This window comes from Pedobacter sp. GW821-FHT01D05 (assembly GCF_059422505.1).
The window spans coordinates 346,029-403,699 of sequence record NZ_JBWKXA010000005.1 but is presented as its reverse complement, the minus strand read 5'-3'; the positions used below and the strand labels follow the sequence as shown (position 1 = coordinate 403,699).

Here is a 57,671-nt window from a genome sequence, read left to right as displayed (position 1 = left end):
TTAGCGCCCAAAAATGAACCATAGGTTTGTTTCAATAATTTAGGGAATTCTTCCAGATAAGCTTTGGTATCGATAGAATAGCTCATAAAACCAAGCGCTTTTTCGCTGTTTACATATTTCAAAAAGTTTTTGTTTAACTTTCTGTTCATGATTTTTTTATACGCATCTGCCTGTTCCTGAGCCAATTCTAAGCCTGTAGAGATGCGGAAACTTTTATCATCCATAAAAAGTTTCGCATTTAATGCACCATAACCTTTCATCAGCCCAGCTTTTCCATAAGTGCCAAATTCTGGCGCAATCGAATTATAAACATCTTGAAGGCTCGATACCCAAAGTTCTGCAATGGCTTTATTATCTAAACTCGCCGTGTATGATTTATTGTTTTCGATAGACGCGTAAGTGCCATTAAAAATCTGATCGGCCTGGGCCGTCATCCAGGTGAAAGCCAATCTCTTTTTCTTTGCATCTTGTTCTAAACGTTCTTGTTGGTAAGCATCATATTGCTCATCAACGATACCATGAACTGGAGTCATGCCGCCTGCAGTATCGAGTGCGAACTCTCTTGCTTCTTCAAAATCTGGATCTATTTTAGCAATTTTTTTAAATTTTTTGGCGGCTTTCTTTTTACCAGTTTTTTTCGTTCCAGCCGTTTTTTTAGTATTCTTCTTCGCCGTCGATTTTTTCTTAACTTTTACTTTTTCAACAACAGGGGATTCAACTGCCTCTACCATAGGCTCATCTGTCTTTGCATAAGTAGAATCTACAGCCACAGCCGCGCTATCAATAGCTATTGCATCCTCACTTTGGAACCTTATATCTTTAATTCCATAACGTGCAGATTTAACTGAATCAGCAAAGAAAGATCCTTTGATGCTTCCGGTTACAAAATACAGCATGTTGTTGTTCCATTTAATAATACTGGTGCTATCAGGTAAAACAATCGTACGGATATCGCCCTGCTGTGTAAGCTTTTTCTCTTTGTTGTCAATCAGACTTTCAAATTTTTTGGCATCTTTTATCGGAATAAGAAAACAGTTATACGTAATACTATCACTTAACTGATTAAAGTAATACATGTTTTTCTCCAGGTTAATGCCGAAATCTTCTATGCTGGTAAAGCTTTTATCGAGTGATTTTGAAGTTTCGGTCAGTAATTTCTTGCCTAGAAAAGATTCGTTAAAATCTTTTACAAACATTAACTTAAATATATTATCACCTTTAATTGTGGCAACTGTAAAGGCGTTAGCGGGTATTTTCTTAACTAGATCCTGCGCCTTTGCCAGGTTAAACGATAAGAAAAGAGCGATAGCAATTAGAATTTTTTTCATTGGATATAATTTGTTTTCAGTGGGATGAAACTATCGCGGATTACACATTGGTTTCATTTTATTTAGATAGTTGTATAGAATTAGATACGTTAATTTTTCCGTTAATTAAATCCATAATGCTGCTTTTTAACATCACTGCTTTTTTAGATTTCGAGACATTTGATGCCGGATTGGTACTACTTGTTACAGCAGATTCGAAACGATAGATGCTGGTGTAAGTTGCGCCGTTAAAAACCGCTTTATCTTTTGCTTTTAATTTATTGAATGCTGTTTTAGCGGTACCTACTGCCTGATATTTTCGGCTAAAGATTTTGGTGGCCTTGTTATAAGTATACGAGGAGGTATTAGTGGCCTTAATTTTTTGCTTGGCAAGGATGTTTTTGGTGATGTTATTGATATTTGAAACATCTTTAAAAGAAAAACTAATGGTTGCGATATAATTGTTAAAATCGCTTGTACTTTTCACATTAGAAATCCCTTCCGATTTTTTTAAATAGGCCACTGCTTCATTTAATTCCTGTTGAATTTTTTGTTTACTGGGTACCTTATAGCCCTGTACACTGTCTAAAAGCATTACCGAAGCTACTTTGGTTTTACTCTGGCTCAGGTTTATGGTAAGTACCACATCGCCGGTTCCATCGTTTTTCATGGCAATTTCTTCAATTACTTCAAAACAAGAGCTTAAAAAGGGCATCAAAACTATAAACAACAAAAGCTTATAAAACTGCTTTAATTTCATGTTAATCCGGTTTATGTTCTATTGTGGGATGTAAAAAAGGAATGATTATCTGACAGGCCAAACTTAACAATTTCAGCCCAAACTTTTAAACGATTTAAGATATTCCTTAAGATCGGTTATAAATAGGGCTTCAGAAAAAAAATATTTTCCTTCAAAAATCAGGTAATTGTCAATATAAAGACAAGAAAAATGTAAAAGAATGCTGGCTAAGCCGATTTTTCTATCTTTGTTGCCAGCTTTTACAACAAGTATAACCATGAAGAAAAGTGCAATCATTGGATTGATTACCATCGCAATTTCCGTAGGGATTTTATTTAGCTTAAACGCAAATACCGACACCTACTCTAATTTCAAACAGGCAACCCTTTCTGAGAAAGAAGAGCATGTTATGGGCTATTGGGTAAAATCGATGGGCACTTACTACGACGCCGTAAAAGACGCTAACCATTTTTCATTCCATATGAAAGATGAAAAGGGAGAAGTGAGAGAGGTAATTTACGCAGGTACCAAACCGCAGGATTTCGAAAAATCTGAAAAATTAGTGCTTATCGGTAAAATGGATAAGGACAAATTCTACGCATCGAAAATTTTAATGAAATGCCCATCTAAATATAACGATAACCTTGTTGAAATTAATAAAGACGGTAAGGTTGATACGGTGGGTAAGTACGGTGAGAAAAAATATAACTAATTTTAATGGATATTCAATTTGTAGGCGAAAACCTGCTACCGGGTAAAATCGGGCAGTTTTTTATTGTGCTGGCGTTTAGTGCATCATTACTTTCAACAATCGCATATTTTTATGCCAGTCGCGATAAAAATTTAGAAGATAAATCTTGGCGTAACTTAGGTCGGATTGGATTCCTGGTTAATTTTGGTTGTATCATTGGTATCGGAGCAATTTTGTTCTACCTGGTACTGGGCCATTACAATGAATACAGTTATATTTATTGGCACTCTTCAAAACAGCTTCCAATTCATTATATTATTTCTGCTTTTTGGGAAGGACAGGAAGGAAGTTTCTTGCTCTGGGCCTTCTGGCAATCGTTTCTAGGTACTCTATTAATCTGGAAAGCTAAAACCTGGGAGCGTCCTGTAATGACGGTTGTAGCTTTCTCTCAAGTATTTTTAACTTCAATGCTTTTAGGTGTAGAGATTTTTGGTGAGCGCATCGGAAGTTCCCCGTTTATTCTATTAAGAGATTCTCTTGATCTGAAATCAATGGCTCCTGTAGTTTTCGCAAACCCTGAAAACTTCGCCAATTATTTAAAATTTATTACCGATGGTAGAGGATTAAATCCATTGTTGCAAAACTATTGGATGGTTATCCACCCACCAACCTTATTTTTAGGTTTTGCCAGCATGATTGTGCCTTTTGCCTATGGAATTGCGGCTTTGTGGCAAAAAAGGTATAAAGAATGGATTAAACCAGCTATGCCCTGGGCGCTTTTTGCGGTAATGGTTTTGGGTACAGGTATTATTATGGGCTCTTTCTGGGCTTACGAAGCGCTAAATTTTGGCGGTTTCTGGGCTTGGGATCCTGTAGAAAATGCTTCTTTAATTCCATGGTTAACCTTAATTGGTGCCGTACACGTAATGATTGCGTATAAAAATACAGGACATGCTTATTTTACGGCAATTGCCCTGGTTTTTTTAAGTTTCTTATTGGTGCTTTATGCATCGTTTTTAACCCGAAGCGGAATTTTAGGTGATACATCAGTTCACTCGTTTACCGATATGGGGATGTTTGGCCACTTAATTTTATACAATGTTGTTTTCGCTGTTTTAGCAATTGTGCTCATTGTAGTAAGATGGAAAGAATTGCCAATTACCACCAAGGATGAAGAAACTTATTCGCGCGAATTCTGGATGTTTATTGGGGCTTTAGTGGTAACCATCGCTTGTATCCAGGTAATATTCTCTACATCAGTTCCTGTATTTAACAAAGCCTTTGGAACAAACTTTACTCCGCCAATTGATGCTGTAAAATACTACAATCAATGGCAGGCTCCTTTTGCGGTATTAATTACCTTAATTTCAGGTTTCTCTCAATATTTAAAATACAAAAGGACTGATCCACGCAAATTTTATAGCAGTCTGGTATCGGCTATTATTTTCTCTATTGTGTTAACAGCAGGTTTGGTATATGTGGCTGAGATTTATACCAACACCATGTACATCCTGATTACCTTTAGTTGTTTGTTTGCCGTTCTTTCTAATGCTGCAGTATTATATCAGGCTTTCGGTGGTAAGGCAAAATTGGCTGGATCGGCAATTGCACACATTGGTTTTGCCTTCCTGATTTTAGGTGCATTAATTTCTGCCGCTACAAACCAACCTTTATCAATTAATGATACTAAATTTATTCCGGTAAAAGATTTCGAAAAAGTAGAAAAACCTGGCGAGAACATCATGTTATACAAAAACGAACCCAAGAAAATGGGTAAGTACACTGTAACCTATGTTGCCGATACTGCTGTAGCACCCAATACCATTTATACCCTCAATTTTAAAGTTTTAGATAAAGAAGGTAAGGTTAAAGAAGATTTTAACTTACATCCGCACGTGCAGGAAAACGAAAAAATGGGCTTAATTGCCTCTCCTGACACTAAGCATTACCTTACTTATGATGTTTATACCCACATCACCAGTGCGGCCATTAAAAAAACATCACATGAAGATCACGAAGGTCATTCAGATGATGAAAATTATAAAGCGCCGCGTATTGTTAAGGTTTCGGTAGGAGATACCATTCACACCTCAAGTGGTATTGTTACCGTAAAAGATTTAAACAGAAAACCTACTGCAAAAGATTTAGTTTTAGGCCAGGGCGATTATGCTGTTGGTTTACCATTAGAGGTTAACGCTGCAGGTAAAGTTTACAATACAGAGCCTATTTTCTTGATCAAAGGAAATAATACGTTCGATTTTGCCCGTAAGGTGGATGAACTGGATCTGAAATTCCGTTTTGCCAGGGTATTACCAGATGAGAAAAAAGTGGAGCTTCAGATCTTTGAAAAACCGCAACAGGCTAAAGACTGGGTAGTTTTTAAAGCAATAGAATTTCCTTTCATCAATTTATATTGGGCAGGTACTATTGTAATGGTTGTTGGTTTCTTACTTTCAATTTTCAGAAGAAGAAAAGAGGCCAAAACCGCATAAAATCATGGAGGTTGTTTTATTAGGTTCGGGAAACGTTGCCACACACTTAGCAAAAGCATTAAAAGCCATAGGTGAAGATGTAGTACAAGTGTACAGCCCAAACCTTAACCATGCAGCGTTATTGGCTGATCTGATAGCGACCGAAGCTGTAAACGATTTAAATGAGGTTAAACAGCATGCTGATTTATATATTATCTCGGTAAAGGATGATGCCATTGAAACCATAGCCAAATCATTAAAAAATGTAAGCGGTTTGGTGGTGCATACCTCCGGAACTACCGATATTAATATTTTATCGTCACAGGTAAAAAAAGCAGGTGTTTTTTATCCTTTGCAAACTTTTTCGAAAGATAAAGCGGTTTCATTTGAAAATATCCCGCTTTGTATCGAAGCGAGCGATGAAAATCAATTGGCAATTTTGAAGAATCTGGCAGCTAAAATTAGCCGTCAAGTATATGAGTTAGGTGGAGAGAAAAGAAAAGTATTACACCTTGCAGCAGTATTTGCCTGTAATTTTCCGAATCACCTATATGCTCTGGCGAATAAAATTTTAAGTCAGAACGGTTTGGATTTTGAAATCATCAGGCCGTTAATTGCCGAAACAGCCGATAAGGTAATGGGCAATCTACCTGAAAATGTGCAGACTGGGCCGGCAGTTAGGGCTGACGAAAGCACTTTAAATAAACATTTGAGCATGTTAACCGATATGCCCGAATTGCGGAACATTTATCAAACATTGAGCGATAGCATAAAATTAACGCTGAAATAGCATAATTACGGCTTTTGCTTCTTACTTTTGCAAAATAATTATGAGCATTTTTAAACTAAAAATAAATTTTGAAGAAGCAGATCACGAATCTATTGAATTACCAATAGCAGCGGGAGAATCTGTTTTAGATGTTTGTCTGGATAACGGAATCGAATTACAGCACAACTGTGGTGGTGTTTGTGGTTGCAGTACCTGCCATGTATACGTAACAAAAGGTATGGATAATATCGAAGAGATTTCTGATAAAGAAGAAGACTTTATCGATAGAGCTGTTCGTCCGAAAATTACTTCCCGTTTAGGTTGCCAATGTGTGGTAATTAACGGCGATATCGAAGTTACCATTCCAGATCAGTCTGACTTTATGGGACACTAATTAGTCTGGAGTCCGAAGTCTTCAGTCGGGAGTCGATTAGCCGATTTAAACCGTTAACCGATTAACCAATTCAAATAATTAACCAACAACAAAACAACATGAACAACGATAAATTTGCTTTACCTTTTTACTGGAACGATTACGAAGATATTGCAATGTCTTTATATGAGAAATTTGGTGATGATTTTACAGAAGCCAAAATCTACCGTATCCGCTTTACCGAACTTTTAGAATGGGTTTTAGCGTTGCCAAACTTTAAAGGCACCCGTGAAGAAAGCAGTGAAGGCCATTTAGAGCAAATTCAATCTGCCTGGGTTTACGAGTGGAGAGATAATCAATAATTAGTCCTGAGTTCGGAGTCATCAGTTCAGAGTCAGTACCGAACGCTTAACCCTAAACGCGCGAATGTTTTTACAAAAACTAAAAGAGATCACCACTTTCATTTTTGATGTAGATGGTGTGCTTACCGATGGATCAGTTCAGGTTACTGATAATGGGCAGTCGTTGCGCACTTTTAACATTAAAGATGGTTACGCCATGCAGTTGGCGGTTAAAAAAGGATATAACATCTGTATTATATCTGGTGGAGATGGTATTGCTATGGGGAAGCGTTTTTTCAATCTGGGTGTAACTGATGTTTTCCTCGGAACAGGAGATAAGGTGGCCATTTTTAATCAATATCTTCAGGATAAAAACATTACTGCAGGAGAAGTACTTTACATGGGCGACGATATTCCTGATTTAAAAGTAATGAAATTGGTAGGCCTTCCAACCTGCCCAGCTGATGCAGTAGAAGAGATAAAAGCGATATCTACATTCATTTCTCCTTACAATGGAGGCAAAACCGCTGTCCGCGATATTATCGAAAAAGTAATGAAAGTACAGGGCAGATGGCATGATGAAAATCCAAATGCTGCCGATTCGGGTATGTAAATTGGTTTAATAGCCATTGGTTCATTAGTGAATTAGTACAGGTGCCATAACGAATCGTCTTCCTGAACTTGTTTCAGGATCTTTCAGGCAAATAGATTTTTAGTTACCTAATCCTAGCATAGCGAATTCGGATGGTAAAATTCTTTACGAGTTGTCATCAAGAGGGGAGTCGAAAGATCTTTTCGTCATTCATCCAAATAGCTAATTAAGTTAAAAATTTCTCCATTCCGCAGTGCTGCAGTCGAAATGACGACCAAGTTATCGTCACCCTTATTAGAATCGAAACATCTTTAGAGAAGATCAAAGATTATAAATCTCAGACATTAAAATTTGCAATACACCAGATTATATGCGAAATTTACATTAATAAATTAATCAATCGATTGATTAATTTATTAATGTAAAAAATATTAAATTTAGTCACATGAGCACATACCTTGTACCAGTAGATTTTTCGAAAACAGCAGATCACGCAGCCAAATATGCCGCCAGGCTGAGTTTTGCGATGACGAACTCCAAAATCATACTGCTTAATGCCTATTATGTTTCAGCATACGAAAGCATTCTGCCAACCCCCGATTTAATTGTTACCACAGATGATCATATCGCCGATGAAATGACGAGAAGGCTCGAAGCACTGGAAAAACTTAAGATAAAAATGCTCGAAATCAATCCCAAGGCTGAAATAGGAGTTTACCTTACAAGAGAAACAATCTTACGTTCTATCATCGATCGGGTAAATAGGGAAGAGATCGAACTTATTATTATCGGTAGTAACGGTAAAAAAGCGAAAGACGAAAGCGATATCGGTTCTAATGCGATCAAAATTTCTAAATCAAGCCCGGTTCCGGTGTTGGTTGTTCCACCTAAGGCCGATTATCAATCGATCCGTAAAGCCATTTTGGCCTGCGATTTTAAAAAGGTTAAAGAGGTGATCCCCATGCATGCACTTAAAAATATTTTAAGCAAACATGCCTTAGAACTTTTGGTACTTAATATCAATTCTGGTGATGTGATTGATTTGAAGGAAGAACACTTTTTACACGAAATGCTCAAAGATTTTTCTCCAGCTTATCACTACGCTGATCATCCTGATGCCATTAAAGGAATAGTAAAATTTGCTAAAAGCGAAGAAGCTCAGTTAATTATCGCATTGCCTAAGAAATATAGTTTTTTCGAAAGCTTATTGCATGAAAGTGTATCTCAAAAGCTAACCATTAAATCGCATGTACCAGTGTTATTGTTGAAAGATTAATAAACTGGATTTTGCAACAGCTAAGTTACATAGTGCCGTTAAACTTTTATTTTCTTTTGCACTCCAATTAGCTCAATTTTCAACCAAAAACAACAAAAGAACAACATGAAAAAATTAATGATGATTTGCGGATTAATGCTAGGTATAGCTGGTTTCGCTAACGCGCAACAAGGTGGTGGGCAAGGTAGAATGATGATGAAACCTGAAGAGAGAGTAAAACAGTTAGACGAAAAATTAAAATTATCTGATGATCAAAAAACAAAATTGACCACTGTTTTTACCGAGCAGGCAGAAACCATGAAAAAAATGCGTGAAGAAATGCAAGGTGGTGGCGATAGAGATGCAATGAGAGAGAAAATGCAAAAGATGCGTGCTGACAATGATGCAAAAGTAACTGCAGTATTAACAGACGATCAGAAAAAAACTTACGAAGCTTGGCAAAAAGAGCAACGTGCCGAAATGGAAAAACGTAGACAAGGTGGTGGAAATAACTAATCCTGGTAAAATATCAAATAAGAAAAGCGGCTTTATGTCGCTTTTCTTATTTTAGCAAAAAAATAAAATATGCCTGCCAATTTCCCTCCCATTATTTTAGCATCTAAATCGCCGCGTAGACAGGAACTTTTAACCCTTATGGGCTTAGATTTTAAAGTCGAACTAAAAGATGTAGACGAAAGCTACCCGCCAAATTTAAGTCCCGCAGAAATTGCCGTTTATATTTCGGAACAGAAAGCTAAGGCTTTTACCGCTAACGGTGAAATAGTGATTACAGCTGATACCATTGTAGCTTTAAACGGAGAAATTTTAGGCAAACCCGAAGATAGGGCGCATGCACAGGAAATGTTAAAAAAGTTATCGGGAAGCAGGCATGAAGTTTTTACAGGTGTAACACTTGTTAAAGGCGATAAAATTCATTCTTTTTACGATAGGACAGAAGTTTACTGTAAATCAGTTACAGCTGATGAAATCGACTTCTATATCGATAATTATAAACCCTTTGATAAGGCTGGAAGTTACGGCGTGCAAGATTGGTGGGGTATTGTAGTGGTACAACGGATAGAAGGCTCTTATACTAATGTAATGGGGCTTCCAACTGAAAAGCTTTATAACGAGCTTCAGAAATTTATTTAAAACTCCTTGTGGAATTCTCTTAAAAGTTTCATCATCTCTAAAAACAACCACGATGAAAACGAGAATTAACGAAGTTACCATAGCAGAACCTTGTTTGCAAAACTGGGATGAAATGGAAAAAGGTGAAGGTTTTAATTTTTGTAAGGCTTGCAGCAAAAATGTAATCGATTTCTCAGGTTACACAAATGCCGAAATCATTAATGTATTGGCAAATGCAGGTTCGTCTGTATGCGGTCGCCTGAGCCAAACTCAATTAAACCAGCTCAACTACCATTTAGCTATTGTGCCAACAAACAATAGAAACTGGATGAAATATCTTGGTGTACTCGCCATAGGGATGAGTATTTTTGTGATGGATGCCAGGGCAGAAAATTTCAAAATGCCGATTGAAATAACAAGAAGTATAAACCACAAAACAGATGATAAAAAAACCGTTGTACCAAAAAAAATATACGGTTACGTTATCGGTGCCGACAATAAACCTGCTGCAGGCATAAGATTAACCATTCTTGACACCAAATTTTTTGCATTAACCGATAAAAACGGGCGGTATGAAATCACTTTAGATAACAAATTTGATCTAAACAATAATAAATTAGTGGTTGAAAGCATGAGGTATAGGGCATTTTTGACCATTGATTTTTCTAAGGAAAAACAAAACAGCCTTAAGCTTAATAAGGCTGAGCCCATGATCATGGGAATGGTAATCCCCTCAATTAAGAAGAAATAATCCTAAATTAATATACGCTAATCTCTCGATGATCCATATCCGTATGGATCATTTTTTTATATCATGCTGGCCAAAACCCCCATCTTTAAATCATAGGTAGAGAGTGTTAAACGGTTTATTTTTGCTCTGCCCAATACATAGTTGGTAATTAGTACCGCAATCACAATCATATCTATCCTTAATGGGATCATACCTGGCATTTCGGCCCGTTCTTTATGCGTAGCATTGAGTAGTTTGATCGAAGTTGCAATGTAGTCGTCGAAATTGAACGCGAAAGTTTTGACCGTGTTAATATCAGCTTTTAACCTGTTTTTTCTAATAATAAGCTCGGCAAATGTTTCGAATGCCCCCGCAGATCCGATTAAAATTTCTGGATGGTATTTTTCACAGATTTCGAAAAGATCTGCCAGTTGATTTTGAATGTGAAATAAAATGGCATTCTTTTCATCGTTGGCTATGGGATCTGATTTAAAGAACTGTTGCATTAAACGCGCTGCTCCAATGTTGTAACTTTTTTTCCAGATCAGTTTTTCGTTATCGCATAAGATAAATTCTACGCTTCCGCCACCAATATCCATAATCAAAGATATCTCTGTAATTGCTCCGCTCAGTTTTACACCCTGGTAAATTAACTCAGCCTCTTCATCGCCGCTAATCGTTTCGATGCTTATTCCGGTTCTTTCTTTTACGGCATTAACAAAATCTTGCCCGTTTTCTGCGCTTCTAACCGCCGAAGTAGCCGTAGCCCTTACCTCATCAATCTGATATTCAGCAATGGTATGGCTAAACGTTTTAAGGCAGTTCACGCCTCTTTCAAAGGCTGCAGGAATGATAATATTGTCGTTGATTCTTCCTTCGCCCAATTTAACAGGCACATTGTTCTTGTATAAAATTTCAGGCTGATTTCCTGTTGTTTCAGCAATAAGTAAATGGAAGGTATTCGTACCCAGGTCGATAACTGCAATGCGCATAGTCTATATTTTTGTATTTTGGAAAGCTTTGCAGTGGTTCTTTGGTAACTGTTTCCTGCTCTCCATTAAATCTCGTTATTGTGGGGGCTAAATTAAGGGTAGTAGAGCGAAATACCATCGCCATAAGGTTTATTTTTCAGTGGCTGTTGGTTTTAGCATGATAGCAAGTGGCTTATAAGTTTACGCTCTTGCGAGGTTTCCATAAATAGTAGCACAAACCCAGGTTAATAAACGGGATAGCAGCGGCAGCTCCCGATTTTTCATCGAGACTACAGCGTATAGCCCGACTAGCTTTAGTACGAGTATTGCAATTGCTTTCCAAAATCTACTTGTTTATTATTGTGTGTAATTTCCGTGGAGTCGGATGTTACCATCTGACACGGCAAAAAAATAAAATAACTGGAGTTGCTACTTAGTTTTACCTGAACAGTTAGGATACATCCCACTTCACTAAATAACCTGTTGTCCCGTGGTGTCAGATGTTACCATCTGACACGGGAAAGATCAATTATCCAAATTTACTGGAATAGTATACAGTCAGATCGTAACATCTGACTTCATAAAATCGGATTAGCATGAAAATTTGCATTAAAACAAAAAAACCGATGCTTGCGACATCGGTTTTTCAATTTATATTTAATTAATTACTCGAAGTATTCTTTCATTCTTTCGAAGAAACTCTTATCATTTTTACCCGGTTGAGGCTTAAAGTTTGGCGATTCACGTAATTTCTCTAAAGCATTACGTTCGTCGCTACTTAAAGCTTTTGGAGTCCAGATGTTGATGTGGATAATCTCATCACCTCTATGGTAAGAATTCACTTCTGGTAAACCTTTACCTTTTAAGCGTAACAATTTTCCGCTTTGTGTACCCGGATCGATTTTGATTTTTGCTTTACCATCAATTGTTGGCACTTCAATGCTCATTCCTAAAGCAGCATCAACGAAGCTTAAATGTAAATCGTAAACGATATTGTTGCCTTCGCGTTTTAAGGTTTCGTGTGGCGTTTCTTCAATTAAGATAATTAAATCGCCTGGGATACCGCCATTAGGTGCAGCATTTCCTTTTCCACTCATGCTTAACTGCATACCTTCACTTACACCAGCAGGAATATTGATGGTAATGGTTTCTTCGCCACGTACAACACCGTCTCCATGACAAACTGTACATTTTGAGGTAATTTGCTGACCGCTACCGTTACAGGTAGGGCAGGTAGATGCTGTTTGCATCTGGCCTAAAATAGTATTGGTTACTCTACGCACCTGGCCGCTACCGCCGCAGGTACCACAGGTACTTACCGATGATTTATCTTTAGCACCAGAACCATCGCAGGTTTTACAAACAATTAGTTTATTAACCTTGATTTTCTTTTCTGCACCATGTGCAATTTCCTCTAGTGTTAATTTAACTTTGATACGTAGGTTAGAGCCTTTGGCTACACGACGACCGCCGCGTTGCTGGCCGCCACCACCACCAAAAAAGCTTTCGAAAGGATTGTGACCACCAAATACATCGCCGAAATTGCTGAAAATATCGTCCATGTTCATGCCGCCACCGCCATAACCGCCGCCACTTGCGCCGCCAACACCCGCATGACCGTATTGGTCATAACGTTGTTTTTTATCGGGACTGCTTAAAACTTCGTAAGCTTCGGCAGCTTCCTTAAATTTATCTTCAGCAGCTTTATCTCCCGGATTTTTATCCGGATGATATTTAATTGCCATCTTGCGATAAGCTTTCTTTATCTCATCAGCGGCTGCGCCCCTAGTTACGCCTAATACGTCGTAATAATCTCTTTTACTCATCTTCTTTATAAAATGATTAAATGATTGAGTGAAGGAATGAGGGAATGTTAATTCAATCATTCAAAATTCAATCATTCAATAATTATTTCTTACGCTCCAACTACAACTTTAGCAAAGCGGATTACATTATCATTTAAGGTATAACCTTTTTCAACTTCATCAATCACTTTCCCTTTAAGATCATCGCTAGGAGCAGGGATATTGGTAATTGCTTCGTGGAAATCGGTATTGAAAGGTTGACTGATGCTTTCTACATCTTTCAATCCTTTCTGTGCTAAAGTGTTTTTTAGCTTTGTGCTTACCAATAAAATACCCTCTTTAACCGGGGCAACATCAGCAGCAGTTTCCATTGCTTTTAATGCACGGTCGAAATCATCTAAAACAGGTAAAAGTGAAACAATTACATCTTTACCAGCGGTTTGCAATAATTCTACGCGTTCTTTTTGTGTACGACGTTTATAATTGTCGAATTCAGCGTATAAACGTAAATATTTGTCGTTAAGCTGTTGAACTTCCGCTTGCAATTTTTCTTCTGCAGATAATTCGGGCGCCTGCTCAGTTTCAGCAATAGGAGCATCAGTATTCTCTACATTCTCAGCAGTATTTTCTGATGTATTTTCAGGATTCATTATATTTTCTTCTTTATCGTTATTTTTCTTCTTATTAAACATAATACTGGGCTGAATTTTTTTGTGTTGATCTCAACTATTTTGCCATAAACGGAAATCAGCCAAGCTGTCAGATTTATTTGTATTTATCTGAACAGATTGGCTGATTAGCTGACGGATGTCAGAATTTTTTATACGATTTGCGCATCTTCGTGCACAACTCCATTCTCGCATTTAATAATGCGCGAAGGGAAAGTACGGATGATATGGTAATCGTGTGTAGCCATTAAAACCGCAGTTCCGGCCTGGCTAATTTGTTTTAAAAGGGTTACAATTTCTTCTGATGTTTCCGGATCCAAATTCCCTGTAGGCTCATCGGCAAGAATAATTTCCGGATCATTTAACAATGCTCTTGCAATAACAATACGTTGCTGCTCGCCACCAGAAATTTCGTGTGGCATTTTTTTGATTTTAGAACGTAAACCAACTTTGTCTAAAACATCTTTAATGCGTTCGTTAATTAGTTTTTCATCTTTCCAACCTGTTGCCTTAAGCACAAATTCAAGGTTTTTTTCAATGGTTCTATCGGTAAGCAATTGAAAATCCTGAAAAACTACACCCAATTTACGGCGTAAAAAAGGTACCTGACTTTCTTTCAGGTTTTTAAGGTCGAAACCAGCAATATTACCTTCTCCATTACCAATATGTAAGTCGCCATATAATATTTTAAGCAAACTGCTCTTACCCGAACCTGTTTGGCCGATCAGGAAGACAAATTCATCCTTTTCGATGTGTAAATTTACGTTTGAGAGGACTAGATGTTTCTGTTGAAAAACATCAACATTGCTTAAATGAATTACTGAGTTGCCTGCCATATTATATTTCTAATTTTGCAATCTGCCCGAAAGGCAAATCTTTAACCATTTCCATAATGTATTCTTGCTTGTCGCCAAGTCCGAGTTTTTCCAGCGATTTATCAGGTCTGTCAACCCTAAAATAAGCTAAAAGTGTAAACTTGTCATCTCTTAACTGTACGTAATCTGGAATTTTGGCTATGCCTTTAACTTTAACGATATACATTGTGTCCAAAAGTAGCTATTTAAGCTGAAAGACCAAAGGAGAAAGCTGAAACACTAATTTTAGAAATTCAATTTAGGTTGTTTAAGAACTCAACGGTATTTACATTATCTGCATAGTCCCAAAGTTTAGGGTGCTGGCTTTGGCCAAAACCGAAAGTATTTAAACTTAAAGGCGATTTGCTAATCACACATTGAATGTTTTCTGATTGGTTTTTCAGTTTATCTTCAAGCGCTTGTAACTGCTCGTATTCTTCATAAAAGAGAACAGCCAAAGGTGATGTCAGGCTTTCATCTTCTTTTAATAACAAGAAGCCATTGTCGAAGTGTTTAGCCGCATTAACCAGATAGATAGATTTATTGTAATCGTAATTATTATTATATTTAAAGTGGTTGATAATAGGTTGAAAACTTTCTATACCCTCGTAAAAATTAGCAATGTCATATCCTTTTGGAAAATAGATTTTAGAAACATTTCTACAGCCTAAACCGAAATAATCAAAAATATCGTTACCTAGGTTTTGGATATCCCCGAAACTTTCCGAACCATCCAAAACTGCGACACTGTTCCTGTTTTTTCTGATAATGTTGGGCACTTTACTGAAATAATAATCGAAATAGCGGGATGAATTGTTGCTTCCGGTTGCAATTACAGCATCAAAATCCTTTAAGCGCTCTACATAATCTATTTTATCCTGAAAAGCAGGTTCTATTTTGACGAGTTCGGCAATTACGGCTTTTATTAATTTATCATCAGCCGAAGAAAGTTTGATTAAAGCAATATTACCTGTGGCCAATACACTTAAAACATCATGTAAACCCACCAGTGGAATATTCCCTGCCAGGATTAAACCAATCTTTTTAGGTGAGGTACTAAACTTAACTGATTTGAACCAAATGGCCAAATCAGCCTCATTTAACATTTCAGCAAAAGATAAAATCGATTTTTTTATGTTTTCTGCAGTAAACCATGCATTAGTACTTTCGGCACTATAAAATGCATTTCCTAGTATGTCAGTAGGGTTTGTAAGCAATTTACCCAGTTTGTTGAATGCGATTATTACTTTTTCTTGAGTTAATGCTGACATATTTAGAATTATTATTAAGTGATTATATCTTATATTTGCAGCGCAAAGGTAAACTAAGCAAAAGAATTAGACGAAAACATGGCGATTAAAATAACAGATGAGTGTATAAATTGTGGGGCTTGCGAACCAGAATGTCCTAATAACGCAATTTACGATGCCGGTACTGCATGGCGTTTTTCTGATGGTACAAATTTAAATGGTATCATTGATTTTGGTAATCAACAAATTGAAGCTGATGCAGCTCAGGAAGCAGTTTCGGATGAAGTTTATTACATTGTATCCGATAAGTGTACAGAGTGTAAAGGTTTTCATGATGAACCTCAATGTGCGGCAGTTTGCCCGGTTGATTGTTGCGTAGATGATGAAGATATCCGCGAAACAGAAGAAGAATTATTAGCTAAGAAAGCTTGGTTACATCAGGAAGGATAAGCTTTATAAAATATTTATAATATTAAAGGCGCCATTTGGTGCCTTTTTTAGTTTATAGAAAGTTTATAATTTTTTTTATTCTTTCTTCAACAGTAAAATCACCTCTAATCTGCAAAATTTCTTTGTTTAAATCTTTAATCCAATCCTCATGTACTTTTAACGACCTGCCTGTGAAGCCGGATTTGATCGGATCAATATCATAGTTAGTTGCCCATTCGATAAAATCCTGATATTTTTTTATTCTTTCAGGATCCTGATAAATTACAGCTCCATAACGTTCAAATTCTCTTTTTTTTAATCTATTCAACCTCACTTCTGGTGGAAGCCAAAGAAATACAATCAGATCGAATTCTGGAAAAATACCATCGCCCCAGCTCACACTTGAGCCACCAAAAACCCAATGATCACTTTCTGTTAAAGCCATTTTTATAAGGTCATTTCTTTCCTTAGGATTTCGTTTTGTTATAAATGGAGGATCAGTAGGTATCCAGAAATATTGATCACTGTCAAAATAGGGGATGTTTAATTTTTTTGCCAGGGCTTTGCCAAGCGTAGTTACGCCAGAACCAGAAGCTCCAAATATGTGAATTTTCATTTGTTTGAACTGAATTTAGCTCAAACATCGCATTTATTAGGAATAATCAAAACCGGACAAGCAGATTTTCTCGCCACGTGTTCGGCAACACTTCCCATTAAAAAATGGTACAAGCCTGTACGTCCATAAGTGCCAATAACAATTAAATCTGATCCCCACTCGTCTGATTGTTGGATAATACCATGCGCTGCGGTATCAACAACACTTAAATAAGTGGTTTTTACACCTTTGCTATATTTCGTCTCCATTTCTTTGAGCAAAATGTGGCTGTTTTCTTCACTGTTGTCATAGGTTTCTAAAAATACCGGTGCCAAAGTTAAATCGGGGTTTACATTAGCAGGGATAGGTTCGATAATGTTAACCAGTGCTACTTCTGCTCCAAATTTTTCAGCCATGTCGTAACCGGCTTTTGCCGCTTTTTCCGAGCAGGTACTATTATCAACGGCGATTAATATTTTTTTAAAATTCATGGCGAGCATATTTAAAAGGTGATCATCATAAAAATAACAAATTTGTGTGCAAAATGTTAGGCAATGGATGTATTTTATTAGTTTTACAATAGTTACACGAGCATATTTAAATGGAAAATCAATACGGTATTTGTAGGGTTGCTGTAGCGCCCTTAAGAGCTGATGCATCAGATAAAGCAGAAATTGTTTCGCAGCTTTTATTCGGCGATCACGTCGAAATTATTCAGAAGGAGGAACGCTGGTGGCTCATTCAAAATGGCTACGATGGTTATCAAGGCTGGATGGATTTCAGACAATTGGCCCCCATTACCCAAAGCCAGTTTGCAGCAATGCACGGTTGTAAATTACTTGCTCCATTAAGTTTCAATAATGTGCTAACAGCAGCTGATGGAAGCTCATATCATTTAAGTCCGGCAAGTAACCTTCCTTTTTTAGAAGATGGTTTTTGTTATGCTGGCGAGGAAAAATTTAAACTGAATTTCGAACCATACGACAATAGTGCTGTAGATTTTACCGATAAAGTTACCGAAACGGCAAAATTTTTTCAAAATATCCCGTACCTATGGGGTGGAAGGAATTTGTTTGGCTTAGATTGCTCTGGTTTTGTACAAACTGTATTTAAAATGTTAGGCATTAAGTTAAACCGCGATGCCTCACAGCAGGCAGAGCAAGGTGAACTGGTTGGCTTTTTGGCTGAATGTAAGGCTGGTGACGTTGCTTTTTTTGATAACGATGAAGGCAGAATTACCCATGTAGGCATTATGTTAAGCCCGAACGAAATTATCCACTCCTCAGCCAAGGTAAAAATTGATCCGATTGATGACCAGGGCATTTTTAATAAAGAATTAGGAAAATATTCGCACAAATTGAGAATTATCAAACGTTTTGTGGAATAGTAGCCGAAAATGTATCCTATATAAAAGATACATTTTTTATGCCATCTAAATTTAAAATTCAAATCTCAAATCCCTGTCATGAAGAGTGGGCGGGAATGCAAGCTGATTCAAACGGGAAATTTTGCAGTTCCTGCCAGAAATCTGTAATAGATTTTACCCATTTTACTGATGCAGAGTTAAAACGGTGGTTTAACCAAAATCCAGGGAATAGTTGTGGAAGATTTAAGCCCGAGCAGCTTGATCGTTTAATTCGTGTAAAATCGAATTTTGCAATTAGCCGATTTAAACCTAGCCTGATTGCAGCCTCTTTATTTGCTTTTTTGAGTTTTCCAAAATTGGTTAATGCAAATATTTCGTTATCATATCCCACATTTCAGACGGATAATAAGAAATCTCTAAAAGATGATGTTTTAAAAGAAAACACTGAAGATGATTTTGTTACCATACGAGGTAAAGTTATTGATAAAGGTGATAAATTACCGTTAATTGCCGTGACTATCAGGGTTAAAAATTCAAAGATTGGAACAACTACTGATCGAAATGGAGAATTTGAATTAAAGTTGGACAGAAAACAGTTTAAGGATAAAATAATTCTGGATATCAGGTATATTGGATTTGAAAATAAAGAGCTAAAAGTAAATCTCAATAAAAATGATGTTATTTTTGTTGAAATGAAGATGGATCAATCTATTTTAGGTGGATTTGCTATTATTAATCAGCCTACATTTTTAGAGCGTATTGCCCAGCTGTTAAATGGGTAGATTAAATCTGTCCCATCTCCCAAACCATTACCTGCCGGTCATCTCCTGTAGAAATGAGGTATTTGCCATCATGGCTCCATATGATCTTGTTGATGGAATGAGTATGCCCGATACCTGCTTTCTCTAAGCTTAAAATTTTGTATAATTTGAAGTTCTCTGCATCCCAGAGTTTGATGCTTTTATCCTGGCTGCTCGTAGCGAAATAAGGCAGGGTAGGGTGAAAGGCAATATCGTAAACAGTAAACATATGTGCCGGAATGGTTTCTTTAAGCTCATAATTGGGCAGATTCCATATTTTTAACTGTGCATCCCTACTGCCCGAGATTAAGTATTTACCAGTTGGATGATATGCCAAAGAAGTAACAGGTAATGAATGCCCCTCCAGCGATTGTTTCAAGCTATAATCAGCAAGGTTATAAATCCTGATCAGGTGATCCTTACAACCAAAGGCCACTTCACTTTCGTTAGGTGCAATTGCAATAGCCCTAACGGTATCGTAAGCCACCTGAAAACGGTAAATCTCTGTAAAGTCTACTAACGACCAAACTGCAACTGTACCATCTTCCCCAGTGGTTAGAAGTTCATTTTTACCCTTTACGGTTTGTATGTTGAAAATGGGTTTGGTATGTGCATTTATTCTGGCAATTACTTTCTGATCATCAAAATCATAAACGCTAAATGCACCACTGCGTTCACCGATAAATAATTGTTGATTGTAATAGTGTAAACAATATACCGAACTCTGTACCGGCATTTTAACCTTTACAAAAGCCATGGTATTTAACGACCACTCTACAACACCCTTATCGTTTCCTGCACTAAAAAATATACCATCCTCATACGAATTGGCTAAAGCATATACAGGGTTTTGGTGTCCGGGAAGGGTTTGCAGGTGTTTGAGCATGGTGCGGAGGTTGGAAGGTTGAGGGTTGGAAGGAGGGAAGGTGTAAAGCTGATCTATATCTTCGAGTCTTGTAGCCCATTCCTTTATGTGAATTTTTAAGTGAATTGGTCTTTACTATTTAATTTTTGCTTATGGAAAGTTTGAGCTTTGATCGTTTGTTATTAAACGAGGTATTGCTAAATTACTGAAAAACTTCAATTAGAAAGCCACCAATGTGTACTCTAAATAAATATAATATCAAAATTATTACTCCAGTTAATAGATAAGATTTTGCCCTTCGAAAGTTCAATTTCTTAAAATTTATTAATATGAAAATCACGCAGAGTAGAATAGTAAATACTAATGCTCCCCATTCTCCGATAAACATATTTAATGGTAAACTTGCAAGTCTATCAGATTCTGCACTTTCTCCTAAAGACATCCAGAATATAATGGGAATAATTAATGCGAAAAATAAAGTACAAATAAAAAAAGCTCCAATAAAGATCACTAAAAAATGCCAGATCAATATTTTTGACTTTATGATCGCATTAATCTTATCCAACATTTTTTCATTATTTGTATCTTTTATTTGAGATTAAGGTGGGGGCTTTAGCATTTAAGACCTTACACCCTCAACCTTCCCGCCTTCTACCTTTATTGATGTCTTTTCTCTAAATTCTTAGCAATATCCTGAATAGATAGTCCTTTTTCTTTCAATAAAAATAAAAGGTGGAAAACAAGATCTGACGCTTCTCCAATGAGTTCTTCTTCTGATTCAGCAAGGGCGGCGATTACGGTTTCTACACCTTCTTCACCAACTTTTTGGGCAATCTTATTTAGCCCTTTGCTACGCATTTTGTTGATGTATGAACCCTCAACCGGGTTTTCATATCGATCATTAATGATGTTTTCGAGTTCGAAAATAAAGTTTTGGTTAAAATCTGTTTTAAAACAGCTGCGGCTACCCGTATGGCAGGTTGGACCAACGGCGTCTGCTTTAATTAGAATGGTGTCGTTATCGCAATCCACAAAAAGTTCTTTAACAAATAAAAAGTTGTTGCTGGTTTCACCTTTTGTCCAAAGGCGGTTTTTAGAACGCGAAAAGAAAGTTACTTTGCCTTCGGCTTGGGTTTTTTCCAGTGCTTCAGCATTCATGTAACCCAGCATCAAAACCTCTAAAGTTTTGTAATCCTGAATGATTACAGGGAGTAAGCCAGCTGTTTTATCCCAATCAAGGGTTGATATATCGATATTCATTTTTATGATGTTTCCGTCATTGCGAGGCACGAAGCAATCTTACTACTTTTGCAGGTTTCGAACCCATAGCATTAGGATTGCTTCGTTCCTCGCAATGACGAGTTAACTATTATATTCTCACCGGAATATGATTCCTTTTCAATTCTTGTTTTAAATCAGGGATCAGGATTTCGCCATAATGAAATACCGACGCTGCCAGTGCGGCATCAACATTGGCTTTTTGAAAAACCTCGGTAAAATGCGCCATATTACCAGCTCCACCTGATGCTATAATCGGGATATTGATCATTTGGTTAACTTTACTGAGCAATCCACAATCAAAACCTGCTTTTGTGCCATCATGGTCCATCGAGGTTAACAAAATTTCTCCTGCGCCTAAATCTTCAGCCTGTTTAATCCAGTTTTCGGTTTCCAGTTCGGTAATTAGCCTTCCTCCATTTAGGTGGACCATATTTTTACCGTTTACATATTTGGTGTCGACTGCCAAAACCACAAACTGCACACCAAAGGTTTTAGCCAGATCTTCTATTAATTTAGGATTCCGAACTGCTGCCGAATTGATGCTGATTTTATCTGCCCCTGCATTTAATAATGCTTCGGCATCCGCAATTTCGGTTATTCCGCCACCAATGGTAAAAGGAATATTTAATTGCCTGGCAACCGATTTAACCATTTCAATCATCGTTTTACGACGCTCGTGAGTGGCCGTAATATCCAGAAAAACCAATTCATCGGCACCCTGTTGTGCGTATTGGGCGGCCAGTTCAACAGGATCACCTGCATCGCGTAAATCAACAAAGTTTACACCTTTTACCGTACGACCGTCTTTAACGTCTAAACAAGGGATTATTCTTTTACTAAGCCCCCCGCCCCCTAAAGGGGGAGATGCAAGCTGTTTAGCCTGTATGGTTTCTTTTATTTTTTCCAAAACTGAGTCTAAATTATTGTAAAGTTCAGCATTTTTAAATCTAATTATCTTTATTCCAAATTGTTCGATAATCCTTTGTCTTTCAATATCATTATTGATAACTTCTGGTAGATCATGAATGCTCCCATCTAATTCAATAACTAATTTTACCTCATGACAGTAAAAGTCAGCGATAAAACATGAAATGGGATGTTGCCTTCTAAATTTTACTCCTAATTGTTTATTACTGATAACTTGCCATAGCAAATTTTCTGCTTCAGTAACATTATTTCTTAGGCGTTTAGCATTTTCAAAAATTATATTTGATGCACCATAAAACATATTAGGTTCATTGACTTGTAAAAAATCAAAATCATCCTCATTTATTTTATAGGTCATTTTTATTGACTATGCTATTAACTCCCCCTTCAGGGGGCTGGGGGGTTAGATACTTGACAAGGCCTTCAAATTCCACTCTTTAATTTCTTCGATGGTAATGCGGTCTTCGTAAATTGCTTTTCCAACCACTACACTTCTAATTGGGTACTTGGCCAGGTCGTAGATATCCTGCATCGAACTTACACCACCTGAAGCAATCAGTTTAATCATAGGCGAATGTTCAAGCAATTTTTCATATAAATCAATAGCGGCGCCACCTAGTTTTCCATCTTTGCTGATATCGGTGCATAAGAAACGGAAAAAACCTAAGGAAAGACATTTGTCAACATAATCCATCAGTTTAATTGGCGAACTTTCCATCCAGCCCGAATATTTTATGACTTCATCTAAAACATCGATTGCAATGACGATACGGTTGGCGTAATCGTCTTTTTTAGCAAAAGCTTCGCTTAGTTGAGGTAAAAAATCAGGATTGGTAATGGCCTGTGTACCTACAATTACGCGATGAATGCCAGCATCAAGCAAATTGGTCACCTGCTCAATGGTTCTGATGCCACCACCATACTGCACTTTCATTTCGGTTTTTTTGATGATCTCGAAAAGTGCTTTTTGATTGCTAAAATCGCCTTTTGCTCCGTTTAAATCAATAATATGGATGAAATCTGTACCATTTGAGCGGTATTTTTCTATCATTTCGGGGATCGAAACATCATATTCTGTTTTTTGGTTGTAATCGCCTTCACGAAGACGGACAACTTTTCCATCCAAAATATCAATAGCAGGTATTATGTACATTTTATAAGCTTAAGTTTGAAAAATTTTTTAATACTAGTTCGCCGGCTTTTCCCGATTTCTCAGGGTGGAACTGAACGCCGTAAAAATTGTCTTTTTGTACCGCTGCCGAAAACTTTAAACCATAATCAGCAGATGCGATGTCAAAAGTAGGGTTATATTCAATAAAGTACGAATGCACAAAGTAAAATTGTGTATTATCTTCAACACCTTCAAATAGTGAATTGTTTTTCGGACTCACCGCATTCCATCCCATGTGTGGTATTTTGATATTCAGCGACTTATCGAATTTTTTGGTTTTAACCGGAACGATATTTAAAAGCGCTGCATCGCCCTCTTCTGAATGTTCGGTAATAAGCTGCATGCCCACACAAATGCCAAGAACGGGTTTTGTTAGTTTTTTAATGGCTTCAACCAAGCCTGTCCCTTTCAGTTTTTCCATGGCTGCCCCCGCATGGCCAACACCAGGGATGATGATGTGGCTATATTTTTCGAGGTCGTTTTCGGTGTTTACCATGCCGTAAGCCACATTTAAGCGATCTAAAGCTGCGGTAAGGGAGAAGATGTTGCCTGCTCCGTAATTTACTATTCCAACTCCTAAATCCCCTGAAGGAGACTTTGAATTTTTATCGTTCATACAATTTGCATTATATTTTTGTTCCTGTTTTGAAAATGAATGTCAGCTTTTCAAAGGTGCTGTAGTCCCGCTATCGCTTATATTCCTCTCCCGATGAAGAATCGGGATGCGGGCTATTCCGCTCTATCGGGTTTATTAACAGCGGATGGGCGTCAAAACCCTCCGCCTTAAACCTTTTAGCCTTCCATCTTTCTTACAATAGCCCCTTAGTACTTGGCAAAACCATTTTCTCGGCATCGCGTTTGATTGCCATTTTAATCGCTTTCGCAAATGCTTTAAAAATAGCTTCAATCTTATGGTGCTCGTTATCACCTTCTGCTTTTACGTTTAAATTGCATTTTGCAGCATCACTGAACGATTTAAAGAAATGATAAAACATTTCTGTAGGCATATCGCCAACTTTCTCGCGTTTAAATTCAGCATCCCAAACAATCCAGTTTCTTCCTCCAAAATCAATGGCTACCTGTGCCAGGCAATCGTCCATTGGTAAGCAAAAACCATACCTTTCAATGCCTAGTTTATTGCCTAATCCTTTAGCAAAGGCTTCTCCAAGCGCAATGCCAGTATCTTCTATGGTGTGGTGCTCATCAATATGTAAATCACCTTTAGCAATTACCTCTAAATCTACACTTCCATGTCTGGCAATCTGATCAAGCATATGATCGAAGAAGTTTAATCCTGTTTCGATTTTGGCTTTTCCTGTTCCGTCCAGATCAAGGTTAATGGTAATATCGGTTTCGTTGGTTTTGCGTTCGTGGTGAATTTTTCTGCTTCCTGCTTTAAGCAGGTTGTAGATGTCTTCCCATTTCCTGGTTTCCAGAATAATCACATCCAACAACGTTTCATGTTTATCTAATGCTTCAGTAGAACCCAATGCATCATTCTGACGAAGAAAAATCGCTTTAGCACCCAGGTTTTTGGCCAAAACCACATCATTTAAGCGATCGCCGATCACGAAAGAATTTTTCAGATCGTAATCTTCACTGAAATATTTTGTTAACAAAGCAGTACCAGGCTTACGGGTAGGGGCATTGTCTTTCGCAAAAGTTCTATCAATCACAATTTCACTAAAATGAACGCCTTCGCCCTCAAAAGTATCCAACATAAAATTGTGGATCGGCCAGAAATTTTCTTCAGGATTTGAGAGTGTTCCCAAGCCATCCTGGTTGGTAACCATCACCAGTTCATAATCCAGTTCGGCTGCAATTTTTGATAAATAATATAATGAGCGCGGATAGAATTTAAGCTTCGCAAAGCTATCTACCTGTTCATCGTCAGGCTCGATATTTAACGTTCCATCGCGGTCTATAAATAATACTTTTTTCATAGGAATATATCTTTTTTTAACGGTAATGAAGCTATCATGAGCATATTTTTCACAAGTTTCTATTTGATTTTTGTGTTCAAGAGCTCGCAGGCTCGGTTCATTGCTGTTTGCGAGCGGTATGCTCATGATGGTTTCATCTTAAAAATTTTCTAGAACAGTTAATAGTTTGTCGTTTTCTTCTTTTGTACCCACTGTAATCCTCAAACATCCTTCACACAAAGTTACTTTAGAGCGGTCGCGTACAATGATACCCTGATCAACCAAAGTGTCGTAAATTTTTAAGGCATCGGTAACTTCTACCAAGATAAAATTAGCATCAGAAGGATATACTTTTTTAACAATATTTAGTGCAATTAAAGCCTTACTTAAACGGTCTCTTTCTGCAACAGATTCTTTAATCCAATCGTTAACCTGAGCGATGTTTTTTAGCGCTTCAAAAGCTAAATCCTGCGTAGCCTGATTGATGTTATAGGGTGGCTTAATTTTGTTCAAAACATCGATCACTTTTGTTGAAGAAAATGCCATGCCTAAACGTAAAGCGGCAAGCCCCCAGGCTTTCGAAAAAGTTTGCAAAACCACTAGGTTTCCGTACTCGGTTAACTCCTGAATGAAGGTCTTCTGACGGGCGTAATTAATGTACGCTTCATCCACCACAACGATGCCATTAAAGTTGGCTAAAATGGTTTCAATATCTTCGCGGTTTATCGAATTTCCGGTCGGATTATTTGGTGAACAAATGAAAATTAATTTCGTGTTTTTGTCGATCGTTTCTGCGATCTTCTCCATGTCTAATTGGAAGTTCGGGAGCAGGCTAACCTTGCGTATTTCTACATCGTTTATGTTAGCCGAAACTTCGTACATTCCGTAAGTTGGTGGCAGTACAATTACGTTGTCTTTTCCAGGATTACAAAAAGCGCGGAACAATAAATCTATCGCTTCATCGCTACCGTTTCCTAAAAAAGTGTTCTCAATGGGCACACCTTTTATTTTGCTGATTGCATCTTTCAGATCCAGTTGCAATGGATCAGGATAACGGTTGTAATTTGCCGGTAATGGCGAGCCATAACTGTTCTCGTTTGCATCTAAAAATACTGATGCCTGACCTTTAAATTCATCCCTTGCGGTAGAGTAGGGGCGAAGGTTTTTTATATTTTCTCTTACTAAATCGTTAATGTCCATTTTAATATTTTTATTCGTCACCCTGAATTTAATTCAGGGTCTTTTTAATTATATAGATGCTGAAATAAATTCAGCATGACGGCCTCATTATATAGGTTTACCTTAATTTAATTCTTCAATCTAATACTCACTGCATTCTTATGCGCTTCGAGGCCCTCAGCTTCTGCAAGTATTTCAACTGTAGTGCCAATGTTGTTTAATCCATCAGCCGATAGATGCTGAAAAGTGATTTTTTTCAGAAAAGCATCAGTTGATACGCCCGAATAAGCTTTTGCGAAGCCACTGGTTGGTAATGTATGGTTGGTTCCAGAGGCATAATCGCCAACACTTTCTGGTGTAAAATTGCCTAAAAATACCGATCCAGCGTTGATAATCGATGGAATAAGGCTTTGGAAATGTTCAGTAGCCAATATTAAATGCTCTGGCGCATATTCATTTGAAAATTGCATCGCCTCATCTAAATTTTCAGCTAAGACAGCATAAGAATTGGCTATTGCTTTTGCTGCTATCTCTTTTCGTGGCAGGATAGTAAGCTGATTTTCAATCTCTTTTAACGTATCAGCAATGATCTGATTAGAAGTAGCCACTAAAATAGCCTGACTATCAGATCCATGTTCAGCCTGCGCGAGTAGATCTGCAGCAATAAATGACGGATTGGCAGTCTCATCAGCGATGACCAATACCTCCGATGGTCCGGCGGGCATATCGATAGCCACTTTATTTTGAACCATGGTTTTTGCTGTGGTTACATAACGGTTGCCTGGACCGAAGATCTTATATACCTGTGGTACACTTTCCGTTCCGAAAGCCATTGCAGCAACAGCTTGTGCACCTCCAATCAAGAATAATTTTTCTATACCCAGTAGCACTGCGCAATAAGCCAGATAACAATTGGTTTTACCATCACGCTGCGGAGGAGAGCACACTACAATTTCTTTACAGCCTGCGATGATTGCCGGAGTAGCCAGCATTAAAAAAGTGCTGGGTAAAACGGCAGTTCCACCTGGAATATAAAGGCCAACTTTTTCAATTGCCCTCGATTCGCGCCAGCACACCACGCCTGGCATTGTTTCGATTTTATCTTCAGTTTTTAACTGCGACTGGTGAAAAGTTTTGATGTTTTGGTAAGCCGTATCGATCGCTTTTTTTGCTTCAGCCGGAATGGTAGATGCAATTGCTTTCAATTCTTCCGCATCTAAAAATAGCTTCTCGAGATCAACTTTGTCAAATGCTTTTGCAAAGTTAAAAAGTGCCTGGTCGCCATCTTTTTTTACCGTGCTGATGATGTCGGTTACCCGTTCTTCAACCAGTTTATCGTCTTCAATTTGCCTCGAACAAAGTTCTTCAATTTTTGATTTAGATAAATCTGTATAATTGTAGATTTTCAATGTTTTATAATTTAAAATTAACTAATAGTTAATATGAGTTTAACGATTTTATCTGATTATTTTCTCGATTGGCATTACTAAAATACCTTCGGCACCAGCTGCTTTTAAACTGTTTATTTTATCCCAGAAATCTTCTTCGGCAATTACAGAGTGAACGGCAACCCAGTTCGGTTCGAAGAGTGGAACCACGGTTGGACTTTTTACACCCGGAAGTAAATCGACTACTTTTTGAAGGTTATCCTTTGATACATTTAGTACCACATATTTGTTAGATTTTGCACTGAGTACAGAGCGGATGCGCTGCAGCAATTCTGCAACTTCAGGATTGTTGGCTATTGATTTGTTTCCGATTAAAACAGCTTCCGATTGCATCACATCAGCGAAAGGTTTTAGTCCGTTGCTCTTTAATGTTCCGCCTGTTGATACGATATCAAAAATGGCATCACTTAAGCCTAAACCCGGACCAATTTCTACGGATCCGGAAATGGTTCTGATATCAGATTTTATTCCTTTTTCCTGTAAGAATTTTTCGAGGATTACCGGGTAGGAAGTAGCAATCGCTTTGCCATTTAACTCTTCCAGTTTTTGGATATTACTGGTAGCCTGAACAGCAATTTTTAGGGTACATTTTCCGAAGCCTAATTTTTGCAGATAATCTACCTCGGCTTTGGTTTCTACAATTACGTTTTCACCAACAATACCCAAATCGGCAATGCCATCCTGTACATATTCAGGAATATCATCATCCCGAAGGAAGAGAATTTCTAAAGGAAAATTGGTAACGGTTGAGATGAGCGAGCTTTTGTAGTTTTCGAAAGATAAACCACAGTTTTTAAGTATTTCTACAGATTTTTCGTTTAACCTACCCGATTTCTGGATAGCGATTTTAAGTGTTTTCAAAGTATTGAATATAGAGTGAACAAGAAATTATTTTACGGAAAAAAGTTTTGAAGTACAAAACAAACATATCATATCGCCTATCGGCGATGGTGTAAATGTAAGTGATGGTTCAAAGTTAAATTCATAAATTATTTCTGCCAGTATCAATACGTTAGCTGATAAGCGCTGGCAAATATAGTGTTTGAAATGGGAAAACAAAAAATAATGGCACTTAATTTGCCATTATGCTGTTTTTATTGCCAATAACCATTATTTTGTATTAAAATTTTACGTATTTGAAAAAGTTCCGCTTTCTAATTCTGCCCTTTATTTTATTTATTTCTGCCTGTGGATGGTTTAAAAGCCCACCAGAGATCGGGAAAGTGCTTGCTGAACATTTCAAGAATAAAATCTACAAAGATTTCGATACTGTAGCTTATGATAGCATTTTTGTGAAAACAATGGACAGTCTTTCGGGCAAGTTCGTTAATCCAAAAACCATTAAAGCCTTTTATGCCAATAATTATGCTCAACCTAAGCTGGTTACGCAGTTTTACATCAATGGCGAGTTAGACTCGCTGGTAAATTATTTAGATCAGAGTAAGGTGCATGGCTTTAACCCAAAGATTTTTAAAACTGATGAGATCAAAAGTTTGTTAGCAGCGTTAACGGCCAATAAATTTAAAAAGGTTGAAGAAAGTTATCCTGTAATTGCCAAATTAGAGTTATTATCAGCAAATGCTTATCTGAACTACAATAATTACCTTAAATATGGGGTGGTAAACCCACGCACTATTTTTTCGCGTTATTACATTAAAGTTAAACGACCGGATAGCTTGGGGATGACTAATCTTTTAAATAGTAAAAGTCTTGTGGACACCTTAAAATCTGTCCAGCCAAAATCGGCTCAATATAAAGCTTTGCAAGCTGCCTATTTAAATACAGATCTTAAAAGTGAGCAGCGGATTTTATTACTGAACATGGAACGTTTCCGTTGGAAAATGCCAGAGACAGGGGACAATTATGTGCAGGTAAATATTCCTGATTTTAGATTAACCTGGATCGATAAAACAGATACTGTAATTACAATGAAAGTTTGCGTTGGTGGGAGGCGTGAAAACGGTTATGAAGAGAAGCTAAAAGCCTTTGCAAAATCAGGCAATTTAGATGATAAACCAAAGAACCATGAGACACCTTTATTGTTCAGCAAAATCAATTCTATTCAGGCCAATCCGATCTGGAATATTCCGGTAAGTATTGCGCAAAGTGAGATCTATTGGATGGCCAGAAAAGATCCATATTATTTATCAAATAGTAACATCAGAGTGTACTATAAAGATAAGCTGATTGGTGAGCCTGATACCATCAATTGGAATAAGTATTCACGTGATAAATTACCCTTTAAATTTAAGCAGGGATCTGGCGGTGGAAATGCTTTAGGAAAGTTCAAATTCATCTTCGATAATAGCTCGAGTATTTACCTGCACGATACCAATAACAAGAACGGATTTAACCTAACAAACCGGGCTATAAGTCATGGTTGTGTGCGTATCGAAAAACCACTCGAATTTGCCGAACTCTTGGTGAAAGATTCTTACACTTATGATAAGCTTAGGGCAGAGGTGGATTTACCCCCGATTGATAGCACTCACGTAAAATGGTATAAAAAACGCATGGCGCAAAAGGCTGATACGCTTAAAACCTTTCAGTTAAAACCAGCCTGGTTTGCCCCAAAGAAAAATGTTCCATTACTGATCACCTACATTACTGCCTGGTCTCAAAATGACAAGATCGAATACAGGCCGGATGTTTACGGCATGGACGAAAAACTTTGGGCAGCGATGAAGAAGTTTAGGTAAAATTCGGTCGGCAGTTTCGATCTTCTTCGTTAAAAGGATTAACTTTGTGTTGTTTTAACACAAATTAAAGAATGATCGATCAAAATATCAAAATCGCTGTTGATGCTATTGTTTTTGGCTATGAAAAAGGAAAGCTTTATGTACTGGCTGTTCAGCAGCGTTTTGGTAAGTTAGCCGATCGCTGGGTTTTACCGGGTGGATTTATTTTAAATGATGAGCCTTTAATAACCGCAGTAGAGCGAGAGCTGAAAGAAGAGGCCGGTATAACCGTAAATTATCTTGAACAGCTGGGTACTTTTGGTGATGATATCAATCGTGATGAACGCTTCAGGGTAATTTCTGTAGCTTATTTTGCACTGGTTAATCCTAATAATTTTGTATTAAAAGCCGATACTGATGCTAAAGATGCGAAATGGTTTCCCGTTACTCAAATTCCGGAATTGGGCTACGATCACAATGAAATGGTTAATCTCGCACATCAGCGTTTAAAAAGTAAACTCACTTATCAACCAATCGGTTTTGATCTGTTGGATCAGGAATTTCTCTTTTCCGATCTTGAAAATCTGTACTGCTCCATTTTAGAAAGAGATATAGACCGACGGAATTTCAGAAAAAAAATTCTAAGTTTTGGAATTGTTACAGAAACCGATAAAGTGGTTAAAATGGGTGCTAGTGGCAGGCCGGGCAAACTTTTCACCTTCGATAAGGCAAAATATAATCAGCTTTTGAAGGAAAATTTCCAATTCGACATTAGGTTTGCGTAAAATAAACACAAATTATTCTTTGCATTCTAAAAATGATTTTTATATTTGTGTAAATAATACGCAAATATATGTTAAATCTTAATCCAAGTTTTACTCCGCTAGGCGAAAATAACTTAATCGAATACAAATCTTTCTTATTTGCGGGTGGCGAACCACACATTAAAATTTCGAACAATTTTGATGTTGCTGCTCCGGTTACCATTACGCAAAGAATAAATTCCTTTAATGATTTAGGTATGATCTGTATTACGGTTGATGCCTTGAGGAGAATTGGCGTAAAAGAAATCGAACTTTTTATACCATACTTTCCGGCTGCAAGGCAAGATCGGGTGATGATTCCTGGCGAGCCTTTATCGGTGAAAGTTTATGCCGATATCATTAACGCCATGGCTTTGGCAAGTGTTACCGTTTTTGATCCGCATAGCGAAGTAACACCAGCCTTGCTCAACAACTGCATAACGGTTTCCAATCACGAATTTATAAAACAGGTGATTGCAAAAATAGGTGCAGAAGTAAAACTCATATCCCCTGATGGAGGTGCCTTAAAGAAAATTTATAAAGTATCTGAATTTTTAGGTGGTGCAGAAGTAGTAGAGTGTTCAAAAAGCCGGGATGTAAAAACAGGAAAACTTTCAGGATTTAAAGTATATGCAGAAGATTTAGCTGGTGCTGATTGTTTAATTGTAGATGATATCTGTGATGGTGGTGGTACATTTATTGGCTTGGCAGAAGCGCTAAAGGCTAAAAATGCTGGGAAACTTTATTTAGCGATTAGTCATGGCATATTTAGTAAAGGTTTTGATGAGCTGGGCAGATATTTCGAGCAAATTTTTACTACTGATTCGATCAAAGAAGTTGATCATGATGGGGTAACACAGATAAAATTGGTTGATATTTTAAAATAAACTTTGGTTATTGCTATATAAAATGTAAAACAGATGAGAACCACAGTTATCCATAGTTCAATATTCGGCCTGGTGGTTGGTGATGCTTTAGGTGTTCCTGTCGAATTTAAGAGTAGGAGCTATTTGACCAGGTTTCCCGTATTGGACATGCTAGAGTATGGTGTTCATGGTCAACCTATGGGTACTTGGAGTGACGATAGCTCGCTTACGTTTTGTTTAGCCGAAAGTCTGTGCAGTGGTTATAATTTAGATGATATTGCTCAGAAATTCCTTCAATGGTTTAATGCTGAAATTTGGACCCCTCATGGAAAAGTTTTCGATATCGGTATAGCAACGGCTGAAGCCATCAAAATGATAAAACGTGGCGCTGATCCGGTTTTATGTGGTGGAGCATCAGAAATGGATAATGGAAATGGATCTTTGATGAGAATTCTACCTCTGTTATTTTATCTTCAAGATAAAAACGACTTGCAGCATATTTTTCAGCGGGTAAAAGAAGTTTCATCCATTACCCATGCGCACTTTCGGTCGGTTTTTGCTTGCTTTATCTATATCGTTTATGGTTTGGAGCTTTTAAAGGAAAAGGATAAAAGTGAAGCGTATTTTAAAATGCAGTTTAAACTCAAAAATTTTATCGCTGATAATGATTTTGAGCAAAGGGAAATAGATCTGTTTAAAAGGGTTTTGATAAATGATGTCTCAACAGTTCCAGAAAACGAGATTTATTCTTCTGGTTATGTGCTGCACAGTCTCGAAGCTAGCTTATGGTGTATCCTCAATACCGGAACTTATCAGGATGCCGTTCTAAAAGCAGTTAATCTTGGCGACGATACTGATACAACTGGGGCAATTACAGGCGGTTTGGCAGGTTTGATTTATGGTTTTGAATCTATTCCTGAAAAATGGCTTAATGCAATCGTTAAAAAAAATCAAATAGAAGAACTCTGTGAAAAAATGAATATGGTGGTTATGAAAAAGCAGAAATACAATGTTGCAGATATAAAAGAAAGTACTGAATTTCTATTTTTTTGGGGACATCAAGGTCCGAAAAATGGAACGCTTTCTAAAGCTTGTTTAAGCCAGTGGTGGCCGTCTCCATTTGTTGAACATGACATCATCTATCAAACAGCTGAACATTACATGATGGCAAAAAAGGCTTTATTATTTGATGATCAACAGGTTTTTGAAAAAATATTAAAGAAAAAATCTCCCAAAGATGTAAAAGATCTGGGGCGACAGATCAGAAATTTTGATGCTGCAAAGTGGGATGCTCATAAATATGAAATTGTAAAACAAGGAAATCTACTTAAGTTTTCTCAAAATGAAGATTTGAAGTTTTTCCTTTTGCAAACTAGAGATAAAGTCCTGGCCGAGGCCAGTCCGGTTGATGCAATTTGGGGGATCGGTTTGGCTGAAGATAGTTCGAATGCTTTCATTCCCGGAAATTGGAAAGGTTTAAACCTATTAGGGTTTGCATTGATGGAAGTTAGGGATGAGATACCCAATCTTTGATGTTAAGACCAATCATTAATTAACGAATTAGATAAAATGATTTTAGAACTAATCAAAGCCGATATAACAGAAATAAAAGCCGATGCAATCGTTAATGCGGCAAATAGCTCTTTGCTTGGTGGCGGAGGGGTAGATGGTGCCATTCACAGAAAAGGTGGTAAAGCCATTTTAGAAGCTTGCGTAGCCATCAGAGATAAACAAGGGAATTGCAAAACCGGAAATGCCGTAATTACAACGGCAGGTAATTTACCGGCAAAATATGTGATCCATACGGTTGGACCTGTGTGGAATGGTGATAGCGAAGAAAAAAATGCTTTGCTTGCAGATTGCTACCGCAACAGTTTAACCTTAGCCGTAGAAAATGATGTTAAGATTATTGCTTTCCCAAACATCAGCACAGGGATTTATCATTTCCCTAAAGATATAGCAGCAGATATTGCCATTGCCACGGTAAATAATTTTGCTGAAGAAGAAAAAATAGAAAAGGTAATCTTCGTTTGTTTCGACGATGAGAATTACCGGCTCTATGACGAAAAACTCAATCGCATTAAACAATGATATGAGTTGTTAACAGAATTACAAAATGAAAATAACAGTAAAAAAATATAAAGAACAGATATTAGAATGGCCAACTTCAGGATGCCATATTATGGCTCAGTATGATGATGAAAAAATAATCGTTTATCAAGCTTACCGAAAAGAAATCGGTGAATTTGCAGTCAAAAATCAATTTTTTGGAGGTGAATTCAGCTTAAACCGAATGACATGGATTAAGCCTAATTTTCTATGGATGATGTACAGAAGTGGTTGGGGTAAAAAAGAAGGACAAGAAGTTACTTTAGCAATACACCTTAAAATATCCGCATTCCGTAGTTACCTTGAAAATGCGGTTTATACATCATATGATCAAACTGAGGGTGTTTCGCATGACGAATGGAGAAATGGCTTAGAAAGCGCTAACATTCGCTTGCAATGGGATCCAGATCACGATCCTTATGGAGCAAAACAAGAAAGAAGAGCAATCCAGATTGGATTAAAGAATATTTTCATCCATTCTTTCGCTAAAAATGATATTTTGTTAATTGAAGATATCAGCGAATTTGTAAAGGAACAGCATGAGTTTGTTCAAAATCATCAACTGGAAAATTTAATCATACCCGCTGAAAAACCTTTCCTTTTTAACGATGAAACATTGAATAAAAAATTGAAACTCATAAATCAATACGCTCATGGAGAATAAAATAACAAAAGGAATCAGTAAGCTGCTAAGTTATATTTTGAGACATTCACCAGAAACCATAGGCTTAGAACTTGACGAAAACGGTTGGGCAGATGTAAATGAGTTAATTGCCAAGTTTGACCTTTATGACAGAAGAATAGATTTTGAACAGCTTGATTACATTGTTGAAAATAACGACAAAAAGCGATTTGCCTTCAATGATGATAAAACTAAAATAAGGGCAAGCCAGGGGCATTCCATTTCAATAGAGCTAAACCTTGATGAAGCCGAACCATTGGCCTACCTGTATCATGGTACAGTTGAAAAGTTCCTGCCGGGTATTAAATCGCAGGGACTGCAAAAAATGAGTAGACAGCATGTGCATTTAAGTGCCGATAGGGAAACGGCCAATAAAGTAGGTGGCAGGAGGGGGAAACCGGTTATCCTTACCATTAATAGCGGAGAGATGCACAGGGCAGGCTATAAATTTTATTTATCAGCTAACAATGTGTGGCTTACAGATGTTGTGCCCGCTGAATATATAACGTTTTAACATGGGCAGAACATTAGTAATAGGTGATATACACGGGGGATTAAAAGGTTTAGTTCAGTTATTCGAGCGTGCAGAAGTAACAAAAGCTGACAAGCTGATTTTCCTTGGCGATTATGTGGATGGATGGAGCGAATCGGCACAGGTAATTGATTATTTGATGCAATTGGAAGAAAGCCATCAGTGCATTTTTATCAAAGGCAATCATGATGCCTGGTGTATTGATTGGTTAGAGAAAGGTATGGTTGATGAGGTTTGGTTTGTTCATGGTGGTAAATTAACCATGGAGAGTTACAAAGATACTTCTGATGCGATCAGGCAAAAACACTTAAATTTCTTTGAGCGGATGAAAGATTATTACGTGGATGAGCAGAACAACCTCTTTATCCACGCGGGTTTTTCTTCCATGCACGGTCCTGAGAAAGAACGTTATTCATCCAATTATTCGTGGGACCGGACACTTTGGGAAATGGCACTGACTATGGATAACCGGATCAAAAAAGATTCGGCAATTTATCCGAAACGTTTATTGCTTTATCACGAAATCTACATTGGCCATACCCCAACACTTTACTACAATGTTAACATACCCATGCAGGGTTGTAATGTTTGGAATATCGATACCGGCGCTGCATTTACCGGGAAATTAACCTGTTTGGATATCAAAACAAAAGAATTTTGGCAAAGCGATACCTTGCAAAGCCTTTATCCAAATGAAAAGGGAAGAAATAAATAATTAATAATAAATAAAATACCATGATGAATCCATTATTATTAACAGACGGTTATAAAGTTGACCACCGCAGACAGTACCCAGAAAATACTACATTGGTTTATTCTAACTGGACGCCAAGAAAAAGCAGGCTAGAAAACGTAAACCATGTGGTGCTTTTTGGCTTGCAGTATTTTATCAAAAAATACATCATTGAAGATTTTAACCAGAATTTCTTTAAACAGCCAAAAGAAGAAATTCTTAAAAAATACGCCCGCAGGATCAATAATTACCTGGGAGAAAATTTGGTAGGTATACAACATATAGCTGATTTACACGATCTGGGTTATATTCCAATGGTTTTTAAATCATTACCAGAAGGTGCTGAAGTGCCTTTGCGTGTGCCCATGTTTACGATGTACAATACAAAGTCTGAATTTTTCTGGTTAACCAATTATTTCGAAACCTTACTGTCAGCAGTAGTGTGGTTGCCATGCAATTCTGCTACCATAGCCAAACAATACCGTGCCATTTTGGATCAATATGCCGCAGAAACCTCTTCAGTTCCAGAATTTGTAGATTGGCAGGGACACGATTTCTCTATGCGCGGAATGGGTGGGATAGAAGCTGCGGTAACTTCGGCAGCCGGGCATTTATTGAGTTTTACCGGAACAGATACCATTCCAGCCATCGATTTTTTAGAAGAGTATTACAATGCAGATTCAGATAAAGAGTTAATCGGTGGATCAGTAGCTGCTACAGAACACTCTGTAATGTGTATGGGGACCAATACTGGAGAGCTCGAAACCTTTAAACGTTTGATTTTAGAAGTTTACCCGAAAGGAATTGTATCTATCGTTTCTGATACCTGGGATTTATGGAAAGTGCTGACGGAGTATCTACCTGTTTTAAAAGATAATATTATTGCCCGTCCAGGTAAAGTGGTAATCAGGCCAGATTCGGGAGATCCGGTTGATATTATCTGCGGAAATCCAAATGGTAAAAACGAAAATGAGAAAAAGGGTGTGATCGAACTGCTTTGGGACGTTTTCGGTGGAAAAACCAACGACAAGGGATTTAAAGAACTCGTTCCGCAGATTGGTGCCATTTATGGAGATAGCATTACTACAGAAAGAGCTACCCAGATTTGCGAACGCTTAAAATTGAAAGGTTTTGCCTCTACCAATGTTGTTTTTGGCATCGGTTCATTTACCTATCAGTACAATACACGCGATACTTTTGGTTTTGCGATGAAAGCCACTTATGGAGAAGTAGACGGCATCGGTCGCGAGATATTTAAAGATCCGATTACCGACGATGGCACCAAGAAATCAGCAAAAGGTTTACTACAGATTTTTAAAAATACGGAAGGCGAATACGAATTGAAAGATCAGTGCAGCTGGGCAGAAGAAGCACAGGGCGAATTGAAAGAAATTTTTAGAGATGGAAAGTTATTGACCGATTATTCTCTCGCCGAAATTAGAGAAAGGCTAAAGAATAGTTAACTTCGCCAAGTTTTTAATCGACTGGCTTTTGGCTGGTCGATTAATTTTTTGAAAGATACAATGCAGAACAACCCCACATTTAACCATCAGGCTGATATCGTAAATAGTGCCATTAGATTTATAAACGCATGGTTTAAACAGTCGAAGGCCGTTACCGACGAACTGAATGATTTTTTTATTCTCCCAGGTAATAAAGTTATTGGTAAGGATGTTATTATTGGTCGGTTGAAAGGTATTTTCGGCCGTTCTGATGAATATGTTGGTGGCAGGTACGATATTATTGATGTTAATTTCGAACTTTTGAATGGTGATAAAGGTATGGGCTTTGTTGAAGGCGTTGCGGGCTATAGAGATGTTGTTCAAAAACAATCGAAAATTGTAAGCGGACCCTTTAAACTGTATTTCGCATTGCACAACGGTGGCTGGAAAATTGTAAATATCGAATTTCCGGGCTTTAGTTATTAAAACGACTTTATTACAATAGTAATTCGCCACTTTCCATAATTTTTCTATCTTTGGTTTTTAATGAATTTCCTTTATCCGGGCTTTCTTTTTGCACTAATATCGGTTGCCATCCCGGTTATCATTCATTTATTCAATTTCAGGAAGTTTAAGAAGGTTTATTTCTCTAATGTTCAGCTTTTAAAAGAAGTAGAGCAGCAAAATTCTTCCAAAGAAAAACTTAAAAACCTGCTTATACTTTTGTCGCGGATTTTGGCAGTCATCTTTTTGGTGTTGGCGTTTGCCCAGCCTTATATTCCAGCGCACAATCAAAAAACTACCGCTTTAAATAATGTAGTAAGCATTTACATCGATAATTCTTATAGCATGGAAGCCATTAATAAAGATGGCAACCTGCTCGATGAAGCCAAGCGGAGGGCAAAAGAACTGGTAAAAGGTTTTGGAATGAACGATCGTTTTCAACTCCTGAACAATAATTTTGAGGGAAAACATCAACGGTTGTTAAACAAGGAAGCGTTTTTAAAGGCATTGGATGATGTTAAAATCTCGGCAGCAAACCGTAATCTCCAACAGATAATAAACCGACAGGGGAATGTTTTAACGGGTTCTGTAAATAAGTATAGCTTTCTGATCTCCGATTTTCAAAAAAATATCTCCACCGTCAATAAACTCGATACAAAAGCAGATATTCAATATTCATTTTTGAAACTGAATGCCAATACATTGCCGAATGTTGCAATAGATAGCGTTTGGGCACTTTCGCCAAATCATCAGCCGGGCGCAAATGAACGATTGGTTGTGCAGTTAAAAAATTACTCTGAAGAAGAAGCAAAAAATATTCCTCTAAAACTCAGCATCAACAACCAGCAGAAAGGATTAGGCGCAGTAACCATACCTGCAGGCAAAACGGTTAAAGATACCCTGAATTTCTCGGGATTGAACGCGGGATGGCAAAAAGGTATCATCAGCATTAAAGATTTTCCGGTAACCTTTGATGATACGTTGTCATTCAGTTTTAAGGTCGATGAAAGTTTTCCAGTTCTGAGTATTAACGGAGCCAATGCCGGCAGTTACATTAAGGCACTATTTGCTGCCGATCGTTATTATAAACTCACAGAGAATGCCGAAAGCAATGTGAATTATAGCAATTTTGCCAGTTATGGCCTGATTGTGTTGAACGGATTAAAGAATCCATCAACAGGATTGGCACAACAGTTAAAAACCTATTTGAATGCAGGTGGTACAGTGGTGCTTTTTCCTGATTTAGATGCCAATATTCAAAATTATAACTCTTTTTTAAGCGGGTTATCGCTTCCTGCCATTCAAGTTTTGAATACGACAGCAAGCAAGGTTGACCAGATTGATCTGCAAAACCCCATTTTCAAGACTGTTTTTGAGGAAATTCCGAAAAATCTTGATCTTCCAACAGTTTCCCGTTATTATACTTTTGTAGAGAAAAATACCTCGAATAAAGAAGATATTATGTTATTGCCCGGCAGAAAACCTTTTTTCTCTAAGTATGGGGTAGGCAACGGACAGGTCTATTTATCAGCATCTGGATTAAATACAAGTGACGGAAATTTAGCCCGCCATCCGGTTTTTGTGCCACTGATTTATCGTTTGGCATTGAGTGGGGGAAATGAAATGCCCTTATACTACAACCTCGGTAACGATAATGCATTGGCAGGTAAAAAGATTACACTGGCTAAAAACCAAAGTTTAAAAATTACTGCGGATGGTTTCGAAGCGATTCCTGAAACCCGTCAGGCAGATGGAAAAACGCTGATTTACATAGCAGATCAAATAAAAAATGCAGGCTTTTATAACCTGAAACTTGCAGATTCGCTACTTGCTATTTACAGTTTCAATAATGGCAGAACAGAATCTGACATGCATTATTTAGACAAAACAGCACTCAATCAGTTGGCTGACAAGGGCAATCTGAAAATATTTGATACCGATAAAGATGCCGTTAAATTAATTGCCGGCGCCAATAAAATCGGGCAGACTTTATGGAAACTTTGTCTAATTTTGTCGCTGATTTTTATTGCAGCAGAAATTTTGCTCATCCGATTTTTTAACAACACAAAAAAAACAATATGAATCTCCTGGTTAAAAATGTTACCGTTGCCGATCCGCAAAGTAAATTCAACACTCAACAATGCGATGTTCGGGTAGAAAATGGCAAAATTAAAAACATAGGTAAATTAACCGCCGATAAAAGCGAAACTGTTTTTGATGCCCAGGGCGCTTTCTTAACGCCTGGTTTTTTCGATCTAAACTGCGTAGCTGGAGATCCGGGTTTCGAAACCAAGGAAGATATTCAAACATTAACCGCAACCGCAAAAGCTGGAGGTTTTACAGGCTTGGCTTTATTGCCGCAAACCAGTCCGGTTGTACAGTCAAAATCCCAGGTAGAATACATTATCAATAAGGCCAAAAATAATCTGGTTGATGTTTTACCAGTGGGGGCGATAAGTCAGAACCGTGAGGCAAAGGAGCTTGCCGAACTTTTCGATATGCAACAGGCTGGTGCAGTAGCTTTTTCTGATGGGGATAGGGCCTTGCAGGATGATGGTTTTATGAGCCGTGCATTACAATATGCAAAAGGCTTCGATGCACTATTGATGGTTTATCCTGAAAATAAATCCATAGCTGGCAAATCGCAGATTAACGAGAGCAAAAACTCTGTGCTGTTGGGCATGAAGGGTTTACCTGCATTGGCTGAAGAAATGCATATTGCCCGCGATATTTTCCTGGCATCTTATAATGAAACCAAAATCCACATTAGCAATATTTCAACTGCCGGGGCTGTAGCACTGATCCGTAAAGCAAAGAAAGATGGCGTTCAGGTTTCGTGCGATGTAACAGCACATCACCTGGTGTTTACAGAAGAACTTTTGAGCGATTTTGATAGCAACTATAAGGTTAAGCCACCACTGCGTGGAAAAGCAGATGTAAAGGCACTAATTGCTGGTTTAAAAGACGGAACCATCGATGCCATTACTTCTCAGCACCGTCCGGAAGAAATCGAATTTAAAAATGTAGAGTTCGAAATTGCCCACTACGGCATCATCGCTTTACAAACCGTATTGCCACTGTTATTAAAGGCTGGATTGGATATCGCTTTAATTGCAGAGAAATTGGCCATTAATCCGCGCAAATTATTAAATTTAACTGTTCCGGTAATCGAAGAAGGCGCTGAAGCCAACTTTACCATTTTTAACACGACAGAAAAATGGTTATACAATGCCGCAAATAACCAATCAAAATCGGCAAATAGTCCGTTATTGGGTACCGAGCTTACCGGAAAAGTAACTTTGGTTTATAATAATAGTCAGTTTCAAATGAGCTAAAAGTCTAAAGACTAAAGCTGAAAGATCAAGATAGTTGTGATCTAATAATCCTTAAATCTTAAAAATCCTAATTGTATGGACAATAGAGTAAAAAAAGCACTAAGTGCAGCCATTAACAAGTATGCTGAGGTTTCGGCTACCAATGTAGAAGGTTTTGAAACAGAGTTATTAGCTGCTTTTGAACTTGATGTTAACTTTTTAGATAAAGCTACTGCTTTCGATGCCGTTTTTGATGCTCATCCAAAGTTTGAAGAATTGCGCGAAGTATTTTTCGATTTATTAATGGTGAATTTCTTTAGCAGTGACGTACAGAAACTGGAAGACGATTATTTGGAAAGTGAGGAGTGGGCGAATATCGAAGAAGAAACCATAGACAGAGGAACCGAATTATTAAACCTTCTGCTTTACATTAAAGAATGCAAGGATGAAGATTTAGATCCTGAATTGGGCGATTTCTTAAAAGAGTTTTTGTTGGTAGAAGATGATGAGTTTCAGGATGAATTCGAAATTTATGAAGAACTGATCAGCAACCAGCAGTTGGCAGAAAGCAGTGTAGAAGAGATTTGTAAAACCGCTGCAAATTTGAATATCAGTGAAGAAATGCAAGAATTATTTGTACCTTTTATGGCCTTTTTCCTTGATGTAGAGGGAAGTGCAGAAACAACTAAAGAAATAATTCAGTATAGTAGTAACAAATCGTTCGATTCTGCTACTTATATATTAATTACAACAATTAATAGTTAAAATAATTTATCATGGAACAACAAATACTTCAAGACGAAAAGAAACCCAATGCACTGGCCTTTAAAGTTGCAATAAGTTTTGCAGTTTATTCAATTGTATTAATTTATCTGTTAAAATTGCTTGGTATTGATGCAACAAACCCGGATTTACCGATAGCAGAAAAAATTATTGCAATGATTCTCTCTTATGGTGTATTTTTTATATCGATAATTTATACCCAGATTACACATAAGAAAGAGCTTGGAGGGTATATTACGTACGGAAGAGCATTTTCTACCGGTTTTAAGGTAGCTGCTTATGCCGGTTTGTTTGTGGGCTTGCTTTTCATTTTGTATTACAAAGTTCTAGATCCAACTGCTTTAGATAAAATTGCTGATGCAGCGATAGAAAAAGCGAATGGTAATGAGCAACAGATAAAAGGTATTGAAATGATGCGCGGATATATGTGGATTTTTACTGCTTTTGGAGCTGCTATTGCCTATACATTACTTGGCTTGATTATAAGTTTAATCAGCGCAGCTATTCTTAAAAAAGATAGAGTTTAATTTTTTATAAAGTTTTCCAACGTGCAGGTTTTATCATTTAATTTGGTAAAGGTTGCACGTTTTTTCGTTTTTCGTCATCTCGACTGAAGCGTAGCGAAATGGAGAGATCTATCGAATTAGATTTCTCGGCTACGTTGTACTTCGCTCGAAATGACGACCCTGGGAGTATACATATTTATTGCTGAAGGTAATAGAAATGAAATAACTATCTTTGAAGGAAATACTTGGTCAAAATTTAATTTCTTGCCAAAATGGAAAATAATAATAATATTGAATTAAGAGAAAAGATACGTTTAGGTCTTAGCCTAGCTTTCAAAAAATTGGTTGCTTACAAAGCTAAGAACGACGGTGTTTTGGTTTTTTCAGACCAGGGAAAAATCGTGAGAGTAAAGGCTAAAGACATAAAATTATAATTAAGATCAAAAATTTTGAACGTGCAGGTTTTATCATTTAATTTGATGAAATTTGCACGTTTTACTTTAAACAAACCTCGCAGGTTTTAGAAACCTGCGAGGTTTATGCTTAAAAAATGGATATATCAGTTGTAGTACCCTTATTTAATGAAGATGAATCTTTGCCAGAGTTAACGGCCTGGATTGATAAAGTGATGATTGCCAATAACTTCAGCTATGAAATTATTTTGGTTGATGATGGTAGTACCGATAGATCGTGGGCGGTGATTGAAGAATTGAGACTTCAAAACCCTGCCATTAAAGGCATTAAGTTCAGAAGGAATTATGGTAAATCGGCAGCTTTAAATGTTGGTTTCGAAGCTACTCAGGGCGATGTGGTTATTACCATGGATGCCGATCTGCAGGATAGTCCGGATGAAATCCCTGAATTACACCGCCGCATAAAAGAAGAAAAGCTTGATATCATTTCAGGCTGGAAAAAGAAACGTTACGATCCGATTACGAAAACTATCCCAACTAAACTATTCAATGCGGCTACCCGCAAAATGAGCGGCATAGAACTGAACGATTTTAACTGTGGCTTAAAAGCTTACCGTAGCGATGTGATCAAAACCATCGAAGTTTATGGTGAAATGCACCGTTACATACCAGTAATTGCCAAATGGGCCGGATTTAATAAAATAGCCGAGCAGGTGGTAGAACACCGCGCCCGTAAATATGGCACAACCAAATTTGGTTTCAGCAGATTTATAAACGGCTTTTTAGATTTACTTTCCATTTTCTTTGTGGGTAAATTCGGCAAACGCCCAATGCACTTTTTTGGTTCGTTAGGGGTTTTAAGCTTCTTTATCGGTATAATTATGGCACTTTACATATTATTCGAAAAGAAATATTTGATATGGCAAGGTTTAGCTTACCGCGATGTAACCGATCAACCTTTGTTTTATTTATCGCTGGTTGCCATTATTGTTGGTTCGCAGATGTTCCTGGCCGGTTTTATTGCCGAACTCTTATCGCGTAACGCACCAGAAAGAAACCAATATTTGATAGAAAAGGAATTAAGGTAGAAGGTTAGAAGGCGGAAGGTTTTATCCGCCCAATCCCTCAACCTCTAACCCCTCAACCCTCAACCCCAAAAAATGTTTTTCTCCATCATCATTCCTCTTTATAATCGTCCTCAGGAAATTGACGAACTATTAAATACCCTAACCAAACAAACCTATTTACAGTTTGAGGTTTTGGTTATTGAAGATGGTTCGAAAAACGATGCAAAGGCCATTGTAGCTTCTTATGCAGATAAACTGGATATTAAATATTACTTCAAAGAAAACGCGGGGCAGGGTTTTGCCCGTAATTTTGGTTTCGAAAGGGCTACTGGCGATTATTTTATCATTTTTGATTCAGATATCCTTGTTCCCAGCGATTACCTTGAGATCGTCAAAAATTACCTCTACGAACATCATTTAGATGCTTACGGCGGCCCGGATGCTGCGCATGAGAGCTTCACGCCTGTGCAAAAAGCCATCAGCTATGCCATGACATCGCCTTTCACCACCGGTGGAATCCGCGGGAACAAACAGCATGTAGGGCAATTTCATCCACGCAGTTTTAACATGGGCGTTTCCCGTCAGGCCTGGGAGAAAGTAGGTGGTTTTATCTTAACCAGGTTAGGTGAGGATATTGAATATAGTATCCGTATTCACGAAAACGGCTTTAAGATCGGTTTGATTCCAGACGCAAAGGTTTATCATAAACGCCGGACAAGTTTTAGTCAGTTTTATAAACAGTTACATTTTTTCGGGAGAGCAAGGATCAATATTTACAAACATTTCCCAAAAGAATTAAAACTTGTACATTTTTTTCCTGCACTATTTACATTGGGTTTTGGTTTCACCATTTTGTGTAACTTTATATATCCTCCATTGGCATATGTTTGTAACTTCTTCTTATTGATTTACTTTATGTTGATATTTTTTCATTCATGGTCTGTAAATAAATCGTTAAAAGTTGCATTTTTGAGCATTATATCTTCGTTTATCCAATTAACCGCTTATGGTTTAGGATTTATACAGGATTTATTTAAACGTGTGGTATTCAAACAACAATGATAAATTATTTAAAAGAAAGTACGTTCGCCGTTAATGATGTAATTCAAAAAGCGTGGAGCATTACCAAGAAACACTATTTCTCGATTGCTACGCTATGTTTTTTGATGTTTATTACCGCAAGTGCATCGAGTTTAATGGCCTTTTTTATTAAAGATGTAAGCAAGGCATTAAGCGTTGTGATGGTGATTATTTTCGTTTTGCTTTATTTTACCATCAACCTTTCGCTGTTTAAATATATTTTCCATTTAATGGACGATGAAGAAAACGATGTGAAAATTGTGGATACGCTTCCAACCAGACAACAAATTATCAGATTCCTATTGGCTACCCTTTATTTTGTGGGCTGTATCCTCGGCGTTTATCTGGTGGTAATCCTGGTTGCTTTTCCTTTTATTTATACAGGTATTAATGTAACAATTGTTAAAAACGTGGCCATTTCAGTTGGCATTATTGCCATATTTATCACTTGGTTAAGAATTTCATTTTTCCCGTTTTTTATTATTGATAAAGGCGCAACGCCTTTCGATTCGATTAAATTGAGTTTGGCTACCACTAAAGGAAATTTCACTAAGATTTTATTGCTATTAGTGGTTTTAGGTGGAGGTTATTTAATTTATCTCTTACTAAACTACCTGCAATGGCCGTTGGTGGCTTTCATTGTAAATATTTTAAGTTCATTTATCATCGTTCCACTTTCTAGTGTAGCCTTAACTGTTGCATACCGCAAAATTTCGAGCGAATATAAAGGCGATGAGCATCCGGATATTTTGCATAATATCGTTTAACCCCCAGCCCCTAAAGGGGAGTTAAAAATCAGATTTAAATTTATGGAAAAAGAAAAGAACGGCAGAAAGGAAAAGTCCCCTTCAGGGGGTTGGGGGCTTAAAGCAGCATTAAGTAAACCCTTTGCGGCATTTGTAGTTTGGCAGATTAACAAATGGAAGCATAATGCCCTAAATGCTCAGCATAATATCCTGAAAAAGCTGATTGATGAGGCTAAACATACTGCATTTGGAAAAGATCATCATTTCGCTGAGATTAAAACCTATGCCGATTTTAAAAAACAGGTTCCCGTTCAGGACTATGAAGGATTAAAATCTTATGTAGATCGCGTAGTAGCGGGTGAAGCCGATGTACTTTGGAAGGGTAAACCACTCTATTTTGCCAAAACATCAGGTACCACTTCAGGTGTAAAATATATTCCGCTATCGAAAGAATCGATGCCTGAACATATAAAAGCTGCCCGCAATGCTATTTTAACATATATTAATGAAACAGGCAAGTCCGATTTTGTAAACGGAAAGATGATCTTTCTGCAAGGGAGTCCGGTTTTAAGTGTAAAACACGGAATCAATGTTGGGCGTTTATCAGGTATTGTGGCCCACCATGTGCCAGCCTATCTGCAAAAGAACCGATTGCCTTCTTACGAAACCAATATTATCGAAGATTGGGAACAAAAAGTTGATGCCATTGTTGAGGAGACCATCAATGAAAACATGACTTTGATTTCGGGTATTCCACCTTGGGTACAAATGTATTTCGATAAACTTTCAGAGAAATCGGGCGGGAAGAAAATTGCCGAAATATTCAAAAATTTTAGTCTGTTTATTTATGGTGGTGTAAATTTTGAGCCTTATCGGGCAAAAATTGAACAAAGCATCGGGAAGAAAATTGATGCGATAGAAACTTACCCAGCTTCGGAGGGGTTTATTGCCTACCAGGATTCACAAAAGGATAAAGGTTTATTATTATTGGCCGATGCGGGGATTTTTTACGAATTTGTTCCTGCTGATGAACATTACAATGATAATCCGACACGGTTATCGCTTGGCGAGGTTGAACTAGATACCAACTATGCGTTAATTTTAAATACCAATGCTGGTTTGTGGGGCTACAGCATCGGCGATACCATTAAGTTTGTTTCGAAAAACCCTTACAAAATTGTGGTAACCGGACGGATAAAACATTTCATTTCTGCCTTTGGCGAACATGTAATAGGAGAAGAGGTAGAACAGGCAATTTTGAGCGTGGCCAATGAAGAAGAGGTAGAAATTACAGAATTTACCGTTGCGCCTCAGGTTAACCCTGAAACTGGTCAATTGCCTTACCACGAGTGGTTTGTAGAATTTTCATCTGCACCAAAAGATATGGCTGCTTTTAGCAAAAAGGTTGACGAGGCTTTGCAAAAGAAAAATATTTATTACTTTGACCTGATTGAAGGAAACATCCTTCAGCCATTGATTATACGTACTTTGCAAAAAGATGCTTTTGTAAACTACATGAAAAGTGAAGGGAAGTTAGGTGGACAGAACAAAGTACCGCGTTTGAGCAATGATAGGAAGCTAGCGGATGGGCTGGAGAGGTATATTGTTTAACTAATCTTCCTCGGTTCGTGTCCTCACGAAACGAAATGAGGAAAAGTAGCTGACGCTTTGGAAAGGTACATTATTTAATTACCAAATTCGTCATTGCGAGGAGGAACGACGAAGCAATCTTATTAGGCAAGTCAGATTGCTTCAGCTCGCTCAGGCCCAGCTTCGAAATGACGGAGCTATAATTTAGGAGTGAACAATAAAATGCTTAATTAAACCTTAAGCGTTACGATATAAAAAACGATTTGAAAAGAATAACCATATTAGGTTCTACAGGAAGTATAGGTACACAGGCGCTAGAAGTGGTTAGGGACCATCCCGATACATTTAAAGTAGCTGTATTATCGGCCTTAAAGAATTCAGCATTACTTATTCAACAGGCGAAGGAATTTATGCCAGCCATTGTTGTAATCTGTGATGAAAGCAAGTACGGCGAAGTTAAAACTGCTTTGTCTGCGCTAAATATTAAAGTTTTGGCAGGTGAAGTCGCATTGTCAGAAGTTGCTGCCTATGATGATAGCGATGTGGTATTAACGGCATTAATGGGCTCTGTAGGGTTAAAACCTACTATTGCTGCCATTAAGGCTGGAAAAAATATTGCTTTGGCCAACAAAGAAACACTAGTAGTAGCGGGTGAATTGATTACACAACTGGCGACTGAACACCAGGTTAAAATTTTACCGGTCGATTCGGAGCATTCAGCAATATTTCAATGTTTGGTAGGCGAGGAGCAGAATGATATCGAAAAGATTTATTTAACAGCTTCCGGTGGACCATTTTTAGGCAAAACAAAAGATTTCTTATCCACAGTAAAAAAGGAGCAGGCTTTAAAACATCCCAACTGGGTAATGGGCGCAAAAATCACGATCGATTCTGCGTCTTTAATGAATAAAGGCCTGGAGGTAATTGAGGCAAAATGGTTGTTTAATCTTGATGTAGATCAGATTGATGTAATTGTTCACCCTCAATCTATCATCCATTCAATTGTTCAGTTTACAGATGGATCGATGAAGGCACAAATGGGTGTTCCGGATATGAAATTGCCTATTCAGTACGCTTTAAATTATCCCGATAGGCTAAAAAACAATTTTAAACGTTTTAACTTCCTAGATTATCCAAACTTTAGCTTTCAAAAAGCCGACATGGAAACATTCAGGAATTTAGACCTGGCATTTACTTCATTAAGAAAAGGCGGAAACATGCCTTGTATTTTAAATGCCGCGAATGAAATTGTTGTTGCCGCATTTTTAAAGGATAAAATCGGTTTTCTGCAGATGAGCGAGGTTATTGAACAGTGTATGGAAGAAATCAGTTTTGTTGAAAAACCGCAATTGAGCGATTATTTAGAAACTGACAAACATAGCCGTATCTTAGCCGGCGAATTAGTAACAAAAAGTATAGTTTAACATCTAACATAAAAATTTTATAAGAGAATATGAATGGATTGATTATGGCGGGGCAGCTGCTGCTCGGATTGTCTTTATTGGTAATATTACACGAATTAGGGCATTTCCTGGCAGCCAGGGCATTTGGTATTAAAGTAGAAAAGTTTTATTTATTTTTTGATGCCTGGGGTTTCAAGCTTTTTAGTTTCAAAAGAGGTGATGTTGAATATGGAGTGGGATGGTTGCCACTAGGCGGTTATGTAAAAATAGCCGGAATGATTGATGAGAGTATGGATACCGAGCAAATGGCTCAACCAGCACAACCCTGGGAATTCCGCTCTAAGCCAGCCTGGCAACGTTTAATCGTGATGCTTGGTGGTATTATCGTAAACGTAATTGTTGGTATTTTTATCTTTTGGATGTTGACTTTTAACGTCGGACAGAATTATACTGTTAACAGCAAGCTGAACGATGGTATTTCTGTAGGTGCAATTGGTAAAGAAATCGGTTTAAAAAATGGAGATAAGATTTTGGCCATCAACGGCAACAAGTTAATCCGTTTTGAAGATGCGATATCGAGCAAAGTATTGTTTGATGGAGCCCAGTTGACCATTTTAAGGGATAATAAAACACTTTACATTTCTGTTCCGGATATTATTTTAAATAAAATATCGAAAAACGACAAAGAAAATTTTATCTCGCCCAGATATACGATGGAAAGTGTAGAAAAGGTAAGTGCGCCTGATGAAAAAGCAGATAAACCATCTTTTTTTGATAAACTGTTTGGCAGAAAGTTCGAGAAACCCGTATATCCAGCATATACTGCAGGGATTAAACCGGGCGATAGTATTTTATCGGTTAATGGAAAACAGATTACTTTTTTCGATCAGTTTAAAGAAGAGGTTTCTAAAAACAAATTAAAACCAATTACCATTAATGCGCTACGCAAAGGCAAAGAAGTAAAGTTCGATCTTAAAGTAAGCAAAGATGGAACGATTGGAATTATCCCTAATTTAAAAATGCCTGAAACTGCGCATGTAGATTTTGGCTTTATAGAGTCGTTGCCAGTTGGGGCAACCATGGCATGGAGCACTTTTGTAGATAATGCAAAAGGTATTGGTAAAATGATTACCGGAAAGTTAAGTGCACGCAACATCAGCAGCCCAATTGGGATTGCCAAGGTGTATGGCAGTACTTTCGACTGGGTTAAATTCTGGACTTTAACAGGATTGATTTCGATGGCACTGGCATTTATGAATTTATTGCCTATTCCAGGCTTAGATGGAGGCCACGTAGTATTTCTTTTGATCGAAATGGTGCAACGTAAGCCAGTAAGCGAAAAAGTGTTGGAAAAGGCGCAAATTGTGGGTTTTGTAATCCTGATCTGTTTAATGGTGTTTGCTTTTGGTAATGATATTCTAAAATCCTTCGGTAAGTAAAACCAAATTTATATAATTGCCGCAGATGCGCAGATTTGACGAATCAATCTGAACATCTGCGGCTTTTTAATTTAATATGCACCATGAGCGCAGCAACAACAGATATTAATTATTTCGATTTTTACGCCTTACCGATCCAGTTTAATCCAGATCAAAATGTGGTTAAAACAAAGTTTTATGCATTTAGCAAGCAGTTTCATCCTGATTTTTATGCCAATGAAAGCGAAGAGAAGCAGCAAGAAGTACTCGACCTGTCTACTTTGAACAATAAGGCTTACCAGACACTCAGCAATGCTAAAAAACGCTTAAAATACGTGCTCGAATTAAAAGGGATTGTAGAAACAGACGAGGCTTATCAACTGCCACAATCTTTTTTAATGGAAATGATGGATGTTAATGAGGCTTTAATGGATCTGGAATTTGAGCCAGATGCCGAAAAGCTAGCGCAGGTAAAACGAGATGTTGATGCCATAGAAAAAGATCTTGCTAACGAACTGAATGATCTGATAGGCCGTTTTGATGGCAACCCAACAGCATCTGATGCACTACTGCCTTCGATTAAGGATAATTTTTACAGACAGAAATACGTTGATCGGATCAGGGAACGCTTGCCGAAATAGATGGAAGAAGTTTGAAGTCGGAGTCGGAGATCCGAAGATAGTAGCGTAAAAACAAGCGCCCAACGCTGTGTACTTTGTGCCTTTTCTTTGTCTCCGCTGCGGTTAAAAGATGGGAAGCCCTAAATCTTCCACCTTCGACCCTTGTAAGACACCCGATTGTAAAATCATTTTTTAGTTTTTGATAGGCAAAAGCTTTGTTTTACTTTAGGAGCAAACAATCAGATCAATGAATAGCTCCCTTTCTATTTTTCGCAAAGTGGCCGTGGCAGAAGGCATATCCTATCTGCTTTTATTATTTGTAGCCATGCCGTTAAAATATTTTGCAGATCTTCCTTTGTATGTAAAATATACCGGATGGGCCCACGGATTATTATTTGTATTATATGCAGCCACCTTAGTTTTAGCTTGGCAAGAACAAAAATGGAAGTTTGGTAAAGCCGTTTTGATTTTTTTAGCGTCACTTTTGCCCTTTATGCCCTTTGTGGTTGATCGTAAATTGAAAGATGAACGCGCGCTAAACTAATTGCCTATTACACAAATTACTTACCTTAGTATTATGCGTTTAATAAATGATTGCCAGAGGTAGGTTAGATATCCGTTTTACCGAACTTTTTAAGGGTGCACTATACTGTATTGGTAGTGCTTGCGGTTTTAAAAAAGAACAGCCCCGGTTCCCTGAAGCGCAGTTGCCCTGTCTTTCTGTTCGTACAGGTTTAAATCTCGTATTAGAAGCGCTAAATCTTGAACCTGGCGACGAAATATTGGTTGCAGATATTAACATTCCGGATATGTTTGCAACCCTTGCTGCCTATCATTTAAAAGTTGTACCATTACCTATTGATAGAAATACACTAGGCATATCTGCTGGCCAGATAGCATCAGCTATTACACCCAAAACAAAGCTGCTGCTCATTACCCATTTATTTGGTGGCATAATGGATACCGGACCATTGCTTGACATCGCCAAATTGCATAATCTGATCGTAATAGAAGATTGTGCACAAGCTTATGATGGAATTTATGAAGGTAATTTAAAATCGGACGTGGTATTGTTCAGTTTTGGACTAATTAAGACAAATACCGCCTTAAGTGGTGCTATACTTCATATTAGAAACGAGCAACTATTTACTTTGGTAACAATATTAAACAATAGGCTGCCGGTGCAAAAAGGCGATCGATACTTCAAAAAAATAATTAATGCTACCCTGATTAACATTCTTGCCTCAAGATGGCCATTTACCCTGGCTTATTGGCTTTGCAGGCAATTTGATAAAGACTTTGATGCTTTTATTTCCGGTTTTACAAGAGGTTTTCCTGGCGCAGATGTAATGGAGAAAATCAAATACAGGCCATGTTATGCTAATTTGTGTATGTTGCAGCATAGATTGGATGATTTTGATCAATCTCGTATTTATAAGAGAAAGATACTGGCAAACCAGTTGTTATTGAATGTTGATTCGCGAAATATTATTGGTGCTGCAAACTTAAGGCATACACACTGGGTAATTCCGATAGTTGCGGCTAATCCATCACTGTTAATCGATAAATTAAGGGAAAAAGGATTCGATGCCACGTCAAAAGCCTCCAGTTTAGTTAAGATAGGTTTCACGGGTTTGCCGTTAAAAACTTCAAATGAACTAATACTTCAAAATTTAGTTTATCTGCCAACGGATATGAAAATGAGTAAAAAAGAAGTTAAACAATTGAACCAGTTGTTATTAGATCATCTGTTAAATGATGGAGGTTTTAGTAAATCAGATCAGATATAAAAAGAAGCAAATAAAATTTGCGAATTAAGTGCTTAATTTATACATTTGCATCCCGCTGAATAAGCAAATGCCCAGCTGGCGGAATTGGTAGACGCGCTGGTCTCAAACACCTGTGGGAAACCGTGCCGGTTCGACTCCGGCGCTGGGTACGATTAAAAAAATACCTGCTAAAGGTAAGTAACCGGGCTTTGAACATTCAAAGTCCGGTTTTTTTGTGCCATTTGCTAGTTTAAATGCGATTCAGGTGCATTCAAAGAATTATACCTCCCCGAACTACAGAATTACTTATCCTTCTCTTAGGGCTGTCTGCTGATAAACTAAAAGAACCTGCCCAATTATTTGGCAGAAAGCTTAAACGAACAACATCTTTAGGCGGCTTTATGCAGGATGCAGCAGGACGGTTGGGCGCGCCACGTTTTATATATTAACCGGAAATAAACCAGCAGCTATATAACGCTAGCTATAACGTATAGCCAAATATATTCCGGAATTTATGAAAAGCATCCATTCTTTTATGCTTGCAGCCTTTATGCTCGTTAGTATTACCGTTTTTGCCCAACCCAAAACACCAGATTGGGTAAGCAAGGTGGGTGCGCGGAAATTCAGTTTTAAGCAAAATAACTATCTCGTAAACAAATATGGAGCGATAAATGATGGTAAAACTTTGGCTACAAAAGCCCTTCAGAAAGCCATTGACGATTGCGCAGCGAAAGGTGGGGGTATCGTTTCTTTTAAAGCGGGCAAATACCTTACGGGATCCATTTTTATTAAAAATGGGGTCAATTTAAAGATTGATGAAGGTGTTGAAATTCTGGGTAGCCAGAATATTAAAGATTATCCTGAAATCGATACACGTGTGGCCGGTATCGAAATGAAATGGCCTGCGGCACTAATCAACATTCTAAAACAAGATAAAGCTTCTATTTCGGGCAAAGGATTGATTAACGCCCAAGGCAAACCATTCTGGGAATATTACTGGAATTTAAGAAAAGAATATGACACGAAAGGCTTAAGGTGGATTGTAGATTATGATGCCAAACGTCCAAGAACGATACTGGTCGAATCGGCCAGGGATGTGGTGATCAAAGATATTCATGTACAACAGGCTGGATTTTGGACGGTGCAGATTTTGTACTCTTCTTATGTAACGGTAGATCATATTACCATTCGGAACAATGTAGATGGCAGTGGCCCGAGTACAGATGGAATTGACGTCGATTCTTCGTTATGGACGCTGATCGAAAATTGCGATATCGATTGTAATGATGATAATTTCTGCCTAAAAGCCGGTCGCGATTGGGATGGCCTAAGGGTAAACCGACCAACAGAATACGTCGTAATCCGCAATTGTGTGGCGCGTAAAGGAGCAGGCTTGCTTACTTTGGGTAGCGAAACTTCGGGCAGTATCCGTCATGTGTGGGCCACCGATCTGGTAGGCTATGGAACGGGTAATGCAATTAATATTAAATCGGCCAAAACAAGGGGAGGTACGGTAGAAGATGTGTATTTCGGTAACATTACCATGCATGGTGTGGGCAATGTAATTCAGGTAAATCCGAACTGGAATCCTGCTTACAGTTATTCTACTTTACCGGCTGGATACCATCCGGATTCTATCCCCGCACATTGGACCAAACTTTTAACCCATGTACAACCAGCAAGCAAGGGCATTCCTAAAATACAGAACATCAACGTGTTTAATGTTACCGCTACCGGCGCTAAAAAGGCAATCAACGCCATTGGTTTTTCAGAAACCATATTGAAAAACTTTAATCTCTCCAACCTGAAAATAGAAGCAGCTACTGCCGGAACGATCGATTTTGGGCAAAACTGGACTTTTGATCGGGTAAATATTACAGCGGCAGACCAAAGCGCATTGAAAGTAAGTAATTCAGTAAGTGTAAATCCTTAGCTGTTTCGGAAAAATGAAAAGATTTTACAGTTTATTTTACTGCCTAGGTTTATCGGTAAATACACTTTTTGCACAGGAAATTTATCCGCCAATCTTAAAATCGGGAACCTGGCACAATGAAAATGCAAGTTTACGGTACCGTCCGGAGGGAAGCGATTTTATTATCCATAATGGTACAAGAAGGTTTACGAGAGCCTTATACGGAACCAATACAGCGTTCCGGGTCGAGGCTGGCGATCTGCCTGAATTTGCTTTGTATATGCCAGCTATGGGCGGTAACCTGCAGTTTGGCTTACTTGATGGCAATAACAGCAAATGGCTGATTAAGGCAACAGATATTACCGCCAGGTACCGCCCAGGATCGATGATTTACACCATAAAAGACCCATTGCTGGGAAATGGTACTTTGCATTTAACCCTTCTTGCATTGAGCAACAGCGATGGAATGGTGTTAAAAGCCCGTTTCGAAAATGTGAAAAAGGATGTAGAACTGCTTTGGGTTTTCGGTGGAGCAAGTGATAAAAAGTTTAGCCGTAGTGGCGATATGGGGGTAGATCCCGAATCTTCTTTTTACCTCGAAAAACAAAACTGTAAGGATAATTTATTTACGGTTACAAAGAACAGTTTCGAGCTCCAATACGCCAAAATCAAAAAAATCACTGGACTTTTTCCGGCCGAAATCAGAATTGCTGATGCTGCTGATTTATCTTCTCCTTTAACTTTAAATCAATCTAAAACACAGCAAAATCCAGTAATTTCCGGAAAAATAAGGGTAGAAAACGATAAAGATTTTTATGTATTGATCCAAAATCCTGAAAAAGATAACGCCCCTAAAAACTGGGATAGTACTACGCAGTTTACGGAATCGGAAAAGAAGCGTAAAATTTTAGCCGATCGGGTACAGGTTGATACACCAGATCCCTTTTTCAACACCATTGGTGGTGCTTTGGCCATGGCTTCTGATGGGATTTGGGAAGCACCATCTTATATGCACGGTGCCATTGGCTGGCGGATGCGTTTGCCCGGTTGGCGTGGGCCTTACACTGCCGATCCACTAGGTTGGCACGATCGGGCAAGAACACATTTTGATGCATATGCCAAATCGCAGGTGCTCAATCCGGAAAGCGGACCCGTTTTGGCCGATACTGCTTTTAACCTTTCGCGATCAAAAGAAGCCATGGGGACTGCAATGTTCAGCAATGGTTACATCAGTCGCGAACCGGATGGAAAATCGATCAGACCGCACCACTATGATATGAATCTTGTGTATATCGATCAATTACTCTGGCATTTCAACTGGACGGGCGATTTAGCTTATGTAAAAGAAATGTGGCCCGTAATTAAAAGGCATTTAGCCTGGGAGAAAAGAGTTTTTGATGCGGATGATAATGGCCTTTATGATGCCTATGCAGCCATTTGGGCAAGCGATGCATTGCAATATAGTGGCGGAAGCGGAACACATAGCTCAGCTTATAACTACCGCGCGAATTTAGTTGCCGCCAAACTTGCCCGTTTGATCAATGAAGATCCAGGTGTTTATCAAAAAGAGGCCGACAAAATATTAAAAGCCATGAATGCCCAGCTCTGGATGCCAGAAAAAGGCTGGTATGCAGAATATAAAGATGCTTTAGGTCTACAGCAATTGCATCCGGCTGCAGGTTTATGGACGGTTTATCACAGTATAGATTCGGAGGTACCAGATGCTTTTCAGGCCTGGCAGAGTTTAAGGTATGTTGATACCAATATCCCACACATCCCGGTAAGGGCAAAAGGACTCGAAGATAAAGGTTATTATACCCTGTCAACCACAAACTGGATGCCTTATGAGTGGTCGTTAAACAATGTGGTTTTAGCCGAAGTTACCCATACGGCCCTGGCCAACTGGCAAGCAGGCAGGACTGAAGAAGCCTTTAAACTTTGGAAAAGTGAACTATTGGCCAGCATGTACCTTGGAGGAAGTCCGGGTAATTTTGCCCAGGTTTCCCGCTATGATGCCATTTTAGGGGAATCGTACCGCGATTTTGGTGATCCGGTAGGCATTAATTCACGAACACTCGTTGAAGGGCTTTTTGGTGTGGTGCCTGATGCACTGAATAAAACTTTGCTCATCAGACCAGGTTTACCACAAGAATGGGATCATGCGGCCCTAAATATTCCTGATTTTTCTTTTTCTTTTAAACGAAAAGCATCGGTTGATACCTATGAGCTGTTGCCGAGATTTGCCATTAGGCTCGGACTTAAAATGCGCATTAAAGCTAAGCGCAATCAATTAAAATCGGTTAAGATTAATGGAAGAGCAGTAAAGTGGGAAAACGTTGCCAGCGCTATTGGCTCACCCGAAATCGAGATTGAAAGTGCAGCGGCAAAAGACTATTCGGTGGAATTGATTTGGGGAGGTGAAACCTTAAATCCACCCAAAATTAACGTTGTCTATACCGCTGGTTCGAAAATGGAAGTCGATTTTGGAAAGGCTAAAATTGTTAAAATATTTGATCCCCAAAAGGTGCTTAACCATATAAATGCAAGTGAAAGTAAACTTAGTGCAAATGTTCAGGGCGAACCAGGCGACCGTACCTTCTTTGCTCAGATTAAGAATGGTCCGTTCACGTATTGGTTTCCTGTTTGTTTTAAACTGAAGGCGGCGGTGAAAAAGTCAGATCAAATTTTAGATTTAACGGCTAAAGAATGGACAGGTAAAAAGCTGGAAACACAAGATTTATCCGCTTATTTTAACGATCAGGTCGGTCAGA

The 57,671-nt window shown here is 38.0% G+C and carries 58 protein-coding genes, 1 tRNA gene and 1 pseudogene (2 of these 60 cut by a window edge); 40 read left to right on the top strand and 20 right to left on the bottom strand.

All coding sequences use genetic code 11. The annotated features are described in order from the left end of the window. Together AC07VK_RS19115 and AC07VK_RS19110 are read right to left on the bottom strand one after the other, a co-directional pair. Window positions 1-1,328: the 5' portion of a hypothetical protein gene (locus AC07VK_RS19115; protein WP_492962528.1), read on the bottom strand. It extends 697 nt beyond the left edge of the window; 1,328 of the gene's 2,025 nt are visible here — the first part of the coding sequence; the start codon lies at window positions 1,326-1,328; its stop codon lies off the left edge, out of view. 58 nt (window positions 1,329-1,386) lie between these two features. After that, entirely contained in the window at window positions 1,387-2,067 is a 681-nt protein-coding gene (locus AC07VK_RS19110) for a hypothetical protein (RefSeq protein ID WP_492962526.1), read from the bottom strand. A 256-nt stretch (window positions 2,068-2,323) separates the two neighbouring features. On the opposite strand from AC07VK_RS19110, the gene AC07VK_RS19105 reads away from it, so the two are divergent. The 10 genes from AC07VK_RS19105 (at window position 2,324) to AC07VK_RS19060 (ending at window position 10,420) form a co-directional block, all read left to right on the top strand. Continuing rightward, a complete protein-coding gene (locus tag AC07VK_RS19105; RefSeq protein WP_108200707.1) occupies window positions 2,324-2,758 on the top strand; it encodes a cytochrome c maturation protein CcmE domain-containing protein in 435 nt (144 codons plus the stop codon). Between the two features lie 5 nt (window positions 2,759-2,763). Continuing rightward, window positions 2,764-5,229 carry a heme lyase CcmF/NrfE family subunit gene (locus AC07VK_RS19100; RefSeq protein WP_492962524.1) on the top strand — a complete coding sequence of 822 codons (2,466 nt, stop codon included), beginning with the start codon at window positions 2,764-2,766 and terminating at the stop codon, window positions 5,227-5,229. Between the two features lie 4 nt (window positions 5,230-5,233). Beyond that, window positions 5,234-5,998 (top strand): Rossmann-like and DUF2520 domain-containing protein, encoded by a 765-nt coding sequence (locus AC07VK_RS19095; RefSeq protein WP_492962522.1) that lies wholly within the window; start codon window positions 5,234-5,236, stop codon window positions 5,996-5,998. Window positions 5,999-6,038: 40 nt separating this feature from the next. Next, a complete protein-coding gene (locus AC07VK_RS19090) occupies window positions 6,039-6,371 on the top strand; it encodes a 2Fe-2S iron-sulfur cluster-binding protein (RefSeq protein ID WP_029275355.1) in 333 nt (110 codons plus the stop codon). Window positions 6,372-6,469: 98 nt separating this feature from the next. Then, window positions 6,470-6,712 (top strand): Fe-S cluster assembly protein IscX, encoded by a 243-nt coding sequence (gene iscX / locus AC07VK_RS19085; RefSeq protein ID WP_057932363.1) that lies wholly within the window; start codon window positions 6,470-6,472, stop codon window positions 6,710-6,712. 64 nt (window positions 6,713-6,776) lie between these two features. After that, window positions 6,777-7,304 carry a KdsC family phosphatase gene (locus AC07VK_RS19080; RefSeq protein WP_492954649.1) on the top strand — a complete coding sequence of 176 codons (528 nt, stop codon included), beginning with the start codon at window positions 6,777-6,779 and terminating at the stop codon, window positions 7,302-7,304. 424 nt (window positions 7,305-7,728) lie between these two features. Beyond that, window positions 7,729-8,559, top strand: a complete 831-nt coding sequence (locus AC07VK_RS19075) for a universal stress protein (RefSeq protein ID WP_492962520.1) — start codon at window positions 7,729-7,731, stop codon at window positions 8,557-8,559. Window positions 8,560-8,664: 105 nt separating this feature from the next. Further along, window positions 8,665-9,054, top strand: a complete 390-nt coding sequence (locus AC07VK_RS19070; RefSeq protein ID WP_086545265.1) for a DUF4890 domain-containing protein — start codon at window positions 8,665-8,667, stop codon at window positions 9,052-9,054. Window positions 9,055-9,123: 69 nt separating this feature from the next. Further along, window positions 9,124-9,690: a Maf family protein gene (locus AC07VK_RS19065; RefSeq protein WP_492962518.1), complete on the top strand. Its 567-nt coding sequence runs from the start codon at window positions 9,124-9,126 to the stop codon at window positions 9,688-9,690. 52 nt (window positions 9,691-9,742) lie between these two features. After that, on the top strand, window positions 9,743-10,420 hold the full coding sequence (locus tag AC07VK_RS19060) for a peptidase associated/transthyretin-like domain-containing protein (protein WP_492962516.1): 678 nt from the start codon (window positions 9,743-9,745) through the stop codon (window positions 10,418-10,420). Window positions 10,421-10,476: 56 nt separating this feature from the next. Here the strand turns inward: AC07VK_RS19060 and AC07VK_RS19055 are convergent, their stop codons facing one another. From AC07VK_RS19055 to AC07VK_RS19030, 6 genes are all read right to left on the bottom strand, one after another. Next, window positions 10,477-11,391, bottom strand: coding sequence for a Ppx/GppA phosphatase family protein (locus AC07VK_RS19055; protein WP_492962514.1), 915 nt, complete (start codon window positions 11,389-11,391; stop codon window positions 10,477-10,479). Between the two features lie 644 nt (window positions 11,392-12,035). Beyond that, window positions 12,036-13,196, bottom strand: coding sequence for a molecular chaperone DnaJ (dnaJ, locus tag AC07VK_RS19050; RefSeq protein ID WP_029278682.1), 1,161 nt, complete (start codon window positions 13,194-13,196; stop codon window positions 12,036-12,038). Window positions 13,197-13,285: 89 nt separating this feature from the next. Further along, window positions 13,286-13,867: a nucleotide exchange factor GrpE gene (locus tag AC07VK_RS19045; protein WP_029278681.1), complete on the bottom strand. Its 582-nt coding sequence runs from the start codon at window positions 13,865-13,867 to the stop codon at window positions 13,286-13,288. 128 nt (window positions 13,868-13,995) lie between these two features. Next, window positions 13,996-14,679: a cell division ATP-binding protein FtsE gene (locus AC07VK_RS19040; RefSeq protein ID WP_029278680.1), complete on the bottom strand. Its 684-nt coding sequence runs from the start codon at window positions 14,677-14,679 to the stop codon at window positions 13,996-13,998. A 1-nt stretch (window position 14,680) separates the two neighbouring features. Then, window positions 14,681-14,884 (bottom strand): hypothetical protein, encoded by a 204-nt coding sequence (locus tag AC07VK_RS19035; RefSeq protein WP_057932355.1) that lies wholly within the window; start codon window positions 14,882-14,884, stop codon window positions 14,681-14,683. Window positions 14,885-14,951: 67 nt separating this feature from the next. After that, entirely contained in the window at window positions 14,952-15,968 is a 1,017-nt protein-coding gene (locus AC07VK_RS19030; RefSeq protein WP_492962512.1) for an acyl-CoA reductase, read from the bottom strand. Window positions 15,969-16,046: 78 nt separating this feature from the next. On the opposite strand from AC07VK_RS19030, the gene AC07VK_RS19025 reads away from it, so the two are divergent. Then, on the top strand, window positions 16,047-16,397 hold the full coding sequence (locus tag AC07VK_RS19025; protein ID WP_025143125.1) for a 4Fe-4S dicluster domain-containing protein: 351 nt from the start codon (window positions 16,047-16,049) through the stop codon (window positions 16,395-16,397). Window positions 16,398-16,449: 52 nt separating this feature from the next. Here the strand turns inward: AC07VK_RS19025 and AC07VK_RS19020 are convergent, their stop codons facing one another. Together AC07VK_RS19020 and AC07VK_RS19015 are read right to left on the bottom strand one after the other, a co-directional pair. Next, window positions 16,450-16,992 carry a P-loop NTPase family protein gene (locus AC07VK_RS19020; protein ID WP_492962510.1) on the bottom strand — a complete coding sequence of 181 codons (543 nt, stop codon included), beginning with the start codon at window positions 16,990-16,992 and terminating at the stop codon, window positions 16,450-16,452. A gap of 20 nt (window positions 16,993-17,012) precedes the next feature. Further along, window positions 17,013-17,462: a universal stress protein gene (locus AC07VK_RS19015; protein ID WP_492962508.1), complete on the bottom strand. Its 450-nt coding sequence runs from the start codon at window positions 17,460-17,462 to the stop codon at window positions 17,013-17,015. A gap of 110 nt (window positions 17,463-17,572) precedes the next feature. Between AC07VK_RS19015 and AC07VK_RS19010 the strand changes: the two genes are divergently transcribed. Beyond that, window positions 17,573-18,358, top strand: a complete 786-nt coding sequence (locus AC07VK_RS19010; protein ID WP_492962506.1) for a C40 family peptidase — start codon at window positions 17,573-17,575, stop codon at window positions 18,356-18,358. A 38-nt stretch (window positions 18,359-18,396) separates the two neighbouring features. Then, entirely contained in the window at window positions 18,397-19,119 is a 723-nt protein-coding gene (locus AC07VK_RS19005; protein WP_492962504.1) for a carboxypeptidase-like regulatory domain-containing protein, read from the top strand. A gap of 1 nt (window position 19,120) precedes the next feature. On the opposite strand, the gene AC07VK_RS19000 is transcribed toward AC07VK_RS19005, so the two are convergent. From AC07VK_RS19000 to hisG, 10 genes and pseudogenes are all read right to left on the bottom strand, one after another. Then, window positions 19,121-20,023 carry a WD40 repeat domain-containing protein gene (locus tag AC07VK_RS19000; RefSeq protein ID WP_492962502.1) on the bottom strand — a complete coding sequence of 301 codons (903 nt, stop codon included), beginning with the start codon at window positions 20,021-20,023 and terminating at the stop codon, window positions 19,121-19,123. A 636-nt stretch (window positions 20,024-20,659) separates the two neighbouring features. Further along, entirely contained in the window at window positions 20,660-21,262 is a 603-nt protein-coding gene (hisIE, locus tag AC07VK_RS18995; RefSeq protein ID WP_492962500.1) for a bifunctional phosphoribosyl-AMP cyclohydrolase/phosphoribosyl-ATP diphosphatase HisIE, read from the bottom strand. 109 nt (window positions 21,263-21,371) lie between these two features. Further along, the gene (gene hisF / locus AC07VK_RS18990; protein ID WP_494939816.1) at window positions 21,372-22,169 is read right to left on the bottom strand and encodes an imidazole glycerol phosphate synthase subunit HisF; all 798 of its coding nucleotides are present in this window, start codon (window positions 22,167-22,169) and stop codon (window positions 21,372-21,374) included. Window positions 22,170-22,178: 9 nt separating this feature from the next. Then, window positions 22,179-22,511, bottom strand: a pseudogene (locus AC07VK_RS18985) (endonuclease domain-containing protein); the annotation flags it as partial. Between the two features lie 102 nt (window positions 22,512-22,613). Next, the gene (gene hisA, locus AC07VK_RS18980) at window positions 22,614-23,363 is read right to left on the bottom strand and encodes a 1-(5-phosphoribosyl)-5-[(5-phosphoribosylamino)methylideneamino]imidazole-4-carboxamide isomerase (protein ID WP_029278668.1); all 750 of its coding nucleotides are present in this window, start codon (window positions 23,361-23,363) and stop codon (window positions 22,614-22,616) included. A 1-nt stretch (window position 23,364) separates the two neighbouring features. Continuing rightward, a complete protein-coding gene (gene hisH, locus AC07VK_RS18975; protein WP_230143677.1) occupies window positions 23,365-23,997 on the bottom strand; it encodes an imidazole glycerol phosphate synthase subunit HisH in 633 nt (210 codons plus the stop codon). A 193-nt stretch (window positions 23,998-24,190) separates the two neighbouring features. Beyond that, on the bottom strand, window positions 24,191-25,324 hold the full coding sequence (gene hisB, locus AC07VK_RS18970; RefSeq protein WP_492962498.1) for a bifunctional histidinol-phosphatase/imidazoleglycerol-phosphate dehydratase HisB: 1,134 nt from the start codon (window positions 25,322-25,324) through the stop codon (window positions 24,191-24,193). Window positions 25,325-25,462: 138 nt separating this feature from the next. After that, complete coding sequence (gene hisC / locus AC07VK_RS18965; RefSeq protein WP_492962496.1) at window positions 25,463-26,503, bottom strand: histidinol-phosphate transaminase; 1,041 nt, start codon at window positions 26,501-26,503, stop codon at window positions 25,463-25,465. A gap of 107 nt (window positions 26,504-26,610) precedes the next feature. Then, window positions 26,611-27,891 (bottom strand): histidinol dehydrogenase, encoded by a 1,281-nt coding sequence (hisD, locus tag AC07VK_RS18960; protein ID WP_492962494.1) that lies wholly within the window; start codon window positions 27,889-27,891, stop codon window positions 26,611-26,613. A gap of 48 nt (window positions 27,892-27,939) precedes the next feature. Further along, window positions 27,940-28,791: an ATP phosphoribosyltransferase gene (hisG, locus tag AC07VK_RS18955; RefSeq protein WP_492954666.1), complete on the bottom strand. Its 852-nt coding sequence runs from the start codon at window positions 28,789-28,791 to the stop codon at window positions 27,940-27,942. A gap of 275 nt (window positions 28,792-29,066) precedes the next feature. Here hisG and AC07VK_RS18950 point away from each other — a divergent pair, with 275 nt between their 5' ends. The 27 genes from AC07VK_RS18950 to AC07VK_RS18820 all read left to right on the top strand — a co-directional run. Continuing rightward, window positions 29,067-30,629 carry a L,D-transpeptidase family protein gene (locus AC07VK_RS18950; protein ID WP_492962492.1) on the top strand — a complete coding sequence of 521 codons (1,563 nt, stop codon included), beginning with the start codon at window positions 29,067-29,069 and terminating at the stop codon, window positions 30,627-30,629. Between the two features lie 71 nt (window positions 30,630-30,700). Next, window positions 30,701-31,393 (top strand): NUDIX hydrolase, encoded by a 693-nt coding sequence (locus AC07VK_RS18945; RefSeq protein WP_492962490.1) that lies wholly within the window; start codon window positions 30,701-30,703, stop codon window positions 31,391-31,393. A gap of 68 nt (window positions 31,394-31,461) precedes the next feature. Beyond that, complete coding sequence (gene prs / locus AC07VK_RS18940) at window positions 31,462-32,298, top strand: ribose-phosphate diphosphokinase (protein WP_492962488.1); 837 nt, start codon at window positions 31,462-31,464, stop codon at window positions 32,296-32,298. Between the two features lie 33 nt (window positions 32,299-32,331). Then, window positions 32,332-33,810 carry a riboflavin biosynthesis intermediates N-glycosidase gene (ybiA, locus tag AC07VK_RS18935; protein ID WP_492962486.1) on the top strand — a complete coding sequence of 493 codons (1,479 nt, stop codon included), beginning with the start codon at window positions 32,332-32,334 and terminating at the stop codon, window positions 33,808-33,810. A 36-nt stretch (window positions 33,811-33,846) separates the two neighbouring features. Then, window positions 33,847-34,368: an O-acetyl-ADP-ribose deacetylase gene (locus tag AC07VK_RS18930; RefSeq protein WP_492962484.1), complete on the top strand. Its 522-nt coding sequence runs from the start codon at window positions 33,847-33,849 to the stop codon at window positions 34,366-34,368. 25 nt (window positions 34,369-34,393) lie between these two features. Further along, a complete protein-coding gene (locus tag AC07VK_RS18925; RefSeq protein ID WP_492962482.1) occupies window positions 34,394-35,050 on the top strand; it encodes a DUF4291 domain-containing protein in 657 nt (218 codons plus the stop codon). Then, window positions 35,040-35,582 (top strand): RNA 2'-phosphotransferase, encoded by a 543-nt coding sequence (locus AC07VK_RS18920; protein ID WP_492962480.1) that lies wholly within the window; start codon window positions 35,040-35,042, stop codon window positions 35,580-35,582. The genes AC07VK_RS18925 and AC07VK_RS18920 overlap by 11 nt, the downstream gene beginning before the upstream one ends. Before the next feature lies 1 nt (window position 35,583). After that, window positions 35,584-36,315 (top strand): metallophosphoesterase family protein, encoded by a 732-nt coding sequence (locus tag AC07VK_RS18915; protein ID WP_492962478.1) that lies wholly within the window; start codon window positions 35,584-35,586, stop codon window positions 36,313-36,315. Window positions 36,316-36,335: 20 nt separating this feature from the next. Then, the gene (locus AC07VK_RS18910; RefSeq protein ID WP_492962477.1) at window positions 36,336-37,796 is read left to right on the top strand and encodes a nicotinate phosphoribosyltransferase; all 1,461 of its coding nucleotides are present in this window, start codon (window positions 36,336-36,338) and stop codon (window positions 37,794-37,796) included. A gap of 60 nt (window positions 37,797-37,856) precedes the next feature. Continuing rightward, the gene (locus AC07VK_RS18905; RefSeq protein ID WP_492962475.1) at window positions 37,857-38,261 is read left to right on the top strand and encodes a hypothetical protein; all 405 of its coding nucleotides are present in this window, start codon (window positions 37,857-37,859) and stop codon (window positions 38,259-38,261) included. A 60-nt stretch (window positions 38,262-38,321) separates the two neighbouring features. Then, complete coding sequence (locus AC07VK_RS18900; protein WP_492962473.1) at window positions 38,322-40,361, top strand: BatA domain-containing protein; 2,040 nt, start codon at window positions 38,322-38,324, stop codon at window positions 40,359-40,361. Further along, entirely contained in the window at window positions 40,358-41,614 is a 1,257-nt protein-coding gene (locus AC07VK_RS18895) for a dihydroorotase (protein ID WP_492962471.1), read from the top strand. Before AC07VK_RS18900 ends, AC07VK_RS18895 begins: the two co-directional genes overlap by 4 nt. 75 nt (window positions 41,615-41,689) lie before the next feature. Beyond that, a complete protein-coding gene (locus tag AC07VK_RS18890; RefSeq protein WP_492962469.1) occupies window positions 41,690-42,358 on the top strand; it encodes a hypothetical protein in 669 nt (222 codons plus the stop codon). Between the two features lie 11 nt (window positions 42,359-42,369). Next, window positions 42,370-42,903: a DUF4199 domain-containing protein gene (locus AC07VK_RS18885; protein ID WP_492962467.1), complete on the top strand. Its 534-nt coding sequence runs from the start codon at window positions 42,370-42,372 to the stop codon at window positions 42,901-42,903. Window positions 42,904-43,154: 251 nt separating this feature from the next. Beyond that, on the top strand, window positions 43,155-43,316 hold the full coding sequence (locus AC07VK_RS18880) for a DUF8506 family protein (protein WP_492962465.1): 162 nt from the start codon (window positions 43,155-43,157) through the stop codon (window positions 43,314-43,316). A 116-nt stretch (window positions 43,317-43,432) separates the two neighbouring features. Continuing rightward, entirely contained in the window at window positions 43,433-44,383 is a 951-nt protein-coding gene (locus AC07VK_RS18875) for a glycosyltransferase family 2 protein (RefSeq protein WP_492962463.1), read from the top strand. A 72-nt stretch (window positions 44,384-44,455) separates the two neighbouring features. After that, window positions 44,456-45,424, top strand: a complete 969-nt coding sequence (locus tag AC07VK_RS18870) for a glycosyltransferase family 2 protein (RefSeq protein WP_492962461.1) — start codon at window positions 44,456-44,458, stop codon at window positions 45,422-45,424. Continuing rightward, the gene (locus AC07VK_RS18865) at window positions 45,421-46,209 is read left to right on the top strand and encodes a hypothetical protein (protein WP_492954683.1); all 789 of its coding nucleotides are present in this window, start codon (window positions 45,421-45,423) and stop codon (window positions 46,207-46,209) included. Before AC07VK_RS18870 ends, AC07VK_RS18865 begins: the two co-directional genes overlap by 4 nt. Before the next feature lie 42 nt (window positions 46,210-46,251). Next, complete coding sequence (locus AC07VK_RS18860; protein ID WP_492962459.1) at window positions 46,252-47,799, top strand: GH3 auxin-responsive promoter family protein; 1,548 nt, start codon at window positions 46,252-46,254, stop codon at window positions 47,797-47,799. A 242-nt stretch (window positions 47,800-48,041) separates the two neighbouring features. Then, window positions 48,042-49,202, top strand: a complete 1,161-nt coding sequence (locus AC07VK_RS18855; protein WP_492962457.1) for a 1-deoxy-D-xylulose-5-phosphate reductoisomerase — start codon at window positions 48,042-48,044, stop codon at window positions 49,200-49,202. A gap of 29 nt (window positions 49,203-49,231) precedes the next feature. After that, window positions 49,232-50,620, top strand: coding sequence for an RIP metalloprotease RseP (rseP, locus tag AC07VK_RS18850; RefSeq protein ID WP_492962455.1), 1,389 nt, complete (start codon window positions 49,232-49,234; stop codon window positions 50,618-50,620). A gap of 83 nt (window positions 50,621-50,703) precedes the next feature. After that, the gene (hscB, locus tag AC07VK_RS18845) at window positions 50,704-51,240 is read left to right on the top strand and encodes a Fe-S protein assembly co-chaperone HscB (RefSeq protein ID WP_492962453.1); all 537 of its coding nucleotides are present in this window, start codon (window positions 50,704-50,706) and stop codon (window positions 51,238-51,240) included. Between the two features lie 226 nt (window positions 51,241-51,466). Continuing rightward, window positions 51,467-51,763 (top strand): DUF3817 domain-containing protein, encoded by a 297-nt coding sequence (locus tag AC07VK_RS18840; RefSeq protein ID WP_116249862.1) that lies wholly within the window; start codon window positions 51,467-51,469, stop codon window positions 51,761-51,763. Window positions 51,764-51,809: 46 nt separating this feature from the next. Then, on the top strand, window positions 51,810-53,009 hold the full coding sequence (locus tag AC07VK_RS18835) for an aminotransferase class V-fold PLP-dependent enzyme (protein WP_492962450.1): 1,200 nt from the start codon (window positions 51,810-51,812) through the stop codon (window positions 53,007-53,009). Between the two features lie 69 nt (window positions 53,010-53,078). Then, window positions 53,079-53,158 (top strand) — tRNA-Leu (locus tag AC07VK_RS18830). Between the two features lie 344 nt (window positions 53,159-53,502). Next, window positions 53,503-54,921: a glycoside hydrolase family 28 protein gene (locus AC07VK_RS18825; RefSeq protein WP_492962448.1), complete on the top strand. Its 1,419-nt coding sequence runs from the start codon at window positions 53,503-53,505 to the stop codon at window positions 54,919-54,921. Window positions 54,922-54,934: 13 nt separating this feature from the next. Continuing rightward, on the top strand, window positions 54,935-57,671 hold the 5' portion of the coding sequence (locus tag AC07VK_RS18820) for a DUF4450 domain-containing protein (protein ID WP_492962446.1). 659 nt of this gene lie beyond the right edge of the window; only the first 2,737 of its 3,396 coding nucleotides appear in the window; the start codon lies at window positions 54,935-54,937; the stop codon falls past the right edge of the window.

Coding starts and splice junctions, on each gene's coding strand:
- AC07VK_RS19110 (WP_492962526.1), bottom strand. CDS start 2,067: ATGAAATTAAAGCAGTTTTATAAGCTTTTGTTGTTTATAGTTTTGATG.
- AC07VK_RS19105 (WP_108200707.1), top strand. CDS start 2,324: ATGAAGAAAAGTGCAATCATTGGATTGATTACCATCGCAATTTCCGTA.
- AC07VK_RS19100 (WP_492962524.1), top strand. CDS start 2,764: ATGGATATTCAATTTGTAGGCGAAAACCTGCTACCGGGTAAAATCGGG.
- AC07VK_RS19095 (WP_492962522.1), top strand. CDS start 5,234: ATGGAGGTTGTTTTATTAGGTTCGGGAAACGTTGCCACACACTTAGCA.
- AC07VK_RS19090 (WP_029275355.1), top strand. CDS start 6,039: ATGAGCATTTTTAAACTAAAAATAAATTTTGAAGAAGCAGATCACGAA.
- iscX (WP_057932363.1), top strand. CDS start 6,470: ATGAACAACGATAAATTTGCTTTACCTTTTTACTGGAACGATTACGAA.
- AC07VK_RS19080 (WP_492954649.1), top strand. CDS start 6,777: ATGTTTTTACAAAAACTAAAAGAGATCACCACTTTCATTTTTGATGTA.
- AC07VK_RS19075 (WP_492962520.1), top strand. CDS start 7,729: ATGAGCACATACCTTGTACCAGTAGATTTTTCGAAAACAGCAGATCAC.
- AC07VK_RS19070 (WP_086545265.1), top strand. CDS start 8,665: ATGAAAAAATTAATGATGATTTGCGGATTAATGCTAGGTATAGCTGGT.
- AC07VK_RS19065 (WP_492962518.1), top strand. CDS start 9,124: ATGCCTGCCAATTTCCCTCCCATTATTTTAGCATCTAAATCGCCGCGT.
- AC07VK_RS19060 (WP_492962516.1), top strand. CDS start 9,743: ATGAAAACGAGAATTAACGAAGTTACCATAGCAGAACCTTGTTTGCAA.
- AC07VK_RS19055 (WP_492962514.1), bottom strand. CDS start 11,391: ATGCGCATTGCAGTTATCGACCTGGGTACGAATACCTTCCATTTACTT.
- dnaJ (WP_029278682.1), bottom strand. CDS start 13,196: ATGAGTAAAAGAGATTATTACGACGTATTAGGCGTAACTAGGGGCGCA.
- AC07VK_RS19045 (WP_029278681.1), bottom strand. CDS start 13,867: ATGTTTAATAAGAAGAAAAATAACGATAAAGAAGAAAATATAATGAAT.
- AC07VK_RS19040 (WP_029278680.1), bottom strand. CDS start 14,679: ATGGCAGGCAACTCAGTAATTCATTTAAGCAATGTTGATGTTTTTCAA.
- AC07VK_RS19035 (WP_057932355.1), bottom strand. CDS start 14,884: ATGTATATCGTTAAAGTTAAAGGCATAGCCAAAATTCCAGATTACGTA.
- AC07VK_RS19030 (WP_492962512.1), bottom strand. CDS start 15,968: ATGTCAGCATTAACTCAAGAAAAAGTAATAATCGCATTCAACAAACTG.
- AC07VK_RS19025 (WP_025143125.1), top strand. CDS start 16,047: ATGGCGATTAAAATAACAGATGAGTGTATAAATTGTGGGGCTTGCGAA.
- AC07VK_RS19020 (WP_492962510.1), bottom strand. CDS start 16,992: ATGAAAATTCACATATTTGGAGCTTCTGGTTCTGGCGTAACTACGCTT.
- AC07VK_RS19015 (WP_492962508.1), bottom strand. CDS start 17,462: ATGAATTTTAAAAAAATATTAATCGCCGTTGATAATAGTACCTGCTCG.
- AC07VK_RS19010 (WP_492962506.1), top strand. CDS start 17,573: ATGGAAAATCAATACGGTATTTGTAGGGTTGCTGTAGCGCCCTTAAGA.
- AC07VK_RS19005 (WP_492962504.1), top strand. CDS start 18,397: ATGCCATCTAAATTTAAAATTCAAATCTCAAATCCCTGTCATGAAGAG.
- AC07VK_RS19000 (WP_492962502.1), bottom strand. CDS start 20,023: ATGCTCAAACACCTGCAAACCCTTCCCGGACACCAAAACCCTGTATAT.
- hisIE (WP_492962500.1), bottom strand. CDS start 21,262: ATGAATATCGATATATCAACCCTTGATTGGGATAAAACAGCTGGCTTA.
- hisA (WP_029278668.1), bottom strand. CDS start 23,363: ATGTACATAATACCTGCTATTGATATTTTGGATGGAAAAGTTGTCCGT.
- hisH (WP_230143677.1), bottom strand. CDS start 23,997: ATGAACGATAAAAATTCAAAGTCTCCTTCAGGGGATTTAGGAGTTGGA.
- hisB (WP_492962498.1), bottom strand. CDS start 25,324: ATGAAAAAAGTATTATTTATAGACCGCGATGGAACGTTAAATATCGAG.
- hisC (WP_492962496.1), bottom strand. CDS start 26,503: ATGGACATTAACGATTTAGTAAGAGAAAATATAAAAAACCTTCGCCCC.
- AC07VK_RS18945 (WP_492962490.1), top strand. CDS start 30,701: ATGATCGATCAAAATATCAAAATCGCTGTTGATGCTATTGTTTTTGGC.
- prs (WP_492962488.1), top strand. CDS start 31,462: ATGTTAAATCTTAATCCAAGTTTTACTCCGCTAGGCGAAAATAACTTA.
- ybiA (WP_492962486.1), top strand. CDS start 32,332: ATGAGAACCACAGTTATCCATAGTTCAATATTCGGCCTGGTGGTTGGT.
- AC07VK_RS18930 (WP_492962484.1), top strand. CDS start 33,847: ATGATTTTAGAACTAATCAAAGCCGATATAACAGAAATAAAAGCCGAT.
- AC07VK_RS18925 (WP_492962482.1), top strand. CDS start 34,394: ATGAAAATAACAGTAAAAAAATATAAAGAACAGATATTAGAATGGCCA.
- AC07VK_RS18920 (WP_492962480.1), top strand. CDS start 35,040: ATGGAGAATAAAATAACAAAAGGAATCAGTAAGCTGCTAAGTTATATT.
- AC07VK_RS18915 (WP_492962478.1), top strand. CDS start 35,584: ATGGGCAGAACATTAGTAATAGGTGATATACACGGGGGATTAAAAGGT.
- AC07VK_RS18910 (WP_492962477.1), top strand. CDS start 36,336: ATGATGAATCCATTATTATTAACAGACGGTTATAAAGTTGACCACCGC.
- AC07VK_RS18905 (WP_492962475.1), top strand. CDS start 37,857: ATGCAGAACAACCCCACATTTAACCATCAGGCTGATATCGTAAATAGT.
- AC07VK_RS18900 (WP_492962473.1), top strand. CDS start 38,322: ATGAATTTCCTTTATCCGGGCTTTCTTTTTGCACTAATATCGGTTGCC.
- AC07VK_RS18895 (WP_492962471.1), top strand. CDS start 40,358: ATGAATCTCCTGGTTAAAAATGTTACCGTTGCCGATCCGCAAAGTAAA.
- AC07VK_RS18890 (WP_492962469.1), top strand. CDS start 41,690: ATGGACAATAGAGTAAAAAAAGCACTAAGTGCAGCCATTAACAAGTAT.
- AC07VK_RS18885 (WP_492962467.1), top strand. CDS start 42,370: ATGGAACAACAAATACTTCAAGACGAAAAGAAACCCAATGCACTGGCC.
- AC07VK_RS18880 (WP_492962465.1), top strand. CDS start 43,155: ATGGAAAATAATAATAATATTGAATTAAGAGAAAAGATACGTTTAGGT.
- AC07VK_RS18875 (WP_492962463.1), top strand. CDS start 43,433: ATGGATATATCAGTTGTAGTACCCTTATTTAATGAAGATGAATCTTTG.
- AC07VK_RS18870 (WP_492962461.1), top strand. CDS start 44,456: ATGTTTTTCTCCATCATCATTCCTCTTTATAATCGTCCTCAGGAAATT.
- AC07VK_RS18865 (WP_492954683.1), top strand. CDS start 45,421: ATGATAAATTATTTAAAAGAAAGTACGTTCGCCGTTAATGATGTAATT.
- AC07VK_RS18860 (WP_492962459.1), top strand. CDS start 46,252: ATGGAAAAAGAAAAGAACGGCAGAAAGGAAAAGTCCCCTTCAGGGGGT.
- rseP (WP_492962455.1), top strand. CDS start 49,232: ATGAATGGATTGATTATGGCGGGGCAGCTGCTGCTCGGATTGTCTTTA.
- hscB (WP_492962453.1), top strand. CDS start 50,704: ATGAGCGCAGCAACAACAGATATTAATTATTTCGATTTTTACGCCTTA.
- AC07VK_RS18840 (WP_116249862.1), top strand. CDS start 51,467: ATGAATAGCTCCCTTTCTATTTTTCGCAAAGTGGCCGTGGCAGAAGGC.
- AC07VK_RS18835 (WP_492962450.1), top strand. CDS start 51,810: ATGATTGCCAGAGGTAGGTTAGATATCCGTTTTACCGAACTTTTTAAG.
- AC07VK_RS18825 (WP_492962448.1), top strand. CDS start 53,503: ATGAAAAGCATCCATTCTTTTATGCTTGCAGCCTTTATGCTCGTTAGT.